General features: G+C 38.7%; 47 protein-coding genes, 1 tRNA gene and 1 pseudogene (2 of these 49 running past the window's edge). 33 read left to right on the forward strand and 16 right to left on the reverse strand.

The features are described 5' to 3' along the window. From LVD16_RS11685 to LVD16_RS11760, 16 genes are all read left to right on the forward strand, one after another. A protein-coding gene (locus tag LVD16_RS11685) for an MBOAT family O-acyltransferase (RefSeq protein ID WP_233774124.1) crosses the window boundary here: on the forward strand, positions 1 to 733 show its 3' portion. 716 nt of this gene lie to the left of the window's left edge; 733 of the gene's 1,449 nt are visible here — the last part of the coding sequence; its start codon lies beyond the left edge, outside the window; it ends in the stop codon at positions 731 to 733. A gap of 5 nt (positions 734 to 738) precedes the next feature. Continuing rightward, positions 739 to 1,608, forward strand: a complete 870-nt coding sequence (locus LVD16_RS11690; protein ID WP_233774125.1) for a hypothetical protein — start codon at positions 739 to 741, stop codon at positions 1,606 to 1,608. Positions 1,609 to 1,660: 52 nt separating this feature from the next. Next, positions 1,661 to 2,773, forward strand: coding sequence for a glycosyltransferase (locus LVD16_RS11695; protein WP_233774126.1), 1,113 nt, complete (start codon positions 1,661 to 1,663; stop codon positions 2,771 to 2,773). Further along, a complete protein-coding gene (locus LVD16_RS11700; protein WP_233774127.1) occupies positions 2,763 to 3,704 on the forward strand; it encodes a GNAT family N-acetyltransferase in 942 nt (313 codons plus the stop codon). The genes LVD16_RS11695 and LVD16_RS11700 overlap by 11 nt, the downstream gene beginning before the upstream one ends. Before the next feature lie 54 nt (positions 3,705 to 3,758). Then, positions 3,759 to 4,940: a hypothetical protein gene (locus LVD16_RS11705; protein WP_233774128.1), complete on the forward strand. Its 1,182-nt coding sequence runs from the start codon at positions 3,759 to 3,761 to the stop codon at positions 4,938 to 4,940. Continuing rightward, positions 4,937 to 5,923, forward strand: a complete 987-nt coding sequence (locus LVD16_RS11710; protein WP_233774129.1) for a polysaccharide deacetylase family protein — start codon at positions 4,937 to 4,939, stop codon at positions 5,921 to 5,923. The genes LVD16_RS11705 and LVD16_RS11710 overlap by 4 nt, the downstream gene beginning before the upstream one ends. Position 5,924: 1 nt before the next feature. Further along, positions 5,925 to 7,073: a glycosyltransferase family 4 protein gene (locus LVD16_RS11715; protein ID WP_233774130.1), complete on the forward strand. Its 1,149-nt coding sequence runs from the start codon at positions 5,925 to 5,927 to the stop codon at positions 7,071 to 7,073. Further along, positions 7,066 to 7,671: a sugar transferase gene (locus LVD16_RS11720; protein WP_233774131.1), complete on the forward strand. Its 606-nt coding sequence runs from the start codon at positions 7,066 to 7,068 to the stop codon at positions 7,669 to 7,671. The genes LVD16_RS11715 and LVD16_RS11720 overlap by 8 nt, the downstream gene beginning before the upstream one ends. Next, the gene (locus tag LVD16_RS11725) at positions 7,671 to 8,270 is read left to right on the forward strand and encodes an acetyltransferase (RefSeq protein ID WP_233774132.1); all 600 of its coding nucleotides are present in this window, start codon (positions 7,671 to 7,673) and stop codon (positions 8,268 to 8,270) included. The genes LVD16_RS11720 and LVD16_RS11725 overlap by 1 nt, the downstream gene beginning before the upstream one ends. 1 nt (position 8,271) lies before the next feature. Continuing rightward, positions 8,272 to 8,886, forward strand: a complete 615-nt coding sequence (locus tag LVD16_RS11730; RefSeq protein WP_233774133.1) for an acetyltransferase — start codon at positions 8,272 to 8,274, stop codon at positions 8,884 to 8,886. Between the two features lies 1 nt (position 8,887). Then, on the forward strand, positions 8,888 to 9,427 hold the full coding sequence (xrtF, locus tag LVD16_RS11735; protein ID WP_233774134.1) for an exosortase family protein XrtF: 540 nt from the start codon (positions 8,888 to 8,890) through the stop codon (positions 9,425 to 9,427). After that, positions 9,414 to 9,824, forward strand: a complete 411-nt coding sequence (locus tag LVD16_RS11740) for an exosortase F system-associated membrane protein (protein ID WP_233774135.1) — start codon at positions 9,414 to 9,416, stop codon at positions 9,822 to 9,824. Before xrtF ends, LVD16_RS11740 begins: the two co-directional genes overlap by 14 nt. A 21-nt stretch (positions 9,825 to 9,845) precedes the next feature. After that, a complete protein-coding gene (locus tag LVD16_RS11745; RefSeq protein WP_233774136.1) occupies positions 9,846 to 10,967 on the forward strand; it encodes a DegT/DnrJ/EryC1/StrS family aminotransferase in 1,122 nt (373 codons plus the stop codon). A 91-nt stretch (positions 10,968 to 11,058) separates the two neighbouring features. Then, complete coding sequence (locus LVD16_RS11750) at positions 11,059 to 15,600, forward strand: T9SS type A sorting domain-containing protein (protein ID WP_233774137.1); 4,542 nt, start codon at positions 11,059 to 11,061, stop codon at positions 15,598 to 15,600. Between the two features lie 62 nt (positions 15,601 to 15,662). Continuing rightward, entirely contained in the window at positions 15,663 to 15,800 is a 138-nt protein-coding gene (locus LVD16_RS11755; protein WP_233774138.1) for a hypothetical protein, read from the forward strand. An 8-nt stretch (positions 15,801 to 15,808) separates the two neighbouring features. Beyond that, a complete protein-coding gene (locus LVD16_RS11760) occupies positions 15,809 to 17,734 on the forward strand; it encodes a polysaccharide biosynthesis protein (RefSeq protein ID WP_233774139.1) in 1,926 nt (641 codons plus the stop codon). Positions 17,735 to 17,905: 171 nt separating this feature from the next. Here the strand turns inward: LVD16_RS11760 and LVD16_RS11765 are convergent, their stop codons facing one another. The 3 genes from LVD16_RS11765 to sucC all read right to left on the reverse strand — a co-directional run bounded on the left by LVD16_RS11765 (position 17,906) and on the right by sucC (position 20,344). Next, the gene (locus LVD16_RS11765; protein ID WP_233774140.1) at positions 17,906 to 18,796 is read right to left on the reverse strand and encodes a DUF6089 family protein; all 891 of its coding nucleotides are present in this window, start codon (positions 18,794 to 18,796) and stop codon (positions 17,906 to 17,908) included. A gap of 248 nt (positions 18,797 to 19,044) precedes the next feature. Further along, positions 19,045 to 19,118, reverse strand: a tRNA-Arg gene (locus tag LVD16_RS11770). Between the two features lie 14 nt (positions 19,119 to 19,132). Beyond that, entirely contained in the window at positions 19,133 to 20,344 is a 1,212-nt protein-coding gene (gene sucC / locus LVD16_RS11775; RefSeq protein ID WP_233774141.1) for an ADP-forming succinate--CoA ligase subunit beta, read from the reverse strand. Between the two features lie 128 nt (positions 20,345 to 20,472). Here sucC and LVD16_RS11780 point away from each other — a divergent pair, with 128 nt between their 5' ends. Then, entirely contained in the window at positions 20,473 to 21,123 is a 651-nt protein-coding gene (locus tag LVD16_RS11780; RefSeq protein ID WP_233774142.1) for an ABC transporter ATP-binding protein, read from the forward strand. 3 nt (positions 21,124 to 21,126) lie between these two features. On the opposite strand, the gene mtaB is transcribed toward LVD16_RS11780, so the two are convergent. The 3 genes and pseudogenes from mtaB to hppD form a co-directional block, all read right to left on the reverse strand. Next, positions 21,127 to 22,446, reverse strand: coding sequence for a tRNA (N(6)-L-threonylcarbamoyladenosine(37)-C(2))-methylthiotransferase MtaB (gene mtaB, locus LVD16_RS11785; protein WP_233774143.1), 1,320 nt, complete (start codon positions 22,444 to 22,446; stop codon positions 21,127 to 21,129). A gap of 51 nt (positions 22,447 to 22,497) precedes the next feature. Then, positions 22,498 to 24,220, reverse strand: a pseudogene (locus LVD16_RS11790) (phospho-sugar mutase). Positions 24,221 to 24,326: 106 nt separating this feature from the next. After that, positions 24,327 to 25,421, reverse strand: coding sequence for a 4-hydroxyphenylpyruvate dioxygenase (hppD, locus tag LVD16_RS11795; RefSeq protein WP_233774144.1), 1,095 nt, complete (start codon positions 25,419 to 25,421; stop codon positions 24,327 to 24,329). Between the two features lie 152 nt (positions 25,422 to 25,573). Between hppD and LVD16_RS11800 the strand changes: the two genes are divergently transcribed. Further along, on the forward strand, positions 25,574 to 25,978 hold the full coding sequence (locus LVD16_RS11800) for a hypothetical protein (RefSeq protein WP_233774145.1): 405 nt from the start codon (positions 25,574 to 25,576) through the stop codon (positions 25,976 to 25,978). An 80-nt stretch (positions 25,979 to 26,058) separates the two neighbouring features. Here LVD16_RS11800 and trpS read toward each other — a convergent pair whose 3' ends face one another. Then, complete coding sequence (gene trpS, locus LVD16_RS11805) at positions 26,059 to 27,027, reverse strand: tryptophan--tRNA ligase (protein WP_233774146.1); 969 nt, start codon at positions 27,025 to 27,027, stop codon at positions 26,059 to 26,061. A 203-nt stretch (positions 27,028 to 27,230) separates the two neighbouring features. On the opposite strand from trpS, the gene LVD16_RS11810 reads away from it, so the two are divergent. Next, the gene (locus tag LVD16_RS11810) at positions 27,231 to 28,334 is read left to right on the forward strand and encodes a DUF1573 domain-containing protein (RefSeq protein WP_233774147.1); all 1,104 of its coding nucleotides are present in this window, start codon (positions 27,231 to 27,233) and stop codon (positions 28,332 to 28,334) included. A 57-nt stretch (positions 28,335 to 28,391) separates the two neighbouring features. Continuing rightward, positions 28,392 to 28,853 carry a DUF4268 domain-containing protein gene (locus LVD16_RS11815; protein ID WP_233774148.1) on the forward strand — a complete coding sequence of 154 codons (462 nt, stop codon included), beginning with the start codon at positions 28,392 to 28,394 and terminating at the stop codon, positions 28,851 to 28,853. A 24-nt stretch (positions 28,854 to 28,877) separates the two neighbouring features. On the opposite strand, the gene LVD16_RS11820 is transcribed toward LVD16_RS11815, so the two are convergent. Both LVD16_RS11820 and LVD16_RS11825 read right to left on the reverse strand, forming a co-directional pair. Next, positions 28,878 to 30,629: a thiamine pyrophosphate-dependent enzyme gene (locus tag LVD16_RS11820; protein WP_233774149.1), complete on the reverse strand. Its 1,752-nt coding sequence runs from the start codon at positions 30,627 to 30,629 to the stop codon at positions 28,878 to 28,880. An 85-nt stretch (positions 30,630 to 30,714) separates the two neighbouring features. Beyond that, positions 30,715 to 31,932: an acyl-CoA dehydrogenase family protein gene (locus LVD16_RS11825; protein ID WP_233774150.1), complete on the reverse strand. Its 1,218-nt coding sequence runs from the start codon at positions 31,930 to 31,932 to the stop codon at positions 30,715 to 30,717. Positions 31,933 to 32,007: 75 nt separating this feature from the next. On the opposite strand from LVD16_RS11825, the gene LVD16_RS11830 reads away from it, so the two are divergent. From LVD16_RS11830 to LVD16_RS11845, 4 genes are read left to right on the forward strand one after another with little or no spacing between them, the layout of a single operon-like run. Beyond that, positions 32,008 to 32,976, forward strand: a complete 969-nt coding sequence (locus LVD16_RS11830) for a tryptophan 2,3-dioxygenase family protein (RefSeq protein WP_233774151.1) — start codon at positions 32,008 to 32,010, stop codon at positions 32,974 to 32,976. Positions 32,977 to 33,035: 59 nt separating this feature from the next. Further along, complete coding sequence (locus tag LVD16_RS11835) at positions 33,036 to 34,808, forward strand: toxin-antitoxin system YwqK family antitoxin (protein WP_233774152.1); 1,773 nt, start codon at positions 33,036 to 33,038, stop codon at positions 34,806 to 34,808. A 24-nt stretch (positions 34,809 to 34,832) separates the two neighbouring features. Then, positions 34,833 to 36,422: an NAD(P)/FAD-dependent oxidoreductase gene (locus LVD16_RS11840; RefSeq protein ID WP_233774591.1), complete on the forward strand. Its 1,590-nt coding sequence runs from the start codon at positions 34,833 to 34,835 to the stop codon at positions 36,420 to 36,422. Beyond that, positions 36,419 to 36,784 (forward strand): CoA-binding protein, encoded by a 366-nt coding sequence (locus tag LVD16_RS11845; RefSeq protein WP_233774153.1) that lies wholly within the window; start codon positions 36,419 to 36,421, stop codon positions 36,782 to 36,784. Before LVD16_RS11840 ends, LVD16_RS11845 begins: the two co-directional genes overlap by 4 nt. 21 nt (positions 36,785 to 36,805) lie before the next feature. On the opposite strand, the gene LVD16_RS11850 is transcribed toward LVD16_RS11845, so the two are convergent. Both LVD16_RS11850 and LVD16_RS11855 read right to left on the reverse strand, forming a co-directional pair. Next, complete coding sequence (locus tag LVD16_RS11850; protein WP_233774154.1) at positions 36,806 to 38,095, reverse strand: PQQ-dependent sugar dehydrogenase; 1,290 nt, start codon at positions 38,093 to 38,095, stop codon at positions 36,806 to 36,808. A gap of 63 nt (positions 38,096 to 38,158) precedes the next feature. Further along, positions 38,159 to 39,322 carry a leucine-rich repeat domain-containing protein gene (locus LVD16_RS11855; protein ID WP_233774155.1) on the reverse strand — a complete coding sequence of 388 codons (1,164 nt, stop codon included), beginning with the start codon at positions 39,320 to 39,322 and terminating at the stop codon, positions 38,159 to 38,161. Positions 39,323 to 39,630: 308 nt separating this feature from the next. On the opposite strand from LVD16_RS11855, the gene gyrB reads away from it, so the two are divergent. Further along, entirely contained in the window at positions 39,631 to 41,586 is a 1,956-nt protein-coding gene (gene gyrB / locus LVD16_RS11860; RefSeq protein WP_233774156.1) for a DNA topoisomerase (ATP-hydrolyzing) subunit B, read from the forward strand. Between the two features lie 65 nt (positions 41,587 to 41,651). Beyond that, positions 41,652 to 43,841 carry a polyphosphate kinase 1 gene (gene ppk1 / locus LVD16_RS11865; RefSeq protein WP_233774157.1) on the forward strand — a complete coding sequence of 730 codons (2,190 nt, stop codon included), beginning with the start codon at positions 41,652 to 41,654 and terminating at the stop codon, positions 43,839 to 43,841. Here the strand turns inward: ppk1 and LVD16_RS11870 are convergent, their stop codons facing one another. Beyond that, complete coding sequence (locus LVD16_RS11870) at positions 43,842 to 44,741, reverse strand: Ppx/GppA phosphatase family protein (RefSeq protein WP_233774158.1); 900 nt, start codon at positions 44,739 to 44,741, stop codon at positions 43,842 to 43,844. A gap of 96 nt (positions 44,742 to 44,837) precedes the next feature. On the opposite strand from LVD16_RS11870, the gene LVD16_RS11875 reads away from it, so the two are divergent. The 7 genes from LVD16_RS11875 (at position 44,838) to LVD16_RS11905 (ending at position 53,806) form a co-directional block, all read left to right on the forward strand. Continuing rightward, entirely contained in the window at positions 44,838 to 45,851 is a 1,014-nt protein-coding gene (locus LVD16_RS11875; RefSeq protein WP_233774159.1) for a homocysteine S-methyltransferase family protein, read from the forward strand. Then, entirely contained in the window at positions 45,851 to 46,201 is a 351-nt protein-coding gene (locus tag LVD16_RS11880; protein ID WP_233774160.1) for a hypothetical protein, read from the forward strand. Before LVD16_RS11875 ends, LVD16_RS11880 begins: the two co-directional genes overlap by 1 nt. Positions 46,202 to 46,359: 158 nt before the next feature. Next, positions 46,360 to 48,255, forward strand: coding sequence for a DUF4139 domain-containing protein (locus tag LVD16_RS11885; RefSeq protein WP_233774161.1), 1,896 nt, complete (start codon positions 46,360 to 46,362; stop codon positions 48,253 to 48,255). 231 nt (positions 48,256 to 48,486) lie between these two features. Beyond that, a complete protein-coding gene (locus LVD16_RS11890) occupies positions 48,487 to 50,406 on the forward strand; it encodes a cellulase family glycosylhydrolase (RefSeq protein ID WP_233774162.1) in 1,920 nt (639 codons plus the stop codon). A 914-nt stretch (positions 50,407 to 51,320) separates the two neighbouring features. Beyond that, positions 51,321 to 52,307: a fatty acid desaturase family protein gene (locus tag LVD16_RS11895; protein ID WP_233774163.1), complete on the forward strand. Its 987-nt coding sequence runs from the start codon at positions 51,321 to 51,323 to the stop codon at positions 52,305 to 52,307. 52 nt (positions 52,308 to 52,359) lie between these two features. Next, on the forward strand, positions 52,360 to 53,589 hold the full coding sequence (locus LVD16_RS11900; RefSeq protein ID WP_233774164.1) for a DEAD/DEAH box helicase: 1,230 nt from the start codon (positions 52,360 to 52,362) through the stop codon (positions 53,587 to 53,589). A 22-nt stretch (positions 53,590 to 53,611) separates the two neighbouring features. Continuing rightward, the gene (locus LVD16_RS11905; protein ID WP_233774165.1) at positions 53,612 to 53,806 is read left to right on the forward strand and encodes a cold-shock protein; all 195 of its coding nucleotides are present in this window, start codon (positions 53,612 to 53,614) and stop codon (positions 53,804 to 53,806) included. A gap of 57 nt (positions 53,807 to 53,863) precedes the next feature. On the opposite strand, the gene LVD16_RS11910 is transcribed toward LVD16_RS11905, so the two are convergent. The 4 genes in view from LVD16_RS11910 to LVD16_RS11925 are tightly spaced (at most 44 nt apart) and all read right to left on the reverse strand, a layout consistent with a single transcriptional unit that may run on beyond the window. Further along, on the reverse strand, positions 53,864 to 54,295 hold the full coding sequence (locus tag LVD16_RS11910; protein ID WP_233774166.1) for a hypothetical protein: 432 nt from the start codon (positions 54,293 to 54,295) through the stop codon (positions 53,864 to 53,866). Between the two features lie 44 nt (positions 54,296 to 54,339). Next, positions 54,340 to 55,407 carry an AMP-binding protein gene (locus tag LVD16_RS11915; protein ID WP_233774167.1) on the reverse strand — a complete coding sequence of 356 codons (1,068 nt, stop codon included), beginning with the start codon at positions 55,405 to 55,407 and terminating at the stop codon, positions 54,340 to 54,342. Continuing rightward, positions 55,404 to 55,766, reverse strand: a complete 363-nt coding sequence (locus LVD16_RS11920; protein ID WP_233774168.1) for a hypothetical protein — start codon at positions 55,764 to 55,766, stop codon at positions 55,404 to 55,406. Before LVD16_RS11920 ends, LVD16_RS11915 begins: the two co-directional genes overlap by 4 nt. Further along, positions 55,766 to 57,671, reverse strand: the 3' portion of a protein-coding gene (locus LVD16_RS11925) for a zinc-dependent metalloprotease (protein WP_233774169.1). Its footprint extends 548 nt past the window's final position; the window shows 1,906 of its 2,454 coding nt (coding positions 549–2,454); its start codon lies beyond the right edge, outside the window; the stop codon is at positions 55,766 to 55,768. Before LVD16_RS11925 ends, LVD16_RS11920 begins: the two co-directional genes overlap by 1 nt.

Genomic DNA, 57,671 nt, shown 5'->3' on the forward strand with positions numbered 1-57,671 from the left:
TACTTTTCAGATATATGGTGATTTCTCAGGGTACTCTGATATTGCCATTGGCGTTTCTCGATTATTTGGTTTTGATCTAATGCAAAACTTTAATTATCCCTATTTTTCCAGAGACATGGCCGAATTCTGGAGAAGATGGCATATTTCATTATCCACTTGGTTTAGAGATTATCTTTATATTCCTTTGGGTGGAAGTAGAGGAGGTAAATGGATGCAGATACGTAATACCTTTATCATCTTCATTGTAAGTGGTTTTTGGCACGGTGCTAATTGGACCTTTATAGTTTGGGGTTTTTTGAATGCATGTTATTTCCTTCCGCTCTTATTGTTCAATAGAAATAGGCAAAACATTGGGGATATTGCAGTAGAAAGAATTTTTCCATCCTATAAAGATATCATTTCAATTTTCATCACCTTCTCACTGTCTGTATTTGCGTGGATTTTTTTCAGATCAGAAAGCTTATCACACGCCCTACATTATATTTCGGGAATTATGTCACCATCAGTATTTTTATTTCCAAAATTTAACAATATGGGGCATGCCCTTGAAACATTCATTCTTATACTCATTTTTATATTAATCGAATGGAATGGTAGAGGTCAAAAATATGCTATTGCTACACTGGGCTTCTCTTGGAGGAGATCATTACGGTTAGCACTCTATTACACATTGGTAATCGCTATATTTTGGTATGGGGGTAATGAGCAGGAATTTATTTATTTTCAGTTTTAATTAGTATGAAATATTTCATCAAGAAACTAGGTTTTTTTTGCTTTGCAGTGGGTTTGTTTTTTACAATAAATAGTACGATTAATTTATTCTTTATCAAGAATAATGCCCCGTTGTTGAAGGGAGCTGACATATTAATTGTTGGGGATTCACATACTGAAAGAAGCCTTAACCCTGACTTATTTGCTAGTGCTGAAAATATTTCCCAACCTGCCGAACCGTACGTTCTAACATATTGGAAATTAAAATCAATTTTTAAAACATATAAGCCCGATACATTAGTTTTAGGCTTTAGTCATCATAATATTTCTTCATTTAATGATAGGAAGTTTTCTGATAAGACTTGGGCGATGGAAATGTTTAGGCGCAGTTATTCAATTGAGCATTTCGAGGACATAGACCACACTATAAAAGTGGATTATGATATGTACTATAGCACGTTATTTCATCAGATTGGATTTTACCCTAAAGCTCATCACGCCAATTATATTGGAAAATATGTTAATTCTAATAGAAGCAATATTAGTGATTGGAATGATGCAGTAAATAGGCATTTTTATGAGAGTGAAGGGAAAAGTTATATGCCTTCTCTAACCATGATAAATTATTTAGATTCAATTGTTAATCTCACCATTAATAATAAAGTAACATTAATAATGGTTAGTAATCCGGTTGTAAATAATTATAGAGAAAGAATCCCTGATGAGATTGTTACAGTTTACAATGAGTTAAAAAATAAATACAGGAAAAATTCTATAATAATAGATAAGAGTAATGTCAGCTACCCAGATTCACTTTTTTTAAATGCAGACCACTTGAATTCAAAGGGAGCCAAACGATTTACTACGAGTTTAATTGCGGAGTTAAAAAAAATATAAACTAAAGGTCATTGTCACGTGTTTCGCCAGAGGCTTTTATTATCTTCGAGCCATGAAAATAAAGGTATTGCACGTTATTAAGTCTTTAGGAAGAGGAGGAGCAGAGATGCTTTTACCTGAAACACTGGCGTTGCACAATCAAAATAGTTTCGAGTTTCATTATATATATTTCTTGCCTTGGAAGGACCAGATGGTTAGTAGTCTACAAACTGTTGGGGGTAAAGTAACATGTTTTAATGCTTCAAATAATGTGAAGTTAATTCTTAAACAACGAGAGCTGATTGATTATATAAGGGATAATGACATTCAGCTTGTTCATGCACATTTACCATGGGCAGGATTTATTTCGCGAATAGTAAGTAAGCGGTGTGGCGTTCCGGTGATATATACTGAACATAATAAGCAGGAGCGATATCATAAAATAACATTTTCTTTAAACAAACTTACCTTTGGCTGGCAAAGAAAAGTGTTGGCCGTATCCTCAGATGTACAAACGTCAATATTGAAAAATATAGGTGATAAAACCCGTGTGGAGACAGTACTTAATGGAGTGAATACCGATAAATTTACTCGTTTAAATTCAGTGCAACGGCTAGATTTCAGGCGCAAACAAAATATACCAGAAACTGCTACGGTGGTAGGAACAGTGGCTGTTTTTAGATTTCAGAAGAGGCTGAAAGAATGGTTACAGGTTTTTAGCGAGGCCAGCAAGCATAACCCTAATTTGTTTGGTGTGATTGTGGGCGATGGTCCTCTTAAAGAAGAGTTGATAACAGAGCGTGCGCGCTTAGGGCTACAGGAAAAGGTTTTAATGCCTGGTCTACAAACCAATACGCTTGATTGGTTTTCCATTATGGATATATTTATGATGACCTCAATATTCGAGGGATTACCTATCGCATTGCTAGAGGCGATGAGTATGGAGTGTGCTATTCTTACCACTGATGCAGGAGGTATAAAGGAGGTGATTAGTCATAATGACTCTGGTTTAATGGTGAGCATTGATGATTGGATGGATTTATCACAAACATTATCTAAAATAGAGTCAGAGCAAATTCAAACTTTGGGTAAGCAGGCAAGAAAAAGAGTAGTTGAAAACTTTAGTCTTACTAATATGGTAAATAGATTGGAAGAGATATATAAAGAGGAAGGCATTGGAAACTAAATTAGCTGCTAAAGAAGATATACCTAAGATTGTTGATCTTCTTAAAATAAGTTTGGGAGAGTCTTTAATGCCTAAGTCAGTGGAGTATTGGACATGGAAACATATTAACAATCCGTTTGGAGCATCTCCCGTACTCTTAGCTATGGAAAATAATCAGATAATAGGGGTGAGGGCCTTTATGACCTGGCAATGGAGGAAAGAGAATAAGGTTTACAAAGCTATTAGAGCGGTTGATACCGCTACTCATCCGGATCATCAAGGCAAAGGAATTTTTAAAAAATTGACTTTAGGGTTATTGGATGTATGCAAGGATCAGGGAGTTGATTTGGTTTTTAATACACCTAATGAGAAAAGTAAGCCAGGATATTTAAAAATGGGATGGGAAGAGGCCGGGAAAATGCCCGTTAAAATTGGATTCAAACGTCCCCTCTCTATGGTAGTAAATAAATTAAAAAGTAATAGTAATACAGAGTTTGTTCCCGTAGAGAATTCGGAATTTGATATATTGAAGTCTATAAAACGGTATTCGGCCGGATTTAAGTTACCGAGCTGTTGGAAGACAGATTATTCCCTGGAATATTTAAAGTGGCGATATTCAGATATTCCAATAATTCAATACGGAGGAGTTGGCGATAGTAGTGCAATAGTGATATTCAGAATCAAAAAGAGCAGCTTGGGTAAAGAACTGAGAATTTCAGATGCCTTTGGAGAAGAAGCGAGGATTAAAGGCCATATAAAGCAAATTTATAATAATTTTGAATTTGATTATATTTCCATAGATGGGTTTTCATCTCATTCACTTCCTTCTTTAATAAGTAAAAAGCTGAACAATGGACCGGAAGTGACGGTCCGCTCCGTAAATGCAGATGTAGAAGAATTTACTAATTTTAGAAATTGGTACCCTTCATTAGGAGATCTCGAGGTATTTTAAATAAATCATACAAAATTGCTATACGGTCTTTTCATAGTTTTTATTTCTTATTTTTTGTCTCAATGGATTATTGACAAAATCATACCTGCTACTAAAGCTAATGCAAGAGATAGATTAGTACTTAATCGATTATTTTTCTACCATCTGCTGCTTTCCTTTGTTTATTATCTCTATGCTGTTTTTAACCCTTCAGATTCAAATAACTATTATTTTAAAGTTACTGAATATTATAGAGGGCCTAATTGGTCCGATTTCTATGGAACTAGTACCACATTTATAGAATGGACAGGATATCCCTTTATTCATTATTTAGGTTTTTCCTATGAAGCAATGATGGCCTTATTTGCTTTCTTTGGATGGATTGGATTTATTATTTTTTATAAATTTTTTAAGGAGCAAATTGGTTTTCGAAATGAATTGTTCGGATATGATTTAATTGTATTGATTTTTTTATTGCCAAACCTACATTTTTGGTCAGGATCTTTCGGTAAAGGATCATTTATTTTTTTAGGAATCGCCCTTATATTTTATGGTATGAGTAAGCTGAATAGTAGATTTTTGTATTTATTTATCGGAGCAGTTCTAACCTATCATATCCGTCCCCATGTTATGTTTGTACTTCTGATATCAGCTATTATTGGATTTACTTTCAGTACCAAGGGTATTGGTTGGGGAGTTAAAATTTTGATGATAGCAGTTTCAATTGGCGCCTTTGCCTTTATTTATCAAGACGTATTAAATATGGTAGGTATAGAAGAAGGCGAAGAAATAACACAAGGTCTTGACCTAACTCACAGAGCTACTGAGCTTCAAAAAGCCACATCTGGAGTAGATATTACTAACTACAGCTTACCGCTACAGGTTTTTACGTTTTTATTTAGACCTCTTTTTGTAGACGCTCCAGGAATGTTAGGCCTCATCGTATCTTTCGAAAATGTATTTTTGCTTTATATAACCATATTGTTCTTTGCCAGAGGTGGCCTTGGTTTTCTTATTAGAGGTGATTTTCTGGTGAAAACCGCCTTTTTAAGTTTTATCACGGTTTCAATAGCACTGGCTCAGATATCAGGTAATCTTGGTATCGCTATAAGGCAGAAGAGCCAGGTTATGATGCTTTTCTTATTCGTAATTATTAAACTCATGGATGAAAAGCAGATGAAGGAGTACAAGAGGAAATATGCTATATGGCATAGAAAACAAATGATTAAAAAACAGCAAGAGATTTTACAACAATGACAGGAGGTTGCTTAGTCATATCTTTAGATTTTGAATTGCACTGGGGAGGCTCTGAAAAGTGGCCTTTGAATGATGGTTATAAAGCATATTTCCGTCGAACTAGAGAAAGTATACCTGTTGTATTGTCTATGTTTGAACAGGCTGGAATGAATGTTACCTGGGCAACTGTAGGATTTCTGATGCACGAAAATAAAGCTCAGTTGGTAGATTCACTACCATCAAATCAGCCAACTTATACTGATGGGCAGATTTCTGCTTATAACTATTTGCAAAATGAATGGGTAGGTGAAAATGAAAATGAGGATCCCTTTCATTTTGCACATTCGTTAGTAGAGTTAGTCAAAAATACCCACGGACAAGAACTGAGCACCCATTCATTCTCTCACTATTATTGTAATGAAAAGGGACAAACGGCAGATCAGTTTTATCATGATCTTTCAGCTGCCAAGAATGCTGCTCATAGATATGGAGTGTCTCCTAAATCTTTGGTTTTTCCTCGTAATCAATATAATGCAGAGTATCTGAAGGCCTGTAAAAAGGCAGGAATAGAAATTGTAAGGGTAAACCCGCTGGATTGGTGGTGGCAGATAGATAGCACACAGTCAGAGTCCAAATGGAAGCGTTTAAATAGGGGAGCTGATGCCTACTTTGCCATTGGTGGTAAAACTTCTTTTGCTGCGGATCAAATAAAGAAGGAGGAAGGTGTATGGTTGCTGCCGGCCAGTAGACTCTTAAGGCCTTATAACCCGAAAGAATTGTTTTTAAATAACCTGAAGATCAAAAAGATCAAGAAGGAAATGACCATAGCAGCCAGAAATAATGAGTATTATCACTTATGGTGGCATCCTCATAATTTTGGTAATTATACTCAGGAAAATATCAATGGCTTGATAGAAATCGTGAACCACTTCAATGCATTGCATAAGGAGTATGGTATGCAGAGCAAAAGCATGGGACAGATAGCTTCAGATTTGAATCAATAAAATGTCATATAAACTACTCAGGATTACCACCGTACCTATCTCCCTCAATATTTTATTAAAAGGTCAGCTTAAGTTCATGACTAATAATGGCTTTGAGGTGATAACAACCAGTGCAGATGGGGCGGAAGTTGCTGAAATAAAAGAAAGAGAGGGTGTTAGCCATATAGTTATCCCTTTTACCAGAGCAATAACTCCATGGCAAGATTTGAAGTGCTTACGAATGTTGGTGAAACTAATTCGTCAACAAAAACCCGATATAATCCATAGTCACACCCCCAAAGCCGGCCTTTTAGGCATGATGGCAGCAAAGATATGTGGTGTAAAACATAGACTGCATACTGTAGCGGGGTTGCCGCTTATGGAGGCTGTAGGGATAAAACATCAGATTCTAAAACTTACTGAGTCTATGACCTACGCTTGTGCTTCCAGAGTCTATCCAAACTCCTATAAGCTAAAGGAGTATATTTTGTCAAATCTGACAATAAAAGAGAGTAAGCTAAAAGTTTTAGGTAAAGGCAGTACCAATGGAATCGACTTATCCATCTTCAATAAGTCAGAAGAAATAACAAAAAAGGGCATTGAATGGAGGTCTAAACTTAATATTCCTGATGAAGCTTTTGTGTTTTTATTTATAGGTAGAGTAGTAGGCGATAAAGGCATAAATGAAATGGTAAAAGCTTTTGTTCAAATGGAAGATGCTTCATCCTATATGGTGCTCGTAGGGCCATATGAAGAGTTAGATCCTCTGACACCTGAAACATTTGACATGATTGAGAAGCATGCTAATATTATATCAACTGGTTTTCAAGCGGATGTTCGTCCATTTTTAGCTTTCACTGATGTTTTTGTATTCCCTAGTTATCGAGAGGGATTCCCTAATGTGGTACTTCAGGCGGCAGCTATGGAGGTAGCTACGATTGCTTCTAATATTAACGGCTGTAATGAAATTATTGCAGATGGTGAATCCGGTGTACTCATTCCCACTAAGCAGGTGGAACCACTACGAAAGGCAATGAGCAAACTTAGAAAGGATAAACAACTGAGATCTAAAATGGCTGAGAAAGCCCTCACCAATGTGAGAAGTAATTATGATCAAAAGTTTGTTTGGAATTGTATAAAGGAAGAATATAATCAACTGCTGCATGTATAAGAATTTCATAAAGCGCATAGCAGACTTCGGAGTGTCATTTCTAGGATTTCTGGTTATACTTCCTGTGTTTTTGTTTGTAACAATTTTATTAGCAGTTGCTAATAAGGGCAGCGCCTTCTTTACGCAGCCCAGGCCAGGATACAAAGGAAGAATATTCAAAGTAATAAAGTTCAAAACCATGACAGACGAGCGAGATGAGCATGGAGAACTCTTACCTGATGAGAAAAGATTAACGAAAATCGGCAGTTTTGTTAGAAAAACGTCCTTAGATGAAATACCACAATTGCTCAACGTAATAAAAGGAGATATGTCCTTTGTAGGGCCCCGACCACTGCTGGTAGAATATCTAGAATTATATAATGAAGAGCAGGCCAAAAGACATCATGTTCGCCCTGGAATTACTGGTTGGGCCCAGGTAAATGGTAGAAATGCGATAAGCTGGGAAGAAAAATTTAACTTTGATGTTTGGTATGTAAAACACCAATCTTTTTTACTGGATATAAAAATTTTATTGCTCACCGTCAAAAAGGTTTTTATAGCTGATGGCATTAGTGCAGAGGGTGTTGCTACCATGCCTAAATTTAAAGGAACTAAATAATGTATCTATTCGGAGCTAGCGGCCATGCAAAGGTCATATTAGACATCCTTAAGCTAACTAATCAAACTGTTAAGGGGTTTTATGATGATGATCCTAATAAGAAAGAACTTTGGGGTATTCCTGTATTGGGTCATACGGATGACTTCGAGGCCAATTCAGGAGATAGCATCATTACGATTGGAAATAATAAAATTAGAAAGAAAGTAACGGAGCAGATATCGTCTTCATACGGCAAGGCTGTGCATCCCACTTCAGTGATTGCTGAAACCGTAAAAGTAGGACAAGGCACAGTGGTAATGGCAAATGTTACGGTAAATCCCGATACACAAATAGGAAGTCATGTTATCCTTAATACTTCCTCTTCCATAGATCACGACTGTATACTTGAAGATTTTGTTCATATAGCTCCTAACTCAACTCTTTGTGGCGGTATAAAAATTGGAGAGGGCACATTAATCGGAAGTGGATCGGTTGTTATCCCTAATATAACCGTGGGCAAATGGGTAACTATTGGAGCAGGATGTGTGGTGACAGAGGATATACCTGATTATGCTGTGGTGGTTGGGAATCCTGGAAAGATCATAAAATATAATCGATAGTATGAAGCCGATAGCTATATATGGAGCCGGAGGCTTAGGACGCGAAGTGCTCACTATCATTGAGGCCATCAATGAGCAAAAACCAACCTGGAAATTTATAGGCTTTTTTGATGATGGGGTAGTGGGACATAATATATTAGGAGGCTTAGATGCATTGAATGAGTTTCAAGGTTCTTTATATTTAGTCATAGCGCTAGGGAGCACTGCCTTGAAAGAGAATTTGGTTCAAAAGATTGCCAATGACAATATTCAATATGCAACTTTGATCCACCCGAGAGCGACAATTTTGAGTAAAGCTGTAGTGATTGGAGAGGGAACAATCATAGGTGCTGGAGCTGTGCTTACAGTGGATATTGAAGTGGGCAAACATGTGCTAATCAATTTGAACGCAACTGTTGGGCACGACTGTAAACTGGGAGATTATTGCTCAGTAATGCCAGGAGTAAACATAGCAGGTGCCGTGGTGGTAGGAGCTAAGGTTCTGGTAGGTTCTGGGGCTAACATTCTGAATGGACTTCATATTGGAGAAAATGTTAAAATTGGTTCCGGAGCCGTAGTTACTAAAGATATAATTGATAATAATACCGTAATTGGTATTCCAGCCAGACCCCTGTGATATGATTTCAGAATTTAAACCCGCCATATTTTTTTTGGTGAAGTTTATAGCACTTTACCTCATACTTAATCTTCTATATGGTCTTATTATAGACAGCTACACCCCTCAACCTGATCCTGTTACACGCATTGTTACTCGTCACGTTACAGCCATATTGAGTCTTTTTGAATCACATGTTGAAATTGTAGACAACTCAAATAATCCTTCTGTTTTTATTCACAATGATAATAGAAATGTTCTTTCTGTGTATGAAGGATGCAATGGCATTAATGTCGCTATTGTATTTTGTGTTTTTTTATTATCCTATGGTCGACCAATTAAAAGAACGTTATGGTTTATTCCTTTGGGACTTATTATAATCTATCTAACCAATTTACTAAGAATAGCGCTCTTATATTGGGTAGCTGAAGAAATGCCTAAACTGATGTATTTTACACATAAGTATCTGTTCACAGCGTTTATTTATGTGGTTGTTTTTGCACTTTGGTATTTTTGGGTGACGAAGCTCTATAAAATCAAAAATGAAGATGCTGAAGAATAAGTCAATTCATTGGGGTGTTCTCATTATTGCAATTATAGGTCTTATGATCATGTATCTTGTGCAACGAAACATACAGGCCTTCTTTAATTCCCTCCTTTCAGATTCCTATTATGCCTTTGTAGCTGCCAGGATCTTCAGGTTTTTGATAAATGACCTTTTGATGATAGCCGTTATATACGCCTTATTTAAAAAAAGAAAGTATGTTGTCTTCGCATTTTATGTACAGCTAGCAGGCATTATTTTCATTTTAACTCCTTATCTTATAATTAAGTCATATACTTCATACAATGGGCCATTACTTTCTTATCTTCACCGTTTGATTGTAAACCCTTTACTAATGCTGCTCTTGATTCCGGCATTTTTATATCAGGAAAAGATCAACCAGTCAAAATCTTAAATTTATAGTACATCGTATCTTATGGAAAGAATCTATTTGTCTTCACCGCATATGGGAGGAGCTGAGCTCAAATATATACAGGAAGCTTTTGATACTAATTGGATTGCCCCGGTAGGCCCACATTTAACAGGTTTTGAAAAAGATCTTACAAGTTATGTCGGGGTGGACCATGCCGCAGCTTTAAGTTCAGGTACAGCAGCTATTCATTTAGCTTTAATAATTCTTGGGGTAGGAGCAGGAGATGAGGTGATTTGCAGCTCATTTACTTTTGCCGGTAGCTGTAACCCAATAGTATATCAGGGAGCAACTCCAGTATTTGTTGATTCAGAAGCTGATACCTGGAATATGGATCCAGATCTTTTGAAAGAGGCGATAACAGATAGAATCAAGAAAGGTAAAAAGCCTAAGGCTATCATACTTGTACACTTGTATGGGATGCCAGCCAAGGTTGATGAAATCATGCAGATAGCCAGGGAATTTGAAATTGCTGTCATTGAAGATGCAGCAGAGGCATTGGGGTCAATGTATAAGGGTAAGAAGATGGGGGCATTCGGAGACTTTGGAATTTTGTCATTTAACGGAAATAAAATAATTACTACATCAGGTGGTGGAGCGTTACTTTCTAATAACAAAGAAGCCATAGAAAGAGCCAGGTTTCTGTCTACGCAAGCTAGAGACCAAGCGCCTCATTATGAGCATACTACCATTGGCTATAATTATAGGCTCAGTAATATTAGTGCGGGAATAGGCAGAGGACAGATGGAAATTCTGGATGATAGAGTGGCAGGCAAACGTAATATCTATGACAGATATAGGAAACAATTATCGCAGATTGATTGTATTAAGTTCATAGATGAACCTAATGATACATTCTCAAATAGATGGCTCACTACAGTTTTAATACAAGAAAATAATAAAAAAATAAATAAAGATCATGTAAGGATTGCTCTTGAAAAAGAGAACATTGAATCCAGACCATTGTGGAAACCAATGCATATGCAGCCCGTGTTTAATGGTGTACCGTCCTATATATCAGGAGTTTCCGAAAGGTTGTTTCATGAAGGGCTTTGTCTCCCCTCTGGAACAAACATGTTAGAGGATGACCACACAAGGGTAATTGAATTGGTTTCTCACCTATTTTAGGTTACAACATTCATATGTAATGTATTCATATGAATATTATTATAATTATATTTGCACTAATAATTGGCTTTAGCTACTAAACTGAAGATATATGAAGTATTTTTTACTCTTAACCCTTTCGATATTTCTTGTCACCGATATGTTCGGGCAGGCCACCGGAGATTTTAGAACATTTAGTTCAGGTAACTGGGATAATGTTAATGTCTGGGAAAGATTTGATGGAGCTGTTTGGGTCAACCCCGCTCCCTCTGCACCTACTAGTTCAGATGGAACCATAACTATACGTGCCAATCACTCGATAGCAATAGCTTCAGGTTCAGTTTCGGCGGATCAAATAGTAATTGCGGCTAATAATGCTTCTATTCTTTCTGTAAGCGAGGGAGCGACTCTGATTTTAGACAATGGCGCGGGTAGTGATCTAAACATACAAACGGGTGGTTTTGGAGGAAGTACGGCTGGAGAACTGCAGGTTTATGGTACATTGCAAATTTCTAATGGAGCTACTATTGCAAATGCTAATGCCACTCGCCTATTCGTTTATGGTACATATCAGCATAATTATCAAGATACTCCGGGTACTGTTTATTTAGCATCTTGGGCGGATGGATCTGTCTTAGAATTTTCAGGATATACAACTGTCGATGCGGCCCCGGATGGGTTGAATCAAAGCTTCTATGATTTTGTATGGAATTGTCCGAGTCAAAATTCCACTGATGGATTTATAGATTTTGATGGTGCCTTCGGTTCAACAACAATTCGAAATGACTTTATTCTGAGGAATACTAATGACATTTTTTTTGTTCTGACCCAAGGAACCGCGTATACGTTAGATATTGGTAATGATTTTGTGGTTGAAGGCAATTCGGTTTTAGCATTTAATGGTTTTTCAAGTGCAAGTAGTACTGTGAATGTTGCTGGAGACTTTTTATTTGGCTCAACCTCTAGTCAGCCTAGCTGGTTATCCATTGAAGGTGACCTTGATTTAAATATCTCAGGGGATTTAAACATAAGTTCAGGAGAGTTTGATTTAAATGCAGGAAGTGGGACTTCAGACCTTAGTTTGGCAGGTAATTTAACGATAGCAGGGACATTGACATCTTCAGTAAGTCCTTCCACCTTTAACTTTGATGGCTTGAATCAAACAGTTTCTATTACAGGTTCATTTACAGGAGCAACAAATACAATTGTAAACAGTCAATCCTTGGATCTTGGTACAAGCGTTTTGCGAGGTTCAGGTGACTTTACCGTTTCTGCAGGAAGTGAATTAAGAGTTGGTTCAACTGCAGCATCTGGAGCTATTCAGTCGAATACAACTGCAGGTAATATAAGAGTGTCAGGAACAAGGACTTATAATTCTGGAGCAACTATTACATATAATGGGGCTGCATCGCAATTTATTGGTACTGGGCACCCTACATCGTCCGGAGTTAACCTTACTATTGATAATAGCAATAATGTTACCTTAGCAGGTAACGTTACGGTAGGAGAACTTCTTACATTGCAAAGTGGTAACCTTATTGTTGGTGCTCATACATTAACACTAGATGATGGTATAACTGGTTCTGGTAATATTACAGTAAGTGCTTCATCCAATATTGTTCTTAATGGTGCTGGTTCTACTGGTACTTTTCCATTCAATGATACTCCTACCTTAAATAGTTTTACTTTAAACAGAGCTGGAGGTGGTGTTACATTTACATCGGATGTTACTTTACAGGGAGCTTTAACAATAAATGCTGGTACTCTTAATTTTAATGATCAAGCATTGATTTTAAATGGTACATTAGTAATTGGTGATGGAACTGGTTTTTTAGCTTCAAATAGCTCTTCAAATCTAACTATAGGAGGTAGTGGTGCTTTTGGTACTTTGACATTTGCTGCAGGCAATAATGAACTCAGCACTTTAACTGTACAAAGGCCAACAGGTGCATTAGCATTAAGTGGAAACTTAAATATAGCCACCACCTTCAGTCTGACCAATGGTTCTTTCGATAATGCCTCAGGTAACATTTTTATGGCTGATGGCGCAACTTTAATTAAAAATTCAGCAGCTACTTTTTCTGGGAATAATCCAGAAGTTAGTCCGGGTGAAACATATAATGTAAGCTATACAGGCAGTGATCAGACCACGGGTGCAGAAATTCCTGCGGCTACTGAGACAGACGCATTGGGTGATTTAACGATCAATGCTGGAATCATTTCTCTGGATCAGAATTTGCAAATCAATGGTGTCGTAACTTTGCAAGCAGGTACTTTTTCAATTTCAAACAATACAGTCACTGTAAAAAATAACTGGGTTAGGAATAATGGTTCTCTATCATCAGGTAGTAGCGGTCTAATAATCTTTGATGGTACTACTACAATTTCAGGAACTAATACAGCAACTTTTGGAAATATTCAGCTCACTAATGGATCAAGTCTTACTTTACCTAGTGGTACGTTAAACTTCTCTAGAAATGTACAGATAGATGCAGGATCAACCTTTAATTCCAATGGCGGAAGCGTGGTCCTTAACGGAGGTAATTATAATCAGTCTATCAGTGCAGCTGGAGCTGACTTCAATAATATTAGGGTAAGTAAGTCTAGTGGCGGTAACGTTATTTTAAGCAATCAGCTGGATCTTTTAGGAGCACTTACTTTTACTTCTCCTACTCAGGTTACTTCAAATGGTAACTTAACAGTTATCTCCTCATCGGACGGTACTTCAGGGAATGGTAGAATAGGTACATTGATAGTAGGCGCTAGTTCAGCTAGTGTTACCGGTGATGTAGTGGTTCAAAGATATATGAGTGGTGAGGGACGTATTTGGAGATACATTGCTTCTCCAATTCAAGATGCAACGGTAGCGGATTGGCAAGATGATTTTCCGATTACAGGTGATTTTACAGGTCATTCTACAATAGCGCAATGGCCAGCTTATACAGATATGAAAGAAACCAATGCGTCTCTTTATTATTATGACGAAACTGTGAGCAGTGCAGACGATCAAGAAGGTTGGATAGCTTACCCAGCATCTGGCGGAAGCAATACGGCTCCAATTTTTGCTGGTCAAGGCTATATCGCTTTCAATAGGGTAGAAGATACTCCTACAGTAATTGATGTCACTGGCCCTATAAATACTGGTGTTACACCATTTAATGTCAGTGTTACTTATACTAATACTGGGAATGCAGCAGCAGATGGGTGGAATTTAATTGGAAATCCTTTTCCATCTTCAATTAACTGGAATAGTACAGATATTGATAAAACAAATATTGACAATACAATTTATTTGAAAGATGCCAGTGGTCAGGTGTTCTATTGGAACGGTGAATCTGGAGATATTACAGATGGACTTATTGCCACAGGTCAGGCATTTTGGGTAAAAACAAATGGAGCCAGTCCTAGTATAACTATTTCTGAGAATGCCAAGGTAGGATCTACTGCTGAATTTTATAGAGAAAGTAATACCATAACCAATCAATTAATAGTTTCTTTATCTGACGGAAATATGACTGACAAAACCTATCTCGTTGTTAGAACAGATGCTAAAGATGATTTTGATAGTAAGTACGACGCCTATAAAATGAATAATTCAGCCTATGGTAAGGAGCTTTTTGATCTATCATCCTTCAATAGTGATAGTGTTGATCTTGCCATGAATTACTTCCCTGAATTCGGTTGTACCAGAACAGTTGGGTTAAACATTAAAGATGTGAAGAATGGAAACTACACACTTGATGTAGATGGTTTGAATACCTTTGAAGGTGAAGTAACTATTCTGTTACACGATACCTATTTAGATGCCACGGTTGACGTTTCAATCCAAGATTCATATGTTTTTTCAGTTGATAAAAGTATTAAAGAGTCCTATGGTAAGGGTAGATTCTATTTGGAGTATGTTCAGGAGTACCTAAGCTCACAGCTTAATATTAATTATTCATCGGATATTTGTGTGGCGCAGGCTGCTAATGTGAAGTTAGAAAATCCTCAATCAGCAGCCAGTTACTATTTGATATCAAATGGTGTGGTAATTTCTGATACGTTATCTAGTATTAATGAGTCTCCAATAAACTTTGTCATTTCAGCAGACCAATTATCAGAAAACTCAAATGACTATACTATAAAGGCTCAAGCAGCCACTTGCTCTGCTACTTCCGAAGGTGAGAGTTTTAGCTTTAATGTTATTGATTTAAAGCCTACGATTACTGTTGAAGAGGATTATTTGAAATCTAATTATTCTGTGGGGAATCAATGGTATTTTAACGATCAACCAATAGAAGGGGCTTCAGGTGCCATTATTCAACTAGATCAGGCTGGTGTATATGAATTGAGGGTTTCTCAAAATGGGTGTGAGGCTTCATCCGCGGGTTTTGAATATTTGGTAACAGGAATAGATTTTGGTGATAATGGTCAATTTGTAGGATACCCTAACCCTTCATCAGAAACTATACAATTTAAGTTTAATGATGCTATTATTGGAAAAGAAGCGGTAGTTGAAATATATAGTCCAACTGGTCAGAGATTGAATGGTGATAAAATTATAGTTAATGAATCTTACAAATTAAATGTGGCTTCATGGCTTAATGGTGTATATTTGATTAAATTCAATGTAGAAGACAAAGTATATACCCAAAGAATTTTAAAAAAATAATCAATATAGTGATTTTTGATTTTAAAAAAACCATATGTACAGCTGCGTTAATTGCTATTTCGGTGGCAGTATACGCGCAACCAGAACCCCCTGTTGATGATGTAGATAGAGTGCCTATCGGAGGAATTGAGATCCTTTTATTAGCTGGCGGTGCTTTTGGCTTGAAAAAGGTGCTTAACAATAAGAAGAAGTCTAAATAGGCTAAGATGTGATAACTAAATTTTTAATACAACTACGAATACTTCCAAGATGGATTATTATCGTTTTGGACTTATTCGTAGTTGGTTTTTCAACCTATCTGGCGTATCTCCTGCGCTTTAATTTCGAACTTTCTGAGCTTTATAAATTTAATTATGGTCTGGGTATTTTAATTAATACCAGTGCTTGTTTATTAGCTCTATTAGCCACTAAAAGTTATGCTGGCATAGTTCGCTACACCGGTTTGCATGATGGTGTTAGAGTGCTTTCAACATTGCTCATTACACATATTGCCACGGGATTGGTGAACTATGGCTTTAATTTATACAATGGCTATAATCTATTGCCATATTCGGTAATACTGATTTCACTCTTAGCCTCCTTTGTATTTCTATTTCAGTATCGTTTATTAATTAAAAACATTTTCTCATACTATAGAGGGCCCAAAAAAGGAGATAAGCTTAGGGTGGCTATATTCGGTGCCGGTCAATTAGGTATGATCACAAAACAGGTCCTTGATAATAGCGTTGAGCCTAATTTTAGGATCGTAGCGTTTATTGAAGATGACGCTACAAAGGTTGGTAAGGTCATTAATGGTACAGAGATATACTATGGTGTGGATGACCTGGCTTCTTTAATAGAGGAGTTAGACATTAAAGAGCTGATCATTGCGGCCTCACGCCTTTCTTTGGATAGGAAAAATGCAATCGTTGATGCATGTTTAAGTCAAAACGTAAGGGTAAGAACTATACCTGAGGTTGATGATTGGGTGAAGGGAGAACTCAGTGTAAACCAAATCAAGCAAGTTAACATAGAAGACCTTTTAGGTAGGGAATCTATTCAGTTGAATAATAAGCTCGTTTGGGATCAGCTTAAGGGCAAGAAGGTATGTATCACAGGTGCGGCGGGTTCTATAGGAAGTGAATTGGTAAGACAGGTGATACAATATGATCCCGAATTGGTGATTCTTATAGATCAAGCTGAGTCGGCATTATATGAGGTAGAAAGGGAGATAGCTTCTTCCGAAAAAGATAGTAGATATAAGTTTTGCGTGGCTGATATCACTAATAAGAAACGCATTAAGGAGATCTTTGAGATAGATCAACCGGATATACTTTTTCATGCGGCAGCTTATAAGCATGTACCTATGATGGAGCGCAACCCGGCTGAGGCGGTATTGTGCAATGTCATTGGGACTAGAAACCTCGCGAACCTGGCGATTGAGTATGGAACTGAGAAGTTTGTAATGATTTCTACAGATAAAGCTGTGAATCCTACTAATGTGATGGGGTGTTCTAAAAGAATTGCAGAGATTTATGTTAGAGCGCTCAATAATGAATTAAGAAAAGCTGAGAATAAAGCATCAAAGACCTCCTTTGTAACTACTCGTTTTGGTAACGTTCTGGGTTCTAACGGATCTGTAATCCCATTCTTTGAAAAGCAAATTAAGGAGGGTGGTCCGGTAACAGTGACCCACCCCGATATTACAAGGTACTTTATGACCATTACAGAGGCTTGTCAGCTCGTTTTAGAAGCTGGGGCTATGGGTAATGGGGGTGAGATATTTATTTTCGATATGGGGCAATCTATGAAGATTGTGGACCTTGCCAAGAAAATGATCAGACTCTCTGGTTTAGAATTAGATAAAGACATCGAAATAGTATTTACAGGCTTGAGGCAAGGTGAGAAGCTGTATGAAGAGCTATTGGCCAGCAAAGAGAATACACAACCTACGCATCACCACAAGATCATGATTGCTAAGGTGCTTGAATACGACTATCAAGAGATTAGCCAAAGTGTAGACAAGCTACATGAACTGGCTAAGTTGGCTAAGAGTAATTTTGATATCGTAGGAGTGATGAAGTCGATTGTGCCTGAGTTTAAAAGCAAAAGCTCAGAGTATGAGATACTTGATGATGTCCTTTCAGAAAGTTGACCTGAACTAGGTCCTTTAATCAGAAAATGAGATCTCTTTCATAAACTAGGTTCATTCCTAATTTACATTATCGTTGAGATATATCTTGGAAGCTTTAAATGTGTCAGAAATTACTTGTTACAAGTAATTAAGTATGATGCAATTAAGGAGATTGATACTGATAGAAATTAGTTACCTTCTCTTAGGTCTTCTAGATCTTCCACCACGCTTCATCTTATAAGTGTTAAAGAACTGGGCTGGCAGATAGTATTCCACTTTAAAGCTCAGCATGAAATAGCCATCATTATCGTTAGGGTTACCTCTTATATGATCCGCTTCTAGTGCTGGAAGAGCTGGATCTAGCTCATTTCTTCTATCAGCCATTGCTCGAGCTAATTCAGAATCAAAAGAATTGTTATCCTTATACACAGTACTCACGTCATCTAAATAATCAGTAAACGTCAATCTGTAGCCTCCTTCTATGCCAATGTTTACAAAAGGATTAACCTTATATTTTACACCACCACCAAATGGAATTACAAAGGCGAATCGACTATATGATACACCTTCTGTTTGTAATGGCTGTAGTGCAGTGTAAGAGCCAGCATCAGCTAGTGGATCTCCATTCCAATCTGTTGAAGGTATTTCTCCTTTAGGGTTGAAATAAAGGCCTCCTATGCCTATAAAAGCATAAGGATTTATGGTGGGTCTTTGATAGAATCTATTTCCTTGTGGGAAGGCATGAATAATCCCTACCACGTTAAATTCAATATTATCAGACCTAAAAGATAGGTTTCTTCTGTTTTTTCCTGGAAAGTCAGAATCCTGATCATCTCCACCAATTCTAAAGTAGCTTAGTTCAGCACGACCAGAAATGTATGGATGAAAGAAGTATTGTACACCAAAGTTAAGGTTCAATTTAGGGTCTATGTAATCCCCATTATCTTTTAGATCACCGAAATAGGTAGTGGTACCCGTTCCAAAGGATGCGATAATATCCCTGGAGTTTCTAAGTCTATAAAAACTTTGGGCCATGAGGCTTTCAGAAACTAGAAAAAGACAAAGCAGTAATACTATTCGCATAAAAATTGATTGATAATACTTTATGAACCTGAATTTAATGATAATGTTTATTTTTTAAAATAATGTCTTTAAAAAAACAACTTTCCGGTTCCTACACAATATTAACATTATTTGTTGAAATTGTTCGAATCAAACTTAAATAGTTAGTCCACAAAATGCATTTAGCGATTTATGTAAATGAATTCTGGTTAATTATCACACCTTAGGAATAAAAAAAGCTCTATAAATTCCTTTATAGAGCTTTTCCGTGCGTCCGGAAGGATTCGAACCCTCAACCCCCAGAGCCGAAATCTGGTATTCTATCCAGTTGAACTACGGACGCTGATTTTATGCTTTTTAAGATAAAACCTCTTTTACTTTAGATGCGGCATCCTTCAGAAGAATAGCAGATGCTACTTTTAAGCCAGATTCTTCAATGATCTTAGCTCCTTCTTCAGCGTTAGTACCTTGTAGTCTTACGATGATTGGAATATCGATAGTTCCAATTTTCTTGTAAGCTTCCACTACTCCGTTAGCAACACGGTCACATCTTACGATACCACCAAAAATGTTGATAAGGATAGCTTTTACGTTAGGATCTTTAAGTATGATTCTGAATCCAGCTTCTACAGTTTCAGCGTTAGCACCTCCACCTACGTCAAGGAAGTTAGCAGGCTCACCACCAGATAATTTGATGATATCCATAGTAGCCATAGCAAGTCCAGCTCCATTTACCATACAACCTACGTTACCATCTAATTTAACGTAGCTTAAGCCAGATTTTCCAGCTTCTACTTCAGCAGGATCTTCTTCAGTAATATCTCTTAATTCTGCAATATCTTTATGTCTGTAAAGAGCATTGTCATCCAGGTTAACCTTTGCATCAACAGCTAAGATTTTGTTGTCAGAAGTTTTAAGCACCGGGTTGATCTCGAACATAGAGGAATCAGTAGCTTCATAAGCTCTGTAAAGAGAGTAGATGAATTTAACCATCTCTTTGAAAGCATTACCTTCTAAACCTAAAGCAAAGGCGATTTTTCTAGCCTGGAATCCTTGAAGACCAACAGAAGGATCGATCCATTCTTTAACGATCTTTTCAGGAGTGTTCTCAGCCACTTCTTCAATGTCCATACCACCTTCTGTAGAGGCCATAATTACATTACAGCTCTTAGCTCTGTCTAAAAGGATACTGATGTAGTATTCTTTAGGATCAGACTCTCCTGGATAGTATACATCTTCTGCAATAAGTACCTTGTTTACTTTCTTGCCTTCTTCACCAGTTTGGTGAGTAACAAGTGTACCGCCTAGTATATTCTTTACCTTTTCAGGTACTTCATCAAATGATTTAGCTAAAACTACTCCGTTAGAACCAGTTTCGTTAACTTTTCCTTTACCTCTACCACCTGCGTGTATTTGAGCTTTAACTACAAACCATTCGGTTCCGGTTTCAGCATTAAGTTCTTTTGCTGCTTCCTGTGCCTTAGCAGGATTGTCTACAACAATTCCTCTTTGCACTCTAACACCGTAATTTTTTAGTATTTCTTTCGCTTGATATTCGTGGATATTCATGCTCTCAAATTTTTGCACGAAAGTAGGCGATTTGCCTTTATATTTCAAGTAATCGATATTTTAATATCTCTAATCCTCAACATCTCTGTAAATTCATTAAGTTTGGGCCTTTATTAAACAGATTAGACATGCTCAGAGCCACCGGTATTAAGAAGACATATGGAGATTTAATGGTCCTTAAGGATATCGATTTGCATGTACCCAAGAAGGAGGTAGTGTCTATTGTAGGTGCCTCTGGAGCTGGTAAAAGCACATTGCTTCACATTTTGGGCACTTTGGATAAACCCGATGCTGGAAGGCTGGAGATAGGAGGGAGCACCGTTAATAATCTGAGTAGTAAAGAGAAGGCCGCTTTTAGAAATAAGAACATTGGCTTTATCTTCCAGTTTCATAATCTTCTGCCTGAGTTTACTGCTTTTGAGAACGCTTGTTTGCCTGGTTATATCGGTAACAGAAGCAAAGGAGAAGTGGCAAAAAAGGCCGACCATCTATTTGGAATTTTAGGTATATCTGCAAGGAAGGATCATAAGCCCTCTGAGCTCTCTGGTGGTGAACAGCAAAGGGTGGCTGTGGCCAGAGCATTAATCAACGATCCGGCGATTATTTTTGCAGATGAGCCTAGTGGTAATCTAGATTCTAAAAATGCTATGGAGCTACATAATCTCTTCTTTAAACTGAGAGATGAGCTATCACAAACATTCGTGATAGTAACTCATAATGAGGAGCTTGCCGGTATGGCAGATCGAAAACTTGAGATAAAAGACGGTAAGATTATTTAAGGCTTAATGAGCTAAAATCTCTTGCTCTACTTCTTCTACTTCTGCATAACCTTTTGTATTGATAGAAGTAATTTTCACTTTCTTAGTCTCATTCACCAAAACAGGATCATATTTTACTGATACACGCACATAATTGTCTGTAAAGCCATGCATCATGCCGTCTTCAATGTCTTCCTCGAAAAGAACGGTATCTACTCTTCCAATATTTTGCTCATAGAAGAATCTCTTCTTTTTCTCAGATAACGACCTAAGCATTTTAGAACGCCTGTTTCTTTCTTTCATAGGTACTACCTCACCCATCTCAGCGGCCATGGTGTTGGCTCTTTCTGAGTAGGTAAATACGTGTAAATATGAAATATCCAGATCATTTATGAAGTGATAGGTTTCCAGGAAATCTTCTTCAGTTTCTCCCGGGAAGCCCACGATAACATCCACACCAATACAGCAATGAGGCATTAGCTCCTTTATCTTGCTTACTCTATCCTGATAAAGAGGGCTCAAATACCTTCTGCGCATCATTTTCAGAATCTTATCTGAGCCTGACTGTAATGGAATATGAAAATGAGGAACAAAAGTGTTTGATTGAGCTACAAACTCTATAATCTCATTATGCAAGAGGTTGGGCTCAATAGATGATATTCTTAATCGTTCCAGTCCTTCAACTTTATCAAGTTCCTGGATAAGATCTAAAAATCTGTCTTCTCTTTGTCCATTTCTGATGCCGAAATCGCCTGTGTTCACACCCGTAAGTACAATTTCTTTAACGCCAGAATTAACAATATCATGAGCTGATGCAAGGATATTCTCTATGGTGTCGCTTCTACTTTTGCCTCTTGCCAGAGGTATGGTGCAGAATGTGCATCCATAATCACAGCCATCCTGAACTTTTAAGAAAGTCCTGGTTCTGTCATTGATAGAATAAGCGTTGTTATAGGTGTTGGCTTCTTCAATTTCAGAGGCTAATACTTTTGGCTGCTCAGGTCTTACAAAATCGTCAAGCAATTCTATGAGTCTGAATTTCTCAGCAGCACCAAGCACGGCATCTACACCAGGGATCTCTGAAATTTCTTTGGGCTTAAGTTGTGCATAGCAACCGATGATGGTTACATAAGCATTAGGAGAGATCTTGCGGGCTTCTCTCACTATCTTTTTACACTTTTTGTCAGCATTTTCAGTAACAGAGCAGGTATTAATAATAAAAATGTCTGGGGTTTCTGTAAACTCCACCTTTTTATAGCCTTTCTCCTCAAACATCCTGGAAATAGAGGATGTCTCTGAAAAATTTAATTTGCAGCCCAGTGTGTAAAAAGCAACTTTTCTCATTGGGCTGCAAATATAAGCAGATTAGTTAATCTAAACTATAATCTGTAGCAATTACAGACTCATTAGATCAGTTTCTATACTTTCAATTTGAGCGTTCAATTCAGATTCTACTTTAGCAAAATCTGCAGTATTAGCCAATGGCTTGTTCACGCTGATATAGAATTTGATTTTAGGCTCAGTTCCAGAAGGTCTGGCACTGATTTTTTGAGCCATCTTCTGTGAAGAACTGAAGTACGTTAGATTTTTCGTAATCTATGGTGGTTTTCTTCACCGCTACAAGATCATTTTCTACACTGTTTAGGTAATCAATTACCTTCACCACTTTAGATTCTCCAAATGATTCTGGTGCGGTATCTCTGAAATTCTTCATCATTTGCTGAATCTCTTCTGCACCTTGTTTCCCTTTCTTGGTAAGCGAAATAAGCTTTTCTTTATAGAAACCACACTCTTGATAGATTTCTATTAAAAGTTCGAAAACGGATTTGCCTTCTGATTTGGCATAAGCACACATCTCAGCGATCATGGCACAGCTGGCTACAGCATCTTTATCGCGCACAGCTTCTCCTATGAGATATCCGTAACTTTCTTCCCCACCAGCAATGAAAGTTCTCTTGCCTTCATTCTCTCTGATGATTGAGGCTATATATTTAAACCCAGTAAGTGTATCATAAGAATCTACGCTAAACCTTTCAGCTATCTTTTTGATAAGCTCAGTCGTTACAATTGTTTTTACAATGTACTCGCCACCTTTGTATCTATTCAGCTCAGTCCATCTTTTTAGGATGTAATAGATTAATAAACTTCCTGTCTGGTTTCCATTTAAAAGTTGAAATTCTCCCTGTAAGTTCTTCACAGCTATTCCAACACGGTCAGCATCAGGATCTGTGGCCATTACTAGGTCTGCATCGATTTCTCTTGCTTTCTCTAGTGCTATTTTAAGGGCCTCTGCTTCTTCAGGGTTTGGATATACTACTGTTGGGAAATTTCCATTTGGCTCTGATTGCTCTTGAACCACGTGAACGTGCTCGAAACCAAACTGCTTCAAACACTCAGGAACCACCGTTACTCCAGTACCATGGATAGGAGAGTACACTATTTTAAGATTCTTCTGTTCTTGTACAATCTCAGGAGATAATGAAAGCTCTTTGATCTCACCCAGATAAAGCTGATCTATCTCAGTGCCAATGCTGTGGATTAAATCCTCATTAGCATCAAATTTCACATCGTTGATAGAGCTGATGTTATTTACTTCGGTAATTACATTTTTGTCATGTGGGGCTACCATCTGTGCACCATCATTCCAGTATGCTTTGTACCCGTTATATTCTTTGGGATTGTGAGATGCTGTAAGCACTACTCCCGTATGGCAGTTAAGGTGTCTGATGGCAAACGAAAGTTCAGGAGTAGGTCTAAGCTCCTCAAAAAGAAACACTTCTATGCCATTTGCAGAGAAAACCGCAGCTGTAGTTTCTGCAAAAAAGCGGCTGTTATTTCTACTGTCATGAGCGATAGCTGCTTTAAGTTTTTCTCCAGGATAAGTTTTAAGTAAGTAGTTAGCTAAGCCTTGAGTAGCCATGCCTATGGTGTATTTGTTCATTCTGTTAGAACCCATACCCATAATTCCTCTTAAACCTCCTGTGCCAAACTCAAGGTCACGATAAAAGGCTTCTGTTAGTGCACTTTCATCTTCTAATAAAGCTTGTATTTGCTGCTTAGACTCTGCGTCTATGTTGCTGTCAAGCCACTTTTGGGCTTTTTCTTTCACTTCGCTCATGAATGTATAATCGTTAGTTTTGTGTTTCGATAGTGAGAGCCACCTATGCTGGAGGCTCACTCTTAATGGTTTCGCTATTTAAAAACCGCTGGTCAAAATAAATGTTTTATAAATTGCCGCGCAACTCTTGCTCTCGTTCTATGGCTTCAAAAAGTGCTTTGAAGTTACCTTTTCCAAAAGACTTAGCACCCTTGCGCTGGATGATTTCATAAAATACTGTAGGTCTATCTTGTACAGGTTTTGTGAAAATCTGTAATAAATAACCTTCTTCATCTCTATCAACAAGTATGTTTAAGTCTTTCAAAGGCTGTAGATCTTCTTCTATTTCTCCCACACGCTCAAGAAGATCTTCATAATATACCTCTGGCACTACCAGAAATTCCACACCTCTTTTTCTAAGTTCTGATACGGTATGAATGATATCATCTGTGGCGATAGCGATGTGTTGAACACCAGCACCATTGTAGAAATCAATATATTCTTCTATCTGAGATTTTTTCTTTCCTTCCGCAGGCTCGTTAATAGGAAATTTGATGTATCCATTGCCGTTAGACACCACTTTAGACATTAGGGCACTGTACTCTGTGGAAATATCCTTGTCATCAAAGGTGATAAGTAATTTAAAGCCCATCACATCCTCATAGAACTTAACCCACTTATTCATTTCTCCCCAGCCTACGTTACCTACGCAGTGGTCTACATATTTTAAGCCGATAGGTTTTACGTCAATAATACTTTCTTTAGCCTTAAAGCCAGGTAGGAAGGGGCCATTGTAATTTTTTCTTTCCACGAAAGTATGAATTGTTTCTCCATAAGTTTGGATGGAGGCCATCACCACTTCTCCATTATCATCGGAGTAAGTTTTAGGTTCAGCTACAGCTACAGCACCTCTTTCGGTGGTTGCTTTGAATGAAGCGGCGGCATCATCCACCCATAGGGCTAAAACCTTCACCCCATCGCCATGTTTTTTCACATGGTCTGATATTACAGAATCAGCCTGTAGAGAAGAAGTAAGTACAAATTTGATTTTATCTTGCTGTAAAACATAGCTTGCACGATCTCTAACTCCTGTTTCGGGACCTGCATAGGCTACTAGTTTAAAGCCAAAAGCATTTTGGTAGTATAGGGCAGACTGTTTAGCGTTTCCTACATAGAATTCAATATAATCGGTTCCATTAATAGGCAAAAAATCTTGTTCCATAGTTTAAATCGTTTATTCATTGGTCTCGTAGGTAAATTTACAGGAAGTGGCTCTTTTTAAAAATTATTTCTGCTACAGTTCAGATTTCAAATAATATTTTTGGAAGTTAAAATTAGACTATTGAGTTTTGCAGAGCTTTTAAAACATATGCAATGGATATTAGTAAGTTAGATAACGACCTTATTGCGCTATTAGAAAAGAAGATAACGCTTAGTAGCTTAGATTATAATAACGAAAAGTACGATGACCTGGAAGAGGAACTTCATGATATGGAGGATGGCTTCCTTGAGAAATATGGTGATTATCTGGAAGATGCATTCCATGAAGTGCATGATGAGTTTTGTCCGGATAGCGATGTGCTATTGCCTATCGCTTATTTACCTCAGGAAGTGCAGAAGAAAGATGATAGCTACGAGGTGGATTTTAAGCAAGGTGTATATGTAGAAGTTGATGACTACGCGGGTAACGAAACTAAATTAGTTTTACTACCAAAGCCTACAAGAATAGTTCTTCAAATCGATCCTCAGAATAGTGAGGTGGTTTGGACTGCAAAATAAATGAATGAATAAAGAGAGAGGCTTTCTCAAAAGTAGAATTCAGATGAATTAAAATTACTTTTGAGAAAGCCTCTCTTTTATTAGTAGCCTAATTTTTCTCGCACTCTTTGCAATACTTTGTGTGCTATTGCGCGTGCTTTTTCTTCTCCTTGCTTTAGCTTGGCGTCCAGCTCGGCAGGGTTCTCCATGTAATGGTTAAATATCCTTCTAGGCTCTTCAAAAGCTTCTATGATCAGTTGAAGAAGCTCTTTCTTAGCGTGACCATAGCCATAGTTGCCACCTAAATATTTAGCTCTTAACGCTTCAGTCTGCTCAGTAGAGGCTATGAGCTTATAAATGGCGAATACATTACAGGTATCAGGATCTTTGGGCTCTTCCAAAGGGGTGCTGTCTGTAACTATATTCATTACACTTTTCTTCAATTCCTTGTCTGCCAGGAAGATATCTATGGTGTTTCCATAGGACTTACTCATTTTTTGGCCGTCCGTACCAGGAATTGTCATTACAGACTCATCAATCTTAGCTTCTGGTAGTACAAAAGTTTCGCCATACTGATTGTTAAAAGAGCTGGCAATATCTCTGGTCATTTCCAGGTGCTGTTTTTGGTCTTTACCTACTGGCACCTGCTCTGCATCATATAAAAGAATATCTGCAGCCATAAGCACTGGGTAGGTGAAAAGCCCTGCATTTACATCTGCCAACTTGCTGGCCTTTTCTTTAAAAGAATGGGCATTAGCAAGCATAGGGTAGGGCGTATTGCAGTTTAAATACCAGGTAAGTTCACATACTTCAGGTATGCGTGATTGTCTGTAAAATATATTTTTATCAGTATCAAAGCCGAAAGCAAGCCAGGCGGCAGCAGTGGCATTTACATTTTCTATTCTTTGCGCTGCATCTTTAATAGTGGTAAGCGAATGAAAGTCCGCTATAAAGAACAACGATTCATTATTTTCTATTTTAGAGAGTTCTATGGCCGGTTTTATGGCTCCCAGGATGTTTCCTAAGTGCGGCCTTCCACTGCTCTGAATACCAGTTAAAATTCTAGACATGGCACTATTAAATATTAATTTTTGGCAAATAAACGCAAAACCTTTTAAAAATGCCGAATTGTAAAGTTTTAGATTTAAATCCCATCAGTCAACAATGAATGGTTACGCTGGTGGTTTAAATGTTATTCACATGTTAAAGCATGATGTTTTGCTCGTATTGCAATAGCATTTTTGTTAATTTTACAAAAAACCAATACCTGATTATGAGATCAAGAACTTTAATACTTTCTATAATTTGTTGGCTATCGTTCTATCTGGCTTCTGCACAGCAGGCTGAGGAAATGACATTTAGTGAAAAAACATTTGATTTTGGCACTGTAAAAGAAGAAGATGGACCCATCATTCACCAGTTTAGCTTTATCAATAAAGGTATAGAGCCCTTAAAGATTGCTTCTGTGAAAGCGTCATGTGGATGTACTACACCAGACTGGACTAAAGAAGAGGTGAAGCCAGGAGAGACAGGATATATTCAAGCTCAATACAATCCTAAAAATCGCCCCGGTTCATTTAATAAGAGTTTAACAGTAAGCCTGGAAGGTTCTGAAACTCCAGTGAGACTTTACATTAGAGGAAATGTGGTTCCTACTCCTAAATCATTAGAAGATGAGCTCACAGCTGAGATGGGTGGTATTAGTGTGAAGTACAGATCTTTCAACATGGGAAAGGTTTTAACTTCTGAAGAACCAACTACCAAAGAGTTTGACGTATTCAATTCTTCTGACAAGGCTATTACATTTAGCGATAAGGTTGTAGGTCCTGATTATATTAAATTGGCTTTTGAACCTCAAACATTGAAGCCAAAGGAAAAAGGAGTAGTAAAAGTGATCTATGCTGCTCAGCTGAATAAAGAATTGGGCTTTAGTAGTGATAATGTTAAGTTCTACACTGACGAAGCTCTAGAGCCTGAGAAATCTATTTCTGTGTATGCTACAGTGCTTGAATATTTTCCTCCTATGTCTCAGGAAGAATTAGCTAAGGCTCCGAAGCTTAAAATAGAATCTCCTGTTTATGATTTCGGTAAACTAAAAGTAGATCAGGAAGCTTCAACTACTTTCACCATAAGTAATACTGGCCAGAGTGAATTAAAAATAAGACAGGCCAAGCCTAACTGCTCCTGTACTGGCGCTTCTGTTAAGAAAGAGACTTTGAAGCCAGGAGAAAGCACTGAGATTAAAGTGACCTTTGACTCTAAAGGAAGAAGAGGAAATCAGCAGAAATCAGTAACAATTTTTAGTAATGACCCTACAGCTTCTGCTCAGCGTGTTACTATCAAGGCTTACATAGATTCTGAAGGCGAAAGCAAATAAGCCTTCAGATAAAAATTTCATAATCAGGTTTTAAAGTTTTTTCTCCAATTTTGAGGCATGTATTCTAAGGAGCAGGTATCGAAATTAAAGGAGGAGTTCTGGACTACTTTTGGTCAATATATAGCGCCACATCTTTCTGCTGAGGGTATGAAGATCAACTGGGTGAACTATAAAACAGGCATAAAAGAAGTCTATTTCAGAATGAAGGCCGATAAGAAAAAGGCATACATTGGAATAGAACTAGGGCATAAAGACGATGACATCAGGGAGCTGTTTTATGAGCAGTTTCTAGAGTTGAAGCTTATGCTCGAGGCATCTATGAATGAAGAATGGATCTGGGAAAATAGCTTCTATGATGAAAATGGCCTTCAAATTAGCCGGATTTATATAGAAATAGAAGGTGTGAATATCTTCAATAAAGACACCTGGCCTGAGCTTATTTCATTTCTCAAACCAAGAATTATTGCCCTTGACGAATTTTGGTCAGATGGAAAATATGCTTTTGAAGCGCTGAAATAAGCAGCACTTCAAAAGCTGACAATTCTACTTCTTAGCAAAATAGGCCTTAATCTCACTTTTAATGTTCTTCCATTGACTTTCATCACCTTCCAGTGCTAAGATGGCTTCTTTAGCTTTGGATTTAGTAAAGCCATAAGCCTCTTCTAATGTGATTTTTGGTGGTAAGGTAAGCGCACCTGAGGTTACTATGGCATCAATAACAAATGGTTTGTCAGAGTTTTTGGCCTTTGCAATCGCCACAGGAATATCTTCGGCTTTTTCTACTCTCATGCCATCAGCGCCACAAGCTTTGGCGTAAGCTACAAAATCTGGATTTTGAAGTTTTAGTGCTTCGTCAGCCCTGGCAAAACCTGCTTCTTCCATTTCCATCTTTACGAATCCCAGCTCACTATTATTAAACACTATCATTTTAATGGGATAGTTATATCTAACAGCCGTTACAAGATCATGCATAGACATGCCGAAGGCGCCATCGCCTACTAAGCCCCATACTTCTCTGCCTGGGTAAGCAGCCTGTGCACCAAGGCATGATGGTAAACCTACTGCCATGGAGCCATGGTTGAAGCTTCCAATAATTCGGCGATCATTATCAAAAGTCATATATCTGACGCCCCACACCACGGATTCTCCGGTGTCCATAGAGAAAACGGCGTCAGTAGATGCTTGTTTGTTGAGTTCATGAGCGAAAAGGCTGGGTAGAAGAGGGGTTTTATCATTCTCGAGGCTACTTTCTTTATCCATTTTTTCCAGCCATTTTTTGTGAGACTTTTGATGGCTTTCCATAAAGCTGGTATCGTCGTTAATCTTTGTTTTACTATTGATTCTGTGCACCGTGTCGGCAGCATCACCTACAATGCCATGAGATATAGATGTTCTGTTACCTAAATTTTCTGGCCTGATGTCTATTTGAATAATTTCTTTATCATGTGGTAAGAAGTTGCTGTAAGGGAAGTCAGTGCCGATCATTAAAAGTACCTCGCAGTTAAGCACGGCGCTGTAGCCTGGGTGGTTTCCTATTAGCCCGGTAAGACCTACTACGTTAGGAATGTTGCTGTCAAAAACATCGGAGGCCTTCAGCGTATGCACAATGGGGGCCTTTAAACTGTTAGATAGTTGGAGAACTTCTTCTTTCGCGTCTCTGGCTCCGCAGCCCGCTAATATGGTGACCTTTTTCTTTCCACTAAGGAGTTCAGCGGCTTTTACAATATCTTCATCAGGGCAAATAAGTTTGGACTTAGATCGGATAATAGGATGGTCAAAATAAGTAGCATCTATGGTTGCTGTGGTAAGGTCATGTGGAATTTCCAATCGTACCACTGTTTTGTCCCACAGGGCTACTTGTAAAGCTTTGGTCACCAGACGTGGTGTTTGATCAGCGTTTCTGATAATGCCCTGAAAGCCACAGATATCATCAAATATCTTCTTAAGGTCCGTTTCCTGAAAGTAATCTGTGCCGATATTGGCGCTGGGGACTTGTCCGGTAATGGCTAAAACGGGTACACGTGCCTTTTTTGCATTATAAAGACCATTGATCAGGTGTAAAGCACCAGGGCCTACGGTGCCGGCACATACGGCCAGATCTTCTGTGAGTTGAGCAGATCCATAGCAGGCAAAAGCGGCATTTTCTTCATGCCTTACTGATATCCAATCTATATCTTCATCTTTTTGTACAGCATCTGAGAATGCATTTAGTGCATCTCCAGTTACCGCCCAAATGCGTTTTACACCTACCTCTTTAAGTTTCTGTAATATATATTCTGCTACTGTGTTTTTCATATTCATGATGTTTATATGAATACCAACAAGTAGCAGAATTATATGTTGAGCGGTGTCGCTTTTATATGGTTAAAAAATGTGAAATTTAGCTAAAAGCCGGAATTCCAGTAATTTCTGCACCTAATATGAGTAGGTGGATGTCATGTGTACCTTCATAGGTTATAACAGACTCCAGGTTCATCATATGCCTCATCAAAGGATACTCCCCGGTTATTCCCATTCCACCATGTATTTGACGAGCCTCTCTAGCTATGGTCAGCGCAGTGTGTACTGAGTTCCTCTTGGCCATGGAGATTTGTGCTGTGGTGGCTTTTCCTTCATCCATCATTTTACCTAGCTTCCAGTTAAGTAGTTGAGCTTTAGTGATTTCGGTAAGCATTTCAGATAGCTTTTTCTGAGTAAGCTGGAAAGAGGCTATAGGCTTGTTAAACTGAATTCGTTCCGCTGCATATCTTCTGGCAGAGTCATAGCAATCCATAGCCGCGCCGATAGCTCCCCAGGCTATTCCATAACGGGCAGAATCTAAGCACATTAATGGTGCTCCTAAGCCGCTTTTACCCGGGAGTAGATTCTCTTTAGGTACTTTTACATTATCAAACACTAGCTCACCTGTACAGCTGGCTCTTAAACTCCACTTTCCGTGGGTTTCTGGGGTGCTGAAGCCTTCCATTCCTCTTTCTACGATCAGTCCGTGAATTCGTCCTTCTTCATTTTTGGCCCAAACCACAGCTATATCCGCTTTTGGTGAATTAGAAATCCACATCTTCGCACCATTGAGTAGATAATGATCTCCCATGTCTTTGAAGTTTGTAAGCATGCCGCTGGGGTTAGATCCATGGTCAGGCTCTGTAAGACCGAAGCAGCCCAGCCATTCGCCAGAGGCTAACTTGGGTAGATACTTCATCTTCTGCTCTTCCGAACCGAACTTATAAATCGGGTACATTACTAATGATCCTTGAACAGAAGCAGTAGAGCGCATACCTGAATCACCCCTTTCTATTTCCTGCATGATAAGACCATAAGATATATAGTCTAGGCCACCACCGCCGTACTGTTCAGGCACGGTTGGTCCGAAGGCGCCTATGTCTCCAAATTTCTTTACAATTTCATATGGAAAATGAGCATCCTGGCACCACTGTTCTATATATGGAGTAATTTCTTTCTTTACAAAATCGCGAATAGATTCTCTTATAAGTTTATGCTCCTCTGTAAGCAAATCATCTATGTTATAGAAGTCTGGTGATTCAAAGAAATCGTTTGCAGCCTTCTTCACATTAGTAGTCTCATGAGATTGTGTTGACATATAGATATTGATTTGGGTTATTCACTTTTAAGTATCAAATTTACGCAACAATAGCCAATAATCTTAAGAACGAAAATGGACAGGTCAGAAATAGATCCTAAAATTCTGGAGCAAATCAGAAAGCTGGAAGAAAAATATGAGGCGATGGGACAGGATTTATCCTCTTATCTGGATGGGCTATTGTACTCTGACTATCTTACTTATTGGGACTATATTCATTTAGATACTTTATTAAGTTTACAGAACCCAAAAACTGGTCTGCAAGATGAGATGACCTTCATTATTTATCATCAGCATACCGAATTGTTTTTTAAACTGGTGCTATGGGAGTTAGAGCAGATGACTTCTTCTGAAAATCTTACTGAGGAGTTTGCTATAGAAAAGCTGGATAGGGTGAATAGAATATTCAGGTTACTGTCAGATTCATTTGCCATTATGATCAAAGGAATGGATAAGGAGCAGTTTCTGAAATTTAGAATGTCTTTACTACCTGCCAGTGGTTTTCAATCAGCACAGTATAGAATAATTGAGATTACATCTACTTGCCTTTACAACCTGATAGATGTGCGCGACCGCGAAATGTTCAATAGTAACGAGCCCATTGAAGAGCTAATTAAGCATATTTATTGGAAGGAGGGTGCCACTGAGCTTTCATCAGGAAAGAAAACCCTCACCTTAAAAATGTTTGAAGAGAAGTATATGCATCTTTTCATTCATAGAGCTAAAAATTATCAAAGCAAAAACCTGAATCAGCTGTATCAAGACCATTTTTCTGGTACCGATAATAAGGAGTTAAAAGAAGCCTTTAGGGAGTTTGACTATCTGGCTAATGTTTCCTGGCCGTTGGCGCATTACAAATCAGCTGTAAAACATTTGCATAAAGCTCCTAGTGATATTGCAGCTACCGGAGGTACTAACTGGCAGAAGTATTTGCCTCCCAAATTCCAGAAAATTATGTTTTTCCCAGACCTATGGTCAGATAAAGAGAAGGAAGAGTGGGGAAAGAGGTGGCTCTTGGAGGAAGTATTTCAAAAATCTCATTAGTTTTGTAATAAATGAGACTTGTCTTGAAAAAGTGCTACTGTAAAATATTGATTTTCTTCTTGTTATCATCCACTGCAGCTCATGCCCAATATGTGCAGTATACCTATCACGATGATGATAAACACCAAATAAAAGAAATATATCATGTGAATGATACCATAACCAATACGTTGGAGGGGCGGTATCAATCATATTATATCAATGGAAATATTGAATCTACTGGTCATTTCACCAATAATGAAACTTTTGGCGTCTGGGAATTTTACTATGAAGATGGTAAGGTAAAGATGCGTGGTGATCTTCAGCAGGGCTCTAGTGATGGCTTTTGGGAATATTTTTTTGAAAGTGGATCTAAAAGTATGGAAGGAAGCATAATTGCCAAGAAACGTGAAGGACAATGGAAGATATTTTATGAAGGGGGTGATTTAAAAGAGGTAGGATCTTTCAATGAAGGCAGGAGAGAGGGGGACTGGGTCTACTTTTTTGAAGATGGACGAATAAAAGGAGAGATTAATTATAACTACGGAAAAGGTAGGTTTACTGAATATTATCCTACCGGGGAAGTGAGGGCTGAAGGTCCGAAATCTGGGGCTGAGAATGTAGGTGTCTGGAAGTATTACTATAAGGATGGTACTTTGCAGGCCGAAGGTAAATATGAGACTGACCAGAAATCAGGTCTTTGGAAATATTTTTATCATAACGGTGAGGTTTCAGCGGTGGGATCTTTTGAAAATGATAAACCCTCAGGCGACTGGAATTACTACTATGAGGATGGCACAGTGAGCTCTAAAGGTAGCTTCGCTGCGGGTAAAAAGGATGGTGAATGGCTGGTTTATTACCCTGATGGCACCCTGAAAGGCAAGAGTCAGTTTGATGAAGGATCAGGAATGTATAGAGAGCTTTATAAAAGTGGCAACACCAAGCTGCAAGGCCGAATAGTGGATGGACAGTATGAAGGACATTGGAGTTATTATTATGAAACCGGTGAGCTTGAAGGGGAGTGTGACTATGTTGAAGGAAGAGGGATCTACCATGGTTATTATGCTGATGGATCGCTTCAAACTAAAGGCCCTATTCACAACGGTAAAAAAGTAGGCAAGTGGGATTTATATAAAAATGATGGTACCCTTACCGGATACTACAGACCTGTGTATGATGAGCGTGGGGTGAAGAAGGTGAAGGTAGAGAAGGTAAAGGAAACTAAGAAGTATGGTGTGGCAGAATATCGATTCAGAGGCCGCAAAAAGTCTCATTTCGAGCCTCGTCTAAATGAATTCAAAGGCATTATAGTCGGAACTAATCCACTGGAGATGTTCATAAATAGACTGCCGCTTGCGCTTGAATTTTACATGCAAGAAAGATTGGGCTATGAGTTTGAATTTGAAGGAATCAGAGATCCGTTCTTCGGTGATGATGGTGATGTGCCTCTCAACGAAACCTACAAGAGAGGTTATAGCGCGGCCCTAAGACAAAAATTTTATAATCCTCAGCGATATGGTATGTGGTATTTTGGTCATGAAATCCGATTCACCAATATGAGTCATTACGTAAACCTGCCACATTCTACACAGCCAGAAAGCGTTGTGAGGGCCAGTGCTAAGGAGCAAAAGTATGAGTACTCCGGTGTGTTAGGCTACAGGCTGATGCAATCAAACTCAGACACAGGTTTCACTGCAGATGCTTTTGTGAGTCTGGGGGCAGGCTATAGAAGTTTCGATCAAAAGGGAACTGATGAGATGGCCTTTAGCGATCTCCATAGAGGTGATATCTCTTTTGCGTATAACTTTGGCCTTAACCTTGGCTATACCTTTCCGTTTAGAATCAGAAGATAATTTTTTAAGGATAAATACCTTACTATTGTGAGAATAATAGAACTGAAGTTGCGTCCTGAGGACGCTTTTGATGAGGAGCGCTTTGAAGCGCAGGTGATTCGTAAAACTGGTGGAAATACTAATTTTAGAATTACCAAAAGATCCATTGATGCCAGGCAGAACCAGGTTTGGGTGCGTGTGCAGGTGGAAGTGTTTCAAAAAAATGAGCCTACACCTGATCTAATAAGTTATAGACGAGACTATGCTAATGTAAGTAATCAACCTCAAGTGATTATAGTTGGGGCAGGTCCTGCTGGTCTCTTTGCAGCACTGAGACTTATTGAATATAATATCAAGCCCATAGTACTTGAGAGAGGAAAAGACGTAAAAGCCCGAAGAAGAGACCTTGCGGCAATAAATAAAGATCATACCGTAAATCCAGAGTCTAATTACTGCTTTGGAGAAGGTGGGGCAGGTACTTATTCTGATGGCAAGCTATACACCCGATCAAAGAAAAGGGGAGACGTGCAGCGAGTGCTGGAAATCCTTGTTGCTCATGGTGCCCGTGAAGAAATTCTATATGATGCTCACCCTCATATTGGTACCAACAAACTTCCTAAGATAGTTACAGAGCTAAGAGAGAGCATTATAGCCGCAGGTGGCGAGGTTCGCTTTGATAGCAAGGTGACAGATTTTATCATTGAATCTGATGAGCTGAAGGGTGTGCAATTAGCTGATGGAGAGGTGATTAAGGCGGATTCAGTGATCCTGGCTACAGGGCATTCGGCTCGGGATATATTTGAGTTACTTCATAATAGAAAAATAGCTATAGAAGCCAAGCCTTTTGCTTTAGGCGTGAGGATAGAACACCCTCAGGATCTAATAGATAGAATACAATATCATTGCGAAACGGATCGTGGTCCATATTTACCAGCCTCTTCCTATGCGCTGGTTAATCAGGTGGCTAGTCATACAGGTAAAAGAGGGGTTTTTTCATTCTGCATGTGCCCTGGTGGGTTTATAGTGCCTGCAGCTACTGCTCCAGGTGAGCTGGTGGTGAATGGTATGAGTCCTTCCAGAAGAGATTCTAAATACGCGAATTCAGGTATGGTAGTAGCCGTTGGTTTAGAAGATCTGAAAAATTACGCTCAGTACGGAGAATTGGCTGGCTTGTATTTTCAAAAAGAGGTGGAGCAAAGAGCTTGTGAAATGGCGGGAGGAGGACAAACTGCTCCAGCGCAGAGAATGGTTGATTTTGTGGAAGGAAAAGTATCGTCAAATCTAAATGATACATCTTACCAACCTGGCTTGGAGTCTATGGATATGACTACCGTGTTGCCTGAATTTGTATCGAAAAGTTTACAGAAGAGTTTTAGAGCCTTTGGTAAGAAAATGAAGGGCTATTATACCAATGAAGCCCAGATTATCGGAATAGAAAGTAGGACATCGTCACCAGTGAGAGTACCTCGTAACAAAGAGACTCTTGAGCATGTTTCTCTAAAAAGGTTATATCCATGTGGAGAGGGAGCCGGTTATGCCGGAGGTATTGTCTCGGCCGCTATGGATGGTGAGCGCTGTGCGGAAGCAGTGCTGAAAACCTATTTTAGAAAAGAGATAACAGGAACCGACAAATGAAGAAGACAGTAATACTGGGAGCAACAACCAACTCATCTCGCTACGCATATATTGCCGCGCAGCGATTAACCTCTCATGGCCATGAAATTGTACCTGTAGGTATAAAAACCGGAGAGGTCTTTGGTAAGGATATCCTCAACCTGCGTGAAAAGCCCGAAATAACTGATGTAGATACAGTAACTCTTTACATAGGTCCACAGAATCAGCCGGAATGGTATGATTACATCCTAAGTTTAAAGCCTAAAAGGATTATTTTTAATCCGGGAACTGAAAACCCTGAGTTGGAAAAGATGGCTCAGGAAAATGGCATTGAAGTGCAGTTAGGGTGTACTTTGGTGATGTTAAGCGTTGGCAATTATTAATTACCAACGCTCTAATGCTTTTTAATTAGCAGATACTTTCCAAACAGTTCCTCCGTCATCGTCAGCTACTAACAGGCTACCATTTCTTGTAACGGCGACTCCTACAGGTCTTCCATAAACTTCATACTTATCCTGATTTGAAATAAATCCTGTCAAAAAGTCTTCAGGAGGTCCGGAAGGTTTTCCATTTTTGAATGGAATGAAAAGTACTCTGTAACCATTTAAAGTAGATCTATTCCAAGATCCATGCTGTCCTACAAAGGCGCCGTTCTTATACTTAGCAGGAAAAGATGCTTGATCATAAAAAGCTAGTCCTAAAGATGCAGTGTGAGCACCTACGGCTACGTCAGGGATAATGCTTTGTGCTACCATTTCAGGGGCTTTATCCGCCATTCTAGGATCTTTGTTTGTGCCAAAATACGCATATGGCCAGCCGTAGAAACCCCCTTGCTTTACACTTGTTACATAATCTGGCACTAAGTTGTCTCCTAATTCATCTCTTTCGTTTACAGCGGCCCAAAGTGTGTTAGTTGTGGGTTCAAATGCTATACCTACGGGATTTCTTAATCCTGAGGCATAAACCTCTTCATTACTTCCGTCAGGATTGATGGTCAGTACATTAGCTCTTCTTTCTTCCTTCTCCATACCATGCTCGCCTACATTACTGGATGAACCAATAGATATATAAATTTTAGAGCTATCTGGCCCAAGGATAATATTTCTGGTCCAGTGATGATTATAACCACCAGATGGAAGGTCTAATATTTTCTCAGGTTCAGCTGTGATTTTTTCCTGCCCCACTTCATAAGGAAAACGGACAATGGCATCTACATTAGCCACATAGAAATATCCATTCAAAATAAGCATACCAAATGGCTGATTCAGATTTTCTATAAAAGCTTCTTTATAATCCGGGTTACCATCATTATCGGTGTCTTTTACCAAAGTAATTCTATTGGCACTTTTCTTTGCGTCGTCAGATTCAACAATAAAAATGTCATCATTTGGGCCTATATAAATCCATCTAGGATGTTCTAGGTCTGCTGCAAATTTAGTGACGGTAAAGCCAGTAGGGGCCTGAGGTGTATTGCCTTCACTCCAACCTATTGCCTTGCCTTCATTATCGGCACTTTCTGTGGCATAGGGTCTAGGGAGCTTGGCGGTATCTATGTTAACACCATATCCCGCTAAAGAATCTTGTCGTAAATCAACACTATCCAAGCTATCCTCATCAGTGCTGCTCGGTTCTTTCGTTGAGGTGCAGGATATTGTGGCTAGGATAATTAGAATTGTATAAATTAAATATTTCATAAAAGCTGTAGTTGGTTTAGTGTTTAAACAGCGATTTATGAGAATTGTTAGTGTATTGGTTGACTAAGGCCTCGTAATCATTTCAAAAGAATGCGGATTAACAATAGCTCCCATCTCAGTGAACTTGTTGATAGTCCGCTCTAAATGCTCGTTTTTCCTGGAGTTGAAGTCTAATGGATTTTCTTGAAAATAGAAGTTCATTAGAGGTAGTTCTGCAAGCTCTTTTGGGATAATAGTTATTTCATTGTTGGCTATATCCAAACTGTTGAGCTGAGGTAATGTCAGAATACAAGATGGAAACTCAGCGAAATAATTGTCATTAATTCTGAGAACTTCTAATGCCTGAAGGGAGGCAACTTCTACAGGAAGCGAGCTTAATCTATTATGATGAAGGTATAATCTCTTGAGGTCTCTTAGCTGTCCAATTTCCGCCGGCAGGCTATAAATCTGATTGTGAGAAAGATATAATATCTTTAATTTCTGCAGTTTTTTAATATCGCTAGTTATAACTTCTATTTTATTGTAATACAGATCAATCTCTTCAAGCTCAGTGAGGTTATACAATTCTTTTGGTAAGGTCATGATGTTATTTTTATACAGCACCAAGCCTGTAAGATTTTCAAATTGATCAATATAAGTAGGGATAGTTTGAATGTTGTTTTCAGCCAGTTGTAACTGTTCTAAATGGTTGAATTGTAGCAAGCTGGAAGGTAGCTCCGTGAGATTGCATTTATTAAGCCTAAGCTGAGTAATGTGATCTAATTTGTGATAGTAGCTTCCGTTTAATGATAATGGGTTGTCGCTGGCGTTTAAAGTTTTAAGCGCGTGATGCTTTGCCGCTCTTTGAGGAAGGTCTTTGAACTGATTTTGTTTTATCACTATTTCGTTCAATGAGTCTAATCTTTTGGCTCTCCAAGGTAATTTCACCAGATTATTCTCAGACAGATATAGGGTTTTAATAGTATTATTCTTCTTGAAAACAATCTTGTGTTCACTCAGTCCGTTATCAGTGAGGTTTAAAGATTCTAAATGTTGTAATTCATTGATTCTCTTATCTATTCTGTTAATGTTATTATGTGAAAGATCCAGCTTTTTTAAGTTTTTAAACTCATACACGAACTCAGGTATTTCGGTGAAATGAGAGTAACTTAAATCCAGATAGATCACAGAATCTTTGTTGGGGTGAAGCTTGTAGTCATTGATTCTCACAACGGCCTTTTCCTCCATTCTTTTTGTTCTGAGTAGCCTTAGAGAATCTGAGGGTGACAATGTTTGTGTTTGAGCCCAACTAACCAGATTACAAAACAAGTATATTGTAATTAATAATATTTTCATTGCACTTTTCATATCTTCAAACTAAAAAATTAGTTGTTAATTAAACAAGCGAAAACGATAAAAAAAATCATTTAAAATTGTAGTTTTGAGGGACTTTTGGAGAATCTTACTGTCGTTTAAACGATGGTTGTTTCTTGAAAAAAGAAATTAAAAGTTTTCATTGTATTGAAAGCTGATTTTTTAAAGGAATTAAATTACTGATGAGCGATAACAAAGAACAAAAGAAAGAGTATTCAGCAGGTAATATTCAGGTGTTGGAAGGGCTCGAGGCCGTAAGAAAAAGGCCTGCGATGTATATCGGAGACGTGGGAGTGAAAGGTCTTCATCACCTGATCTGGGAGGTAGTAGATAACTCAATAGATGAGGCACTGGCAGGATACTGTGATACAATTTCTGTTACCATCAACGAAGATAATAGCATAACTGTACTTGATAACGGTCGTGGTATTCCTACTGACTTCCATGAGAAAGAGAAAAAGTCTGCTCTTGAGGTAGTTATGACAGTACTTCACGCTGGTGGTAAGTTCGATAAAGATACTTATAAGGTTTCTGGTGGTCTTCACGGTGTAGGTGTATCCTGTGTGAACGCGCTTTCTACAGATCTTAAAGCTACTGTACATAGAAATGGAGCCATTTATGAGCAATCTTATAAGATAGGTGTTCCTCAGGGTGACGTAAAAGAAATAGGAAAAACAGACATTACAGGTACTTCCATTCATTTTAAGCCTGACTCAAGCATATTCACAGCATCGGTATATAATTATGAAACTGTGGCATCTCGTTTAAGAGAGCTATCCTTCTTGAACGCGGGTATAAAAATTAACCTAATTGATCTTCGTGAAATTGAAGATGATGGTAGGCCTAAGAGCGATGAGTTTTTTAGTGAAGGTGGTCTGCAAGAATTTGTAGCCTTCCTTGATAGTACTAGAGAGACACTTATAGAGGAACCTATCTTTATGGATAGCGAAAAAGGTGATACTCCTGTACAGGTTGCTATGAGTTATAACACATCCTTTAGTGAAAATGTAGTTTCTTATGTAAATAACATTAATACAATTGAAGGAGGTACTCATGTTTCTGGTTTCAGAAGAGCACTTACAAGAACTTTAAAATCTTATGCAGATAAATCTGGTCTTTTAGATAAGGTTAAAGTCGAAATCAGTGGTGATGATTTTAGAGAAGGTCTTACAGCAGTAATCTCTGTTAAAGTCGCTGAGCCTCAGTTTGAAGGGCAGACCAAGACCAAGTTAGGAAACTCTGATGTTAGTGGTGCGGTAGATACTGTAGTTGGCGAGATGCTCAATAACTTTTTAGAGGAAAATCCAAAGCAGGCCAGGCAAATTGTACAGAAGGTGGTGTTAGCAGCACAAGCCAGACATGCGGCAAGGAAAGCTCGTGAAATGGTGCAGCGTAAGAACGTTCTTAGTGGTACAGGTCTACCTGGTAAGCTGGCTGACTGTTCTGATAAAGACCCTAATGTTTGTGAGCTTTACCTGGTGGAGGGTGACTCTGCGGGTGGTTCTGCCAAGCAGGGACGTGATAGAAACTTCCAGGCTATTTTACCATTAAGAGGTAAGATTCTTAATGTGGAAAAAGCTCAGGAACATAAGATTTACGAAAACGAAGAGATCAAAAATATCCTCACGGCGCTTGGTGTTTCCATCGGTACTGAAGAGGATGAGAAAGCGCTAAACATAGCAAAACTAAGATACCACAAGATCATAATCATGACCGATGCCGATATTGATGGTAGCCACATTAGAACGCTAATCCTTACGCTTTTCTTCCGTTATATGCATGTTTTAATAGAGAAAGGATATGTATACATTGCCCTTCCTCCGTTATATTTACTGAAGAGAGGAAAAGATGAGCGTTATTGCTGGACTGAGGAAGAAAGAATGAAGTTAACGGCTGATATGGCTAAAGATGGTAAGGAAGAATCAGTAAACGTACAGCGATATAAAGGTCTTGGAGAGATGAACCCTGAGCAGCTATGGACAACTACTATGGATCCTGAGCACAGAAGTTTGAAGCAGGTGACCATCGAGTCTGCAGCAGAGGCAGATCACTTGTTCTCAATGCTCATGGGAGATGAGGTAGCTCCTAGACGTGAGTTCATTGAGCGTAATGCAAAATATGCTCGCGTTGACGTATAAAAATTGAAACAATAACCAATCAAAAGGGGTTCAAGTGATTGGAGCCCTTTTGTTTTTTATAGACTATGGTAATTTCGGAAAAAGTAAAAAAGCAGATTGTTCAAAGTGATTATATCAGCCGTGATTTAAGCTGGATAAATTTTAATTATCGGGTTTTAGATCAGGCTAAGAATAATGATAAAAGCATTATTGAGCGACTTAAGTTTTTGGCCATTACTGCTTCTAACCTGGATGAGTTTTTCACCATCAGGGTAGGAAGTTTGTATAACTACCTGGATTACCATAAGCAAAGAATAGACTACTCTGGACTTCGTGAATTGCCTTTTAGAAAGGTTTTGCTGGCTAAGTCTAAAGAGTTTGCTGAACAACAGCAGCAGCTCTATCTAAATGAGCTTTTGCCCAAGTTTGAAGAGCAGGGATTTTCGATTGTTATGTACAAGCATCTTTCTCATGATGAGAAAGAAAGGGTAGTAAAATACTTTGAAAGTACTATTTATCCTATGCTTACACCAATGGTGTATGATAGCTATCATACTTTTCCTATTCTAGGTGCATTAAGGTTCGTGCTTGGTGTAGTAACCAAAAGCGCCGAAGACGGGGTAGATAATAAAAAGCTTAGCTTTATACAGGTGCCATATAACCTGCCAAGGTTTTATGAAATAGAAAAGGACGATAAGATTTACTTCGTTCCTATAGAAGATATCATTCGTAACCACGCTGATTATCTGTTCAGAAATGTAAAGATTCAGTCAATCAACCTCTTTAGGATAACCAGAAATGGTGATTTCACCCTGGAAGAGAGTGATGATATTGAAGCGAACTTTCTGGAAGAGTTGAAGCAAAAACTAAAGACCAGAAGAACGGGGCGTGTGGTGCGTTTAGAAGTATTCGGAAGGCCTGATACCTGGATGCTAAAGGTGTTAAAGGAGAGATGGGATATTGATGATGATAACATCTTTAGAATCAAAAAGAAGGGACTTATAGACTTCACTGGTTTATGGCAGATTGTAGGCCATAGCCATTTCAAGGATAAGCATAGCGAGATGCCACCTATGGTGCCACCGGTAAGTTATCCTGAAATAAAAGAGGAAAATATTTTTGAGATACTGAAGGATAGAGACATTCTTCTGCATCATCCATATAACAGTATGGAGCCGGTGCTGGACTTGCTGGAGCAGGCTGCTGAAGACCCTGGAGTATTGGCTATCAAAATTACCATCTACAGGTTAGCAAAGGATAGTAGAGTGACGGCAGCGCTATTGAAAGCGGCAGAAAATGGAAAGCACATTTCTGTTCTTTTTGAGGTGAAGGCGCGTTTCGATGAAGAAAATAACCTAAGAGAGGCTCAAAAGCTGCAAAAGGCTGGGTGTTTCGTTATTTATGGTTTTAGTAGTTATAAAACTCATACCAAATTACTGCTCATAGTCAGAAAAGAAGGAGAGAAGGTGACCAGATATGCCCACCTTTCCAGCGGTAATTATAATGAGAGCACCTCTAAGCTGTATACTGACTTAGGTTTGCTAACCACAAACGATGTGTTTACCCATGACGTATCAGAGTTCTTCAATGTAATTACAGGCCATAGTATGCCTGAGAAGTATAAAAACCTGATCACAGCACCAAGGGAAATGAAACCGCAGCTCTTGAGAATGATTAGAGCCGAGGCTGAAAATGCGAAGAAAGGTTTGCCTTCGGGTATTGTAATTAAAATCAACTCTCTACAGGATAATGATGCTATAGATGAACTGTATCTGGCATCTCAGGCGGGTGTGCCCATTAAGCTTATTGTGCGCGGAATGTGCTGCCTAAGACCAGGAAGAGCTGGTTTAAGTGAGAATATTCAGGTTATCAGTATCGTAGGCCATTATCTGGAGCACTCCAGAATCTATTACTTCCATAATGGTGGTGAGTCCAAGCTGTATGTAGGTAGTGCTGATATGATGGTTCGTAGTTTTGAACGTAGATTAGAATCACTTTTTGAAATTACGGATAGTCTTCTTAAGCGTCAGGTTATCAATATTTTACAGTATAACTTGAAGGATAATGTGAACAGCTACCTCATGAAGGAAGATGGTTCATACGTGCGTAAAGCATCTGGTGACGATCCAGAATTTAACATTCATAAGGAGTTCTACCACGTTCACAAGGAGAACCTACAGGATCTTGATCTTACCTTTGATAAAGAAATTACTGTAGAGGAAGGTGAATTATTCGAAGATGTAGTAATAGAGGAAGATTTGGCCAAAGAGGAATGATCAAATGAATTTGATCTTCTCTTTGGAGGTATTCCTTTCATAAAGATGCTGCATAATGCCATCTTTCAGACCTACATCAGGAACTATGATATTGCTAGCTTTGGCCCATTCCATTACAGAAACGTAGATTTCTGAAGCAGGTATAATTACATCTGCGCGGTCTGGGTTCAGCTGCAGGTCGTTAATCCTTTCCTCCATAGTCATGTTACGGATGTACTTCTGTACTTCCTTTACTTTGGCTAATGACATCTTATCGCCGGGAGCTTTCTGGGCCAGATCAAAGATTTTATTGATGTTTCCACCTGTACCTACCGCAGTGATTGGAGCATTATTCTCAGCTACTTTTTCCTTTACCCATTTGCTCATGTTTTTCCAGATCACTGGCGAATCATGGTGCTCAAGACGTCTTACGGACCCAATTTTAAATGAACGAGACGCTATTTTATTTCCGCCTTTCAGTAAGTTTAGCTCCGTGCTTCCACCCCCAACATCTATGTGTAGATAATTTTTCTTCTTATCTAAAAATGAGCTAATGGCATTGTTAATCAGTAATGCCTCTTTAGTGCCATCTATAATTTTGATCTTAAGGTCCATTTCTTCCAAAACCTCTTTAGCTATGTCAGTACCGTTGGTGGCTTCTCTCATGGCACTAGTAGCACAGGCCATGTAATCATCCACCTCATATAGGTCTATAAGAAGTTTAAATGCTTTCATCAGCTTCTTAAACTTAGCTTTCTTGGCAGAGCTTATGGCGCCGGTACTAAATACATCCTGGCCAAGCCTGAGCGGAAAACGAACATACTCCATTTTCTTGAAGTGCAGCTGTCCCTTAGAGCTTATGGTGTTGGTTAATTGTAGTCTAATGGCGTTAGAGCCGATGTCAATAGCAGCTAGTTTCAACAGTATTTGGGTTTAATGAAAACATTATAGAATTTAAAGTATAACTTTGAAACCTAAATTCTGCTTCTAAGTTAATTAAAAGTAAAAGTTTGTGTCATGGATATAACAACATTATTAGGTAAAAAGATATTGATTTTGGACGGTGCCATGGGTACTATGATCCAGCGTCATACACTTACTGAAGAGGATTTTAAAGGTGATTACTTCAAAGGCCATGATTTTGACCTTAAAGGAAATAATGATCTTCTGTCCATAACCAGACCTGACATCATTAAAGATATCCATAGACAATACTTTGCTGCAGGAGCAGACATAGCTGAAACTAATACCTTCAGTGGCACTACCATTGCTCAGGCAGATTATCATTTGGGAGAGGAGGCTGTATATCAGATTAACTACCAGTCGGCTAAAATAGCTAGAGAGGTAGCCGATGAATTTACAGCTAATGAACCTGATAAACCCAGGTTTGTGGCAGGATCAATAGGACCAACCAATAGAACTGCCTCTATTTCACCAGATGTAAATAATCCTGGTTATAGAGCTATCACTTTTAAAGAGTTGTCTTCTGCTTATAAATTTCAAGCTAAGGCACTTTTAGATGGCAACGTAGATTTACTACTAGTAGAAACAGTATTCGATACACTTAACGCTAAAGCCGCCCTTTTCGGATTAGCGGAATTATTCGATGAATTAGGTAAATCCGTTCCTGTAATGGTTTCAGGTACAATCACCGATGCCAGTGGAAGAACACTTTCCGGACAAACTACTCAGGCTTTCCTTATTTCTTTAGAGCATATGCCACTTTTAAGTGTGGGACTAAACTGTGCATTAGGAGCAAAAGATTTAAGACAATATTTACAGGTGCTCAGCAAAGAGTCTGATTTCTTCGTGAGCGCTCACCCTAACGCCGGCTTGCCTAATGAGTTTGGTGAATATGATCAAACCCCTGAAGATATGGCAGGTCAGATCGAAGAATTCATGAAAGAAGGGTTAATCAACATTATAGGTGGGTGCTGTGGTACTACACCAGATCATATCAAAGCCATTGCAGACATGGCTGCTAAATATCAGCCTAGAAAGAAAAAAGAAGAATTGGAACCTGTTGAGTAATGGAAGGTAGAATTAGAGTATATCTAAATTACGCTGTTTTATCCTTTTTACCGATACTCATATTTAGAGGTGAGATTAGGGAACTTCAGTTAATATTCACTTTAATTTTCAATCTTTTTGTTTATAAAAAGATTCAAGGGACTAGTGAAAGAAGACTCATGATTCTGGTTCCAGCTATATCAGTTTCTGTTTTTTTATTCATTCTTCAAAGCCAATATTTTCATTATATAGACGGTGGCTGTATCAAATGGGTCTCTGATTGGAGTGCTATGAATAGCTATGTGAGTATGATGGTAATCAGCTCTGTAGTAATTTGGGAGTTAGGTTTGAAAATGGAAAGGTGTTTTTAGACAGGTCTTTAATAATGAACTTGTTTATCCTAGCAAATGCCCCTGTTTGTGTCTTCACAAACAAGCTACTAATTTATAATTCAAATCCTATCATAAAAAATCTTTCATTGATTATGGAATAAACAGCTCTTTAGCATCTCATAATAAAACGATTATTTATGAGATATTTAGCTATACTTTTATTCTTTATTGCTCACCAGGTTGAATCCCAAGAGCTTCCTCAGCATGAACTTAAAACAACCATAACAGATGCTACGGTTTTTCTCCAAAATGCTCTGATAACACGAGCCGGTAAACTTGAAATTCCTCAAGGGAAATCGGTTATTAAAATTAAGGCACTTTCCCCTTACATTGATGAAAAAAGCGTTCAGGTGAAAGCAACCGGTTCCTTCACTATTCTATCGGTCAATCACAGTTTTAATTATCAACAAAAGCTATCAAAAGATGAGCAGGTAGAGGATATAACCAATAGAATAAGCGATCTCGACCGGGAAATATCTAATCAACTGGCTCGGTTAGAGGTGTTGGCAGAAAAGCAAAGTGTGCTTAATGAGAATAAAGATCTGGGAGGAGGACACTCATCTGCTACGCTTACGGACTTGAAGCAAGCCATGGATTTTTATGATAGAGAGCTTACTGCCATCAAGAAGGAAGAACTTGATATTAAACTCAAAATCAGGCAACTGACAGGTGAGAAGGAGAATTTAGAGAAAGAAATAGACTCAGAAACTGCTATGAAAGTAATGCCAACGGGAGAAATTATAATAAAGACGGAGGCAGATTCTAAAACTATGGGTGATTTTAAAGTGACTTATATGGTAAAAAATGCCGGTTGGTACCCAAAATATGACATTAGAGTTAATAGTGTTGAAAAGCCTTTGGAGCTGAACTATAAAGCTGATATTTATCAGAATACTGGTGTGGATTGGAAGGATGTAAAATTGAAGCTTTCTAATGGAGACCCTAACCAAAGTGGAACTGCACCGCGCCTTAACCCGTGGTTTTTAAACTATCAGCGCTATACTTCTTTTAATGCAGCTTTATATGGGGCCAGGGCTTACGATTCAGATGAAGTGATTCGTGAAGTTGAGGGACTTGTAATGGATGAGTCAGGTCAGCCACTACCAGGGGTAAATGTAATTGTGAAAGGAAGCACCATAGGTACAGTAACTGATATCAATGGACATTATTCATTGGCTCTCCCTGGTTCTAATTCTATACTGATAGTTTCATTCATAGGTTTTAGTAGTAAAGAGGTGCCTGTTAACTCTTCAAAGCTAAATATTAGTCTCTCGGAAGATGATGCCGATCTTTCGGAGGTGGTAGTGACAGGATTTAATGGGACAGGATTAGAGGGGAGGGTTGCAGGACTTAAAGTTCGAGGATATGGTTCAGCTGCTAAAATAAATAAGTCTGAATATATTGGAACCTCCGTAGTTGAAAATCAAACCACAGTAGAGTTTAAGGTGGATGAACCTTACTCGATAAAGTCAAATAGTGATAAGCTTACAGTTGACCTTACCTCCTTTTATATAGAAACATTATTCGAATATTATGCTGCTCCCAAACTGGATAAGGATGCTTTTCTGGTAGCCAGAATTATTGATTGGGATCAATATAATCTGCTCGAAGGTGAAGCTAATCTGTATTTGGAGGATACCTATGTGGGTAGATCAGTGCTCAATGCAAAATCATTAGGCGATACTTTAGACATTTCTTTAGGTAGGGATAAAAGTATAGTCATAGTTAGAGAAAAGGTGAAGACTTTTGCTAAGAGGAAAATTATTGGAAGTAATAAGGTTGATACACGGGAATTTAAAATCACGGTAAGAAATAAGAAATCACAAACAATAAATCTGACACTTACGGATCAAATACCTGTATCAGTAAATAATGATATACAGGTGGAGCCTGTTAATGTCTCAAATGCTAAGTTAGATGAAATCACTGGCGAATTAACCTGGAAATTGGAACTGTCTCCACAGCAGCAAACAGAATTAACGATGAGTTACGAAGTAAAATCCAATAAATTTCAGAAGCTTGCTCTTGAGTAAGTATCCAAAAGAAAAATAGAAAAGCCTTTCCTTCAATTAGGAAAGGCTTTTTGCATTAACGGGTTCAAAGATCCCAATTCTATACCTGTGTACCATACTGTTTAGGATATGATTTTTTATGCATAATGGATTATGTATCTAAGCATAGGTTTTGCAATTAATTGTATAAAGCTCACCCTACATGATTAAAACTGAGGCTTAATACTTTTAATTAACTAAACCCAAAAAATCATGAAAACGCTTAATTGGGCCTCTCAAACGTGGAGAGGTATGACACTCGCTGTCGCTTTTATCTTATCTTTTTGTTGTGCTACTATGGCTCAGCTGCCCACCGCCAACCAGGTGGCTGGTGAAATGACTATCGGCTGGAACCTCGGAAATTCCCTGGAGGTGCCTGGGTCGGAAACGGGCTGGGGTAATCCGCCGGCCACACAGCAACTGATTAATCAGGTGAAATCCGCTGGATTCAACGTACTTCGGCTTCCCTGTGCCTGGGACAGCTATGCTGATCAATCTACGTTTCAGATCGATGCAAGCTGGCTAGCCAGGGTAAAAGAGGTAGTGGATTATGGTATCAGTAATGATATGTATGTTATCATTAACAGCCATTGGGATGGTGGCTGGTTAGAAGAGCACCCCCTTTACAGTTATCAGGATGCTGTCAATGAAAAGCAGGAGGCATACTGGACGCAAATAGCTGATTACTTTAAAAGCTATGATGAGCACTTGCTTTTTGCTGGTACTAACGAAGTGCGAGCAAACTACAGCACACCTACTTCAGAGAATATCGAGGTGCAAGAATCTTATAATCAGACATTTGTTAACGCTGTCCGTGCTACTGGGGGAAATAACAGTACTCGTACCCTGATTGTACAGACCTATAATACTAACATTTGGTTTGGTCTGGATTATTTTACATTGCCGCAAGACCCGACCTCTAACCGGCTGATGGTAGAGGTGCATCACTATGACCCATATGATTTTACTTTGAATCCTGATAACAATGCAGCCTGCACAGTGTGGGGGCAGCCTTGGGTAGGCGGAGACGTCTGTAGCTGGGGACAGGAAGATTATACTGAAGATCTTTTTGATAGAGTGGAGCAGGAGTGGGTAGTAAATAATGTGCCCGTGATCATTGGAGAGTTTGGGGTGGCAAAACGGACTGCGTTAAGTGGTACAGCACTCTCAGACCATCTGGCAGCCAGAGAGTATTATCTCGAGTATATGACGGATGCCTCATCAAGAAATGGAATAGTGCCTATTTACTGGGATAATGGCTATAGTGGAGATATGGGGTTCGCTCTATTTGATAGAAATTCTGCCGCCATTGTGGATCAAGGAGCATTAGATGCTTTACTAGAAGGTGTTGATGGTGGAGGTGGAGGAAATCCTGACATGACATATACAGTTAGCGTAAATACTGTAGGTCAAGGTGTTGTAAGCTTAAGTCCTTCAGGTGGTGTATATGAAGCTGGTACGTCTATTACTGTCTCGGCACAAGCTGCTAATGGGTGGTCATTTGATGCCTGGTCAGGGGCGCTTTCGGGTAGTTCTAATCCAACTATGCTCACTATCGATGGTGATATGTCAATCACGGCAAACTTCAGTGAAAATGATAATGGAGGCGGCTCAGGGTGTAGTTCTCCCATATCTATAAGTACTCCTTTTGCTCATGACGGTGCGGGGGATTACTGTTGGTTTACTACCGGACCTATTTCTTACATCAATAGTTGGGCTTTAGATGAGCTCCTTATCAATGGAGTAGATTATACCAACACCTGGTCGAATAGCATGCCACCGGCAGTTGATGGTGGTTGGACTATACAGTATAGTGGTTCGTTTGGGTGGTCACACTTTGAGGCTGCTGCTCCTTCAAATTCAGGAAGGCAAGGGGAAAATGGGGATCAAGCGGCTGTTTCAATGATGTACCCAAATCCATTTCATCATCAGTTAAAGGTGCAGTTAAATGAGCCTGATCAAACCCTTTACCTGGTGGTGAGAGACATTAGTGGGCGATTTATAAGTAGATATGAGGTAGGCGGAGTAAAAGGGCAAATTGAGATTGGAGTAGACCTAAAACCTGGTCAGCATATTCTAGAAATCATTAAAATGTCTGGTAAGAAGAGTTATAAAATTGTAAAAAGTAACTAAAATGATCTTTAGGGCTACTTTCAGAAAGTGGCCCTATTTTCCAAATTAGCCAGATATGGTAAATATTTAGCTGATCTAATGTTAATAAAATTGCTCTTCCACAATTAAACCGCTAGCTTAGTGGTTGGAAAGTCTTATCACCCATTCAACATACTTAGCCCATTCTATTGCATTTCCGGGCATTTCAAGTATTGGATTTTATTCATTCCAGATCGTCGGAAGATCCGATGGTTCATTTATTAAAATTAAACTTCATCTATGGGAAGATCACAGAATAGTTTTATCAAGAAGCAGAAAGAGAAAAAGAAAGAAATGAAAAAAAAAGGCAAAAATGGAAAAGAAGAAAGAGAGGCAAGAGAATAACCTTAAAGGAGCCGAACTTTCAGAAATGATTGCCTATGTAGACGATTATGGAAATATTGTTGACTCACCACCGGAAGATTAACCTTCAGAAGGTTAGGGGAGGTGCAGTCATCATTTGTGCATCAAATTAGGATAAGAATTTAATTAGATCTAACTTCGTGGCATAGTTGAAGAGTAATAATCAATTGTTCAATTCCCACAGGTTTTAATAATGATCATTGCACCTCCTCTATTATTATTACCATTTTAAAAAGAATAACAATATTATCTAATACCAGAACTTAATTAACAAAGGGCATGTTCTCATGCTAAATTTTAGTGGCAGATGTCATTAAGTACTTTCGAAAAGATAGTTCTTGTAGCACCCCACCTCATAATAACCAGCTTGCAAAAGCTAAATAATCAATATCACAATTATCAAAAAGCCCAAATTCTCTAATACCTCCGGCCCAGGCTTCGCACAAACTTTACGTTCCAGGGTTCAAGATTATTTCAAAAGTAATGGAGTAAGTCAGTACGGTAATCACCGAATGGTTTTGAAAAGCATTTTCATGCTTAGTCTGTTTTTTATTCCTTTATTGATTATCAATTTGGGAGTTATAAGCTCACCTTTAGTATTATTGGCTATGTACAGTCTGGCTGCTTTGGGTATGTCTGGCATTGGGATGGGCATAATGCATGATGCCTTACATGGTTCATATTCTAAAAATAGAAAGGTGAACAAATACATGGGCTATACCATGAACCTTATTGGTGCTAACGCTGATATATGGAAAATTCAGCATAACGTGCTGCACCACACTTACACAAACATTGAAGATGCGGATGATGATATCAATGCACCTTTTTTTCTAAGGTTTTCTCCGCACGCTAAAAGATATAAAATTCATAGATTTCAGCATTTATACATTTGGTTTTTTTATGGCTTATCCACCTTATCTTGGGTAACGGTGAAAGACTTTTTAAGAATGTCAAGATACAGGAAAATGGGATTTTTTGGTTCTAAAAAAGAATATAGAACCATGGTGCTGAAGGTCATAGCCTGGAAAATACTTTATTATTCTTATGTGTTGGTAATACCTATGATTATGCTGCCATTGGCACCGTGGTTGATCATTTTAGGTTTTTTGATCATGCATTTTATTACTGGAGTATTAATTACTACTGTTTTCCAGACAGCACATGTAATGCCTGGGGTTGATTTTCCGTTGCCTGATGAAAATGGTATAATAGGAAGTGACTGGTTTGTTCATCAAATGGCTACCACCAGCAATTTTTCTCCAAAGAGCAGATTTTTTTCATGGTTGATAGGTGGGTTAAACTATCAGATAGAGCATCATTTGCTGCCTAATATCAGCCACGTACATTATAAAAATATATCTAAAATAGTGGCAGAAACAGCTAAAGAGTATGGGATACCCTATAATACCCAAAAGACCTTTGTTGAAGCTGTCTGGGAGCACGTAAGAATGCTCAGACGCCTGGGGAAGGTAGAAATGATTCCTATTAAAGCTACTCAAAATACTCCCTTAAGGTAACATGTCAACCTTGAATTCCAATCCTAAGGTTGACTATTGACAAAAACATTATATGAATAACATAAAAACAAAAAAGAAAAGAAGTGGTAGTAACCCTTCTTTTAACAAGTCCAATAGAGGTGGTTCGGGCAGAAGACAGCCCAGAAAAAAGGCCGTTTCTACTTTGGACCCTAACTTACTTATAAAAAAGGCCGTAAAAGTAGAGGAAGAGGAGTATGTGCCTACCCGAACTTTTGATGATATGCCTTTAGATGTGAACCTTAAGGCAAATATTTTCGATAAAGGCTTTAGGTTTCCAACCAAAATACAAGACGAAACATTAGAGGCATTACTTGAAGGGACTGATCTTATTGGTGTGGCCAATACAGGTACCGGAAAAACAGGTGCTTTTTTGATACCCATAATCAATCAGATGTTAAGCAATCGTAAGTCTTCTAAGGCCCTTATTGTGGTGCCTACCAGAGAGCTTGCTTTGCAGGTAGAGGAGGAGTTTAAATCACTTAGTCATAGACTAGGGTTATATGCTGCTTGTTTTATCGGTGGAACTAATTTGGGTAGAGATATGATGCGTTTGCGCAAAAGAAATCATATCATCATTGGTACCCCGGGTAGATTGATGGATTTAGTGGGTAGAGATGCTCTTAGAATGGATGACATCAACACGCTAGTGCTAGATGAATTTGATCGCATGCTTGACATGGGCTTTGTGAATGACATCAAGAGAATGGTGAAGCTGATGAGCAGAAGAAATCATACCATGCTTTTCTCTGCCACTGTGGATGATACTCAGAAGGCTCTGATTGATACATTGCTCAATAATCCTGTAGAGGTGAAGGTGAGTAGCGGAAAAACTACGAACGAAAATATTGATCAGGATATCATTAGAGTAGCCGAAGGAGAGGATAAATTTCAGATGCTACTTGACTTGGTTTCTGGAGAGGATTTTCAGAAGGTAATAGTATTTGCCGAGACTAAAAGGATGGCAGATAAAATAGCCAAAAAGCTTAATCAATCTGGTGTGAAATCTGACCAGATACATGGTAATAAGTCTCAAAATTATAGACAGAATGCCTTAAACAGATTCAAAAATGGGCAGGTGAAGATTTTGGTGGCTACTGATGTAGCGGCCAGAGGAATCGATGTTACGGACGTAACGCACGTGATTAACTATCAGCTGCCATTAAACTTTGATAGCTACGTTCATAGAATAGGAAGAACAGGACGTGGTGGAAAAGTAGGAAAGGCTTACACTTTTGTGGATGAAGCCGATAATAAACAATGAATAATTACTAACAATTAATATTATGCAAGAAGGAACAGTAAAATTCTTTAATAACACCAAAGGTTTTGGTTTTATTAAGCCATCAGATTCAGGTGACGATATCTTTGTACACGAAAGTGGACTTATCGATGAGATCCGTGAAAATGATAAAGTAAGATTCGAAGTTGAAAGAGGCCGTAAAGGTATGAATGCAGTAAACGTAGAAGTGATAGACTAATCGTTTACCGTTACAAAAAACGAAGGCTGTTCTTTGAGTAGAGCAGCCTTTTTTTGTTTATTTAATTCTGATGTATTGAATGCTAGACTTTAGAGGGTCTTTACCATCCTTGGAAAGGCCTATTGTGTCTTTATCAATAAAAATGGCAGAAAGCTCTGTTGATGAGCTTAGTCCATAAAGTCCAAACAGTTCTCTGGCGATTTTCTTTTCTGTGAACTTAAACTTATAGTTAGAAGATCTGCTGATTTCAGACACCCAAACATCGCCTTCTTCAGCAAACATTTGAATGTATTTGTTGTCATTGAGTTTGGTTATGGTTCCGGTTAATGCACCCTCACTTTCTGTTATGGTTATTTCCATACCTTCAAACATGGATCGTCCTTTCAATGACCATTTGCCTGCAAACTGCTCTAGGGGAACCTTATCGTATTGACCATTACAGCCTGCAAACAGTATTGAGATGATGAATATTGGAAATAGTTTTTTCATATTTAGTGGATTGAATGGCGAATCTAAGGAATGATTGTTGGAAATTAAAGCAACTCTAAAGTCTCTCTTCTATTCACCTTGCCAGTCTTGGTCTCCATGAATTCTTTGACATAATACACCTCTTTAGGTAGTTCATATTTGGTTAGCTGTGTTTTGGCTTGGGATAAAAAGGTGTTTTCGGCATCTAAAACGGAAGATGATTCTATGATCATGACCACTTTCTTTCCTAGTGTATCATCATCTAACCCTGAAATGAAGAAGCGATTGTTGATCTCTAAATTTTCGAATATTTTCTCAAATACTCGTTCTACCTTTTCACTCTGTACTTTTATTCCCCCGCTATTAATCACATTGTCTATTCTGCCAAGCCATTCGAAGCTGTGACTAGTTTTCAGATCAACGCTGTCATTAGTAATGATGGTTTCATGATTGGTTACTACAGAATTAATGGTCAGGCAGCCTCTTTCATCTAATCCGAGCTGCACCTCATCAAAAGCGTTGTAGAGATTACTGGAATCACTGCCGTTAAGCTTTTTTAAGGCGATATGAGAGACTGTTTCCGTCATACCATATGTAGAGAAGGTTGGAACGGTTAAGGCGCTAATTTTGCGCTCTAACGATTTGCTTACTGGTGCTCCTCCCACAATGATAGACTTCATTTTATTTAAAAGGTCTTTTGTAGCAGCATTTTGAAGAATAGTCTCTACTTGCAATGGTACCAGAGCTGCGAAATCAGGTTGTATGCTTATGTCACTTAGCGGATTGGAACCAGGGTTTACTGCCCAGATAGTCATATCATGCATCAAAGCCCTTACCAGCATCATTTTTCCTGCGATATAGGCGGTGTCTAAACATACTAGTGCGGTGCCGTGAGCGATGCCCAGTGCCTTCATAGTCATTTTTGCACTGGCTTCCATCTGGCTTCTTAAAACCGATATGATTTTGGGCTTTCCGGTAGAACCTGAAGTTTGCATACTAAAGCTTTGGGCGTCGGAGAGCCACTCATCTATGAACCGTACTGTACTTTCTTCAAATGGGTTAGAAATAGTAAAGGTCCCGAGCTGCCCCGGGACCAATTCTTTTCCATTGATAAATATCTGTGAATTTGTCAAAGTGTATTTAAATCTCTTTCTAATCTGTCAAGGATAAATTCCTCCATTTCCGTTTTTCCGCATACTTCAGCTACCTTTCTTGCTACGGTGAGGGTTTTCTTTTTTAACTCAGGGGTTAGGTGACTTTTGTAAAGTTTGAATTCATGAATAGCCTCATTGTAAGCATGATCAATGCTGGGGTGAAGCTTTTCATCCAATATTTCAAACCTACTCTCAGCTGCCCATGCATCCATACTAAGTTCAGCTTCAACTATCTCCATAAAAGCCTTTTTCTCTTCAAGGCTTAGTCCTTTACTGGCCTTGGCTATCACGTAGGCTAATTCGCCAATGGCTCTATGTATTTCCCTGAGTTCAAACATTATCCTTTAGGGTTAAGAATAAGATCAATGCGTGCTTCAAGGTCTTTTAGGTGGTATGAAGACATGCGATCACTTATTCGGCTTCTTCTAATTTTGTTCTTTAAATCTACTAATTTTCCTCTTGCTAAAGAACGAATATCTGATTCATCTGCATCTACTTCTGTTCTTACTACATAAGATCTATATCTGGCAGGAATAGGAGATTGGCTACCTGTCATCAAATACTCAAGCCTCTCTACATAAGACTTTTGAAGATCTCTTCTATATGGATCGATCTTGCTGTTTCTTGCTAGTTCTGAGAATAAGCCGTTTTGTAGCTCATCCATAATATTAAGAGAAGTATAAGTTTTGCTGCCCATGAAGGCTTCAGCCTCAGACAATCTTTGTAGTACTTCAAAGCTTAATAGGCTGTTTAAATGTCTGGATTGCAATGACTTAACTCTGATTAGGGCTCCTGCGTGCTCTATTCTCCTTAAAAGATCTTCGCTTACCAGCCAATCAGGAGTAGTGAAAGCTTTGTCTAAAAGAAATGTCATAGCGCGTTGCTGATCTTTCTTGCTTACTGGCTGGTAGATAGGGCCTGTTGATTCTGAAGTTTTTAAGGTTTCAGTAACACCGCCAACATTGCGTACTACATGTCCTATATATCGGCTCCATACACCAACAAGTTCTCCGTAAAGCTCTTTTAAATCAGTATAGTCCTCACCGTCTTTAGTGGTCCAATCAATGAGGTTTTTGCTTACAATCTTTAGGTTGCTTAGTCCGTATTCGCTAGCCTTAACCGGGTCATCTCCTATACCCTCAGTTTGGGAAGTAGGGTCAAAGCCACCACTGCCGCTTCCAAACAGGTATCTTGCATCACCTTCTTTTTCCTTTATCCATTTGCTAAGTGTTGGCTTTTCTGCATCTGCACTATTTGCTTCTGGGATATAACGATAACCCCAATTGATAGCATAGTGATCGTAGGGGCCAATCTGTCTGATGAATCTAATGTTCTCATCACCCGGTTGAGCTACGTAATTATATCTGGCGTAGTCCATCAAAGTGGTGGCAATACCATATTTCTGAGTAAAAGTGCCAGATCTCAATGAATCTACAGGATAGGCACTGCTGGCTTTCATGTTATGAGGTAAGCCCAGGGCATGGCCTATTTCGTGGGCAATTACCATTTTCATCATTTCTCCTATTTCTTCATCAGGAGTGTCCAACGATCTTGCCTTTGGATTAGCTGCGCCAGTTTCCAGTAAGTATCTGTTTCTGTAGGATCTTAAATGGTTATGGAACCAGATGATGTCACTCTCTATGATTTCACCAGATCTGGGGTCTGATGTGCTTGGGCCAATGGCATTTCTGGTGGTGCTGGCTACATATCTTACTATGGAATATCTCACATCTTCAGGGCTGAAGTCAGGATCCTCTTCGGCTGTAGGGGCTTCTTTAGCTATAATGGCGTTTTTGAAACCAGCTGTTTCAAAGCATTCCTGCCAGCTCTCTATTCCAGCAATAAAGTACTTTCTCCATTTTTCTGGTGTTGCAGGGTCCAGATAATACACAATAGGTTTTACTGGCTCCACCAATTCTCCTCTGGCATAAGCTTCCGGATCTTTAGGTTCTAGTCTCCATCTTCTTATGAAGGTTTTGTCATCAGACTTCAAGGCCTCTGAACCATAGTCAATCTGACCTACAGTAAACCAACCTACTCTGGGGTCATAAATTCTTGGCTGCATGGGCTGCTCAGGTAATAGTACCATTGACTGGCTCATTACAAGGCTAATGGCTCCAGAGTTTGAGTTAGACGGTGGCTCGTCAGCCTCATACGTCATCTCATGTTTTACCTCAATATTTTTAGGATAGCTTTTCGCTGACCTGATAAAGCTTCTGCTGCCATCCAGTCTTTTTACTTTA

This window comes from Fulvivirga ligni (assembly GCF_021389935.1).
Lineage (GTDB): Bacteria > Bacteroidota > Bacteroidia > Cytophagales > Cyclobacteriaceae > Fulvivirga > Fulvivirga ligni.

Bases quoted from the DNA above. Each gene is read 5' to 3' on its own strand.
- LVD16_RS11690 (WP_233774125.1), top strand. From the start codon at position 739: ATGAAATATTTCATCAAGAAACTAGGTTTTTTTTGCTTTGCAGTGGGT.
- LVD16_RS11695 (WP_233774126.1), top strand. From the start codon at position 1,661: ATGAAAATAAAGGTATTGCACGTTATTAAGTCTTTAGGAAGAGGAGGA.
- LVD16_RS11710 (WP_233774129.1), top strand. From the start codon at position 4,937: ATGACAGGAGGTTGCTTAGTCATATCTTTAGATTTTGAATTGCACTGG.
- LVD16_RS11715 (WP_233774130.1), top strand. From the start codon at position 5,925: ATGTCATATAAACTACTCAGGATTACCACCGTACCTATCTCCCTCAAT.
- LVD16_RS11720 (WP_233774131.1), top strand. From the start codon at position 7,066: ATGTATAAGAATTTCATAAAGCGCATAGCAGACTTCGGAGTGTCATTT.
- LVD16_RS11725 (WP_233774132.1), top strand. From the start codon at position 7,671: ATGTATCTATTCGGAGCTAGCGGCCATGCAAAGGTCATATTAGACATC.
- LVD16_RS11730 (WP_233774133.1), top strand. From the start codon at position 8,272: ATGAAGCCGATAGCTATATATGGAGCCGGAGGCTTAGGACGCGAAGTG.
- xrtF (WP_233774134.1), top strand. From the start codon at position 8,888: ATGATTTCAGAATTTAAACCCGCCATATTTTTTTTGGTGAAGTTTATA.
- LVD16_RS11740 (WP_233774135.1), top strand. From the start codon at position 9,414: ATGCTGAAGAATAAGTCAATTCATTGGGGTGTTCTCATTATTGCAATT.
- LVD16_RS11745 (WP_233774136.1), top strand. From the start codon at position 9,846: ATGGAAAGAATCTATTTGTCTTCACCGCATATGGGAGGAGCTGAGCTC.
- LVD16_RS11750 (WP_233774137.1), top strand. From the start codon at position 11,059: ATGAAGTATTTTTTACTCTTAACCCTTTCGATATTTCTTGTCACCGAT.
- LVD16_RS11765 (WP_233774140.1), bottom strand. From the start codon at position 18,796: ATGCGAATAGTATTACTGCTTTGTCTTTTTCTAGTTTCTGAAAGCCTC.
- sucC (WP_233774141.1), bottom strand. From the start codon at position 20,344: ATGAATATCCACGAATATCAAGCGAAAGAAATACTAAAAAATTACGGT.
- LVD16_RS11780 (WP_233774142.1), top strand. From the start codon at position 20,473: ATGCTCAGAGCCACCGGTATTAAGAAGACATATGGAGATTTAATGGTC.
- mtaB (WP_233774143.1), bottom strand. From the start codon at position 22,446: ATGAGAAAAGTTGCTTTTTACACACTGGGCTGCAAATTAAATTTTTCA.
- hppD (WP_233774144.1), bottom strand. From the start codon at position 25,421: ATGGAACAAGATTTTTTGCCTATTAATGGAACCGATTATATTGAATTC.
- LVD16_RS11800 (WP_233774145.1), top strand. From the start codon at position 25,574: ATGGATATTAGTAAGTTAGATAACGACCTTATTGCGCTATTAGAAAAG.
- trpS (WP_233774146.1), bottom strand. From the start codon at position 27,027: ATGTCTAGAATTTTAACTGGTATTCAGAGCAGTGGAAGGCCGCACTTA.
- LVD16_RS11810 (WP_233774147.1), top strand. From the start codon at position 27,231: ATGAGATCAAGAACTTTAATACTTTCTATAATTTGTTGGCTATCGTTC.
- LVD16_RS11815 (WP_233774148.1), top strand. From the start codon at position 28,392: ATGTATTCTAAGGAGCAGGTATCGAAATTAAAGGAGGAGTTCTGGACT.
- LVD16_RS11820 (WP_233774149.1), bottom strand. From the start codon at position 30,629: ATGAAAAACACAGTAGCAGAATATATATTACAGAAACTTAAAGAGGTA.
- LVD16_RS11825 (WP_233774150.1), bottom strand. From the start codon at position 31,932: ATGTCAACACAATCTCATGAGACTACTAATGTGAAGAAGGCTGCAAAC.
- LVD16_RS11830 (WP_233774151.1), top strand. From the start codon at position 32,008: ATGGACAGGTCAGAAATAGATCCTAAAATTCTGGAGCAAATCAGAAAG.
- LVD16_RS11845 (WP_233774153.1), top strand. From the start codon at position 36,419: ATGAAGAAGACAGTAATACTGGGAGCAACAACCAACTCATCTCGCTAC.
- LVD16_RS11850 (WP_233774154.1), bottom strand. From the start codon at position 38,095: ATGAAATATTTAATTTATACAATTCTAATTATCCTAGCCACAATATCC.
- LVD16_RS11855 (WP_233774155.1), bottom strand. From the start codon at position 39,322: ATGGAGGAAAAGGCCGTTGTGAGAATCAATGACTACAAGCTTCACCCC.
- gyrB (WP_233774156.1), top strand. From the start codon at position 39,631: ATGAGCGATAACAAAGAACAAAAGAAAGAGTATTCAGCAGGTAATATT.
- ppk1 (WP_233774157.1), top strand. From the start codon at position 41,652: ATGGTAATTTCGGAAAAAGTAAAAAAGCAGATTGTTCAAAGTGATTAT.
- LVD16_RS11875 (WP_233774159.1), top strand. From the start codon at position 44,838: ATGGATATAACAACATTATTAGGTAAAAAGATATTGATTTTGGACGGT.
- LVD16_RS11880 (WP_233774160.1), top strand. From the start codon at position 45,851: ATGGAAGGTAGAATTAGAGTATATCTAAATTACGCTGTTTTATCCTTT.
- LVD16_RS11885 (WP_233774161.1), top strand. From the start codon at position 46,360: ATGAGATATTTAGCTATACTTTTATTCTTTATTGCTCACCAGGTTGAA.
- LVD16_RS11890 (WP_233774162.1), top strand. From the start codon at position 48,487: ATGAAAACGCTTAATTGGGCCTCTCAAACGTGGAGAGGTATGACACTC.
- LVD16_RS11895 (WP_233774163.1), top strand. From the start codon at position 51,321: ATGCTTAGTCTGTTTTTTATTCCTTTATTGATTATCAATTTGGGAGTT.
- LVD16_RS11900 (WP_233774164.1), top strand. From the start codon at position 52,360: ATGAATAACATAAAAACAAAAAAGAAAAGAAGTGGTAGTAACCCTTCT.
- LVD16_RS11905 (WP_233774165.1), top strand. From the start codon at position 53,612: ATGCAAGAAGGAACAGTAAAATTCTTTAATAACACCAAAGGTTTTGGT.
- LVD16_RS11910 (WP_233774166.1), bottom strand. From the start codon at position 54,295: ATGAAAAAACTATTTCCAATATTCATCATCTCAATACTGTTTGCAGGC.
- LVD16_RS11920 (WP_233774168.1), bottom strand. From the start codon at position 55,766: ATGTTTGAACTCAGGGAAATACATAGAGCCATTGGCGAATTAGCCTAC.